This window comes from Mycolicibacterium flavescens (genome assembly GCF_001722335.1).
GTDB classification, from domain to species: Bacteria; Actinomycetota; Actinomycetes; order Mycobacteriales; family Mycobacteriaceae; genus Mycobacterium; species Mycobacterium flavescens.
Map to the genome: position 1 here is coordinate 57,363 of NZ_MIHA01000016.1, position 57,671 is coordinate 115,033.

A 57,671-nucleotide genomic window follows, 5' to 3' on the forward strand; every position below is an offset into this window, starting at 1 on the left:
CTGCACGTCTTCCCAGTTGACGACGTTCCAGAACGCCTTGACGTAGTCGGCCTTCACGTTCTTGTACTGCAGGTAGTACGCGTGTTCCCACATATCCACCTGCAGCAGCGGAATGATCCCCAGTGGGACGTTGCCCTGCTGGTCGAAGAGCTGGAAGGTCAGCAGGCGCTGGCCCAGCGTGTCGTATCCGAGCACGGCCCAGCCCGAGCCCTGCAGCCCATTGGCGGCGGCAGTGAATTGCGCTCGGAACCGGTCGAACGAGCCGAACTGGTCGTCGATCGCGGCGGCGAGGTCGCCGATGGGTTTGTCTCCGCCGTCGGGCGACAGGTTCTTCCACCAGATCGAGTGGTTGATGTGACCACCCAGGTGAAAGGCCAGGTTCTTCTCGTTGAGGAAGATCGCCGAATGGTCTCCGTTCGCCCGGGCCTCCTCCAGCTTGGCGATCGCGTCGTTGACGCCCTTGACGTAGGTCGCGTGGTGCTTGCTGTGGTGGATCTCATTGATCTGGCCGGAGATGTGCGGCTCCAGCGCGCCATAGTCGTAGTCGAGATCGGGCAGCGTGTACTCGGCCATGAACGTCCTTTCGATCGGGTTCTGGTGGGGCCCGGGGGAGCGCCTGAACCGTGCCCAGACTCGACGTTACATCTGTCTACCTGTTCAGATGCTGTGTTAATCTCGGCCCTGCGGGCGGCCGTGGAACCGCATCGATGCAGCACATCCTGTGGGGGCATCCGTCGTCTCGGCGGGGTCGGAAAACCCCACGGCCGGCCCGCACCAGACAAATCGTTAGCTGGACTCTATTCCTGTTGCTGAGAGCGCGCTGAGAAACGCTTTGCGCTGACTGACGGCCGAGATGCCCGCCCGGGCGACTGCGCGGAAATTGCCGGACATGTGCGATATGCGCTCATTTTTCGACAATTTAGACAATTCGCGCAGCCATATTTGCCATTCCTGCGCTCGGTTATGTTTCATTGTGGCGAACAGGCACGTCGCTGGCATTTCCTCGCAGTGTCCGGCACAGATCCGTGAGATAGCTAACCTCGGAATTCCACATTCCTCGCGCTGGGTGGCCGTTTCGACGCCGAATTTCCAGCGGGCGGCGCGGCAACGTCCATTCATGACCAGTGCAGATACCGACTGGTATTCGGCCGGCGATCGCCACCTCGCCCAAGATCGATCTTTGCCACAGCGTCAATATCGCACGTAAATCCCCTGAAAAGGCAAGTTTCAGGACGCGGCCGGACGTTGCTCAATCTCGTCAGAATGACGTGTTTTCGAGAGCGGCAGCGAATCTCACAGGAGTTTCTCATACCTGAGAATGCACTGGTAGATTAGCCGCTATGGCAGCGTTGATCTACTGCTCGCAAACATCGCGGCGCGCTGGCTCGGCAGTGACTCCACTGCGCGCCGCTGATACACGTTCACCCTCCGGCGATCGGGCGGCCGCGGGGGAGGCTCCGGCAAACAGGGGGATGGTTGCCGGACGCAAGGACCGTGGCTACCGACGCGGGGTGGGGACCGGGGAAGGCAAAGCCGGACAACTCGGGTTGTCGGTTTCCCTATTTGTAACGCTCACCAGCACAAGGCCCGATATCGCGATCGTGCTGCCATGACTGTCCTCTCACAGAGTTGAGACGACGGCTCACTTACCCCCTATCCTAATTCGAACGCACAACCTGAGCGGAAGCTGAGAAGAGGTTTTTCTACGTGGGCGAAACGCGTGCAATTCCCGTCGCTGTGATCGGGATGTCATGCCGACTTCCTGGCGGCATCGAGTCGCCGGAACAGCTCTGGGACGCCCTGCTGAAGGGTGACGACTTCGTCACCGAAATTCCGCGCGGCCGCTGGGATGCAGAGGAGTACTACGACCCCGAGCCCGGTGTCCCCGGGCGTTCGGTGTCCAAGTGGGGAGCGTTCCTCGACGACGCCTCCGCCTTCGATCACGGCTTCTTCGGCATCACCGAGCGCGAGGCCACCGCGATCGATCCGCAGCACCGGGTGCTGCTGGAGACCGCGTGGGAGGCCGTCGAACACTCGGGCATGAACCCGTCGAACCTGGCGGGGTCCAAGACCGGCGTATTCATGGGCCTGACCCACAACGACTACACCTACCTCGCGGCCGACACCAGGGCGCTGGAGGGGCCGTACGGGTTCACCGGCACGAGCTTCAGCCTCGCGTCCGGGCGCATCTCGTACGCGCTGAACGTCCACGGCCCAGCGGTCACGGTGGACACCGCCTGCTCGTCGGGCCTGAGTGCCATCCACATGGCCTGCCGCAGCCTGCACGAGGGCGAGAGCGACCTCGCGCTGGCCGGTGGCGTGTCGGTGCTGCTGGAGCCCCGCAAGGCCGCCGGTGGTTCGGCCGCGGGCATGCTCTCACCGACGGGCCGCTGCCACGCCTTTGACGTCGACGCCGACGGGTTCGTCTCCGCCGAGGGCTGCGCGGTGCTGATGCTCAAGCGCCTCGACGACGCGGTGGCCGACGGTGACCGCATCCTCGCGGTCATCCGCGGCACCGCCTCCAACCAGGACGGCCGCACGGTCAACATCGCCACCCCGTCCTCGGAGGCACAGATCGCCGTCTACCGGCAGGCGCTGGAGACCGCAGGGGTCGATCCCGCGACCGTCGGGCTGGTCGAGGCCCACGGGACCGGCACCCCGGTCGGCGATCCGCTCGAGTACGCGAGCGTGGCCGCGGTGTACGGCACCGACGGTCCGTGTGCGCTCGGCTCGGTCAAGACCAACTTCGGCCACACCCAGTCGGCCGCCGGAGCGCTCGGCGTGATGAAGGCCGTGCTCTCGGTGCAGCACGGCGTCGTCCCGAAGAACCTGCACTTCAACCAGCTGCCCGAGGAGATGGCCAAGATCGAGACCGGGCTGTTCGTGCCCGACTCGAACACCACCTGGCCCAACGCCGGGGCGCATCCGCGCCGCGCCACCGTCTCCGCGTACGGCCTGTCCGGCACCAACGTGCACGCGGTCGTCGAGCAGGCGCCCGAGCCGCAGCGCGAGCCGGTGACCTCGGCGGCCGACGGACCGCTGATGTTCCCGCTGTCGTCGACCTCGCCCGAGGAGCTGCGCCGCACCGCGGGCCGGATGGCCGACTGGTTGGCGCAGAGCGGCGACGGCAACGGCCGCGGACCGGCGATCAACCTGCCGGACCTGGCCTACACGCTGACCCGCAGGCGCGGGCACCGCTCGGTGCGCACCGCGGTGATCGCCGGCGGCCGCGACGAGCTGATCAACGAGTTCCGTGCGGTCGCCGAGGGCGACACCCCGTACCAGCCGGCCGTCGCGCAGGACGACCGCGGGCCGGTGTGGGTGTTCTCCGGTCAGGGCTCGCAGTGGGCCGGGATGGGCGCGGAGTTGCTGACCCGCGAACCGGTGTTCGCCGCCACCGTGGCCGAACTCGAGCCGCTGATCGCCCGGGAGTCGAATTTCTCGGTGACCGAGGCGATGACGGCACCCGAGACGGTCACCGGCATCGACCGGGTGCAGCCGACGGTGTTCGCCGTGCAGGTCGCGCTCGCCGCCACGATGCGGTCCTACGGGGTGACGCCGGGCGCGGTGATCGGGCACTCGATGGGCGAGGTGGCGGCATCTGTGGTCGCCGGTGCGCTGTCCCTCGACGACGCGGTGAAGGTGATCTGCCGCCGGTCGCGGCTGATGGCGCGCATCGCCGGCTCCGGGGCGATGGCCTCGGTGGAACTGCCTGCCTCACAGGTCATTTCCGAGCTCGCCGCGCGCGGTATCACCGACGTCTCACTGGCCGTGGTGGCCTCGCCGCAGTCGACCGTCGTCGGCGGTGCCACGCAGTCGGTGCGCGATCTGGTCGCGGCGTGGGAGCAGCGTGACGTGATGGCCCGTGAGGTGGCCGTCGACGTGGCATCGCACTCGCCGCAGGTCGATCCGATCCTCGACGACCTCGCAGACGCCCTCGAGGACCTCGATCCTCGCGAACCCGAGATCCCGTACTACTCGGCGACGCTGTACGACCCGCGCGATGTCGCCGACTACGACGCGGACTACTGGGTGGACAACCTGCGCCACACGGTGCGCTTCGCCGCCGCCGTGCAGGCCGCTCTCGAGGACGGACACCGGGTGTTCGCCGAGCTGTCCCCGCATCCGCTGCTGACGCACGCCGTCGAGCAGACCGCGCGCAGCCTCGACGTGCCGTCGGCGGTGCTGGCCGGGATGCGCAGGGGCCAGGAGCTGCCGAGCGGTCTGCTGCCGCTGGCCGCCGATCTCTACAGTGTCGGTGCGGCCGTGGACTTTTCGGTCCGGCATCCGTCGGGTCAGCTGATCAACGCCCCGCTGCCGACGTGGACGCACACCTCGCTGCTGCTCGACCAGGACAGCGCCGATGTGCCGGCCCGCGGCGCGCACACGATCGCGGTGCACCCGCTGCTGGGCTCGCACGTCGTGCTGCCCGAAGAACCCGAACGCCATCAGTGGCAGGGCGAGGTGGGCACCGAGGCGCAGCCGTGGCTGGCCGACCACCAGGTCCACGAGGTCGCGGTGCTGCCGGGCGCGGCGTACTGCGAGATGGCGCTCGCCGCGGCCCGCGCGGTGCTCGGCGACTCCGCCGAGGTGCGCGACGTGTCCTTCGAACGGATGCTGCTGCTCGACGAGGAGACCCCGATATCGGCCTCGGCGACAACGCTTTCGCCGGGTGTGGTCGAGTTCGCGGTGGAGACCTACGAGGCCGGTGAACGGACCCGGCGCGCGACGGCGACGCTCAATGCCGCCGCCGACGACGAGGTGACGCCGACGACCTACGACGTCGACGCGCTGCGCGCCGCACACCCCGACAGCGTCGAGGGTGAGGATCTGCGCGCCGCGTTCGGCAGCGTCGGCATCAAACACGGTGCCGCGTTCGCCGGCCTGGCCACCGCCTACACCGCCGACGGTGACACGGTGCTGGCCGCGACGGCGCTGCCCGGCCCGCTGCGTTCGCAGCAGTCCGGATACGGCGTGCACCCAGCGCTGCTGGACGCGTGCTTCCAGTCGGTGGTGGCGCACCCCGACGTGCAGAGCGCCGCCGCGGGTGGCGGAATGTTGTTGCCGCTCGGGGTATCCCGGATGCGTGCGTTCGGCTCGGCCCGCAACGCGCACTACTGCTACAGCCGAATCGTCTCCGCCGACTCCGACGGCGTGGTGGCCGACCTCGAGGTGCTCGACGAGCACGGCACCGTGGTGCTCAGCATCACCGGGTTGAAGCTCGGCGCGGGCACCTCCGAGCAGGCCCAGGCCGACCGCAAGCTCAACGAGCGGCTGCTGACCATCGAGTGGCAGCAGCAGGAACTGCCCGAGGCCGATCTCGACGACGCCGGATCGTGGGTGCTGATCAACATCAGCGGCAACGGCAACGCGCTGGCCGCCGACCTCGCCGACGCGCTGAAGTCCGCGGGTGCGGACTGCACGACGCTGGCGTGGGCGCCGAACTCCGACCACGCTACCAACGCCGAAACCCTTGCCGCACATCTGAACGGGCAGCTCGTCACCGGTGTGGTGGTGCTGCCGGGACCGGCCCAGGCCGTCGACGCCGCGGCCGGACGACGCGGCGGCGAATGCGTGAAGCATGTGGTCCGGATCGCGCGTGAGCTTCCCGAGGTCGCCGGCGAGCCGCCGCGGCTGTACGTGGTGGAGCGCAACGCGCAACAGGTGCTCGCCGACGACGTGCCGAATGTCGAGCACGCCGGTCTGCGCGGCCTGATGCGCGCACTCGGAATGGAGCATCCGCGGCTGCGTCCGACGCAGATCGACGTCGACGACGTCACCGATGGTGCTCAGCTGGCCGGTCAGCTGCTGGCCGGTTCCGACGAGGACGAGACCGCGTGGCGCGACGGCCGGTGGTACACCGCGCGGCTGACCCCCTCGCCGTTGCGGCCCGAGGAGCGCAAGACCACCGAGGTCGACGCCGAACACGACGGTGTGCGGCTGCAGGTTCGCAACCCCGGCGACCTCGAATCGCTGGAACTCGTTGCCTTCGACCGGACCCCGCCGGGGCCGGGCGAGATCGAGGTGGCGGTCAGCGCGTCGAGCATCAACTTCGTCGACGTCCTGGTGGCGTTCGGCCGCGCACCGAGCTTCGACGGCCGGCTGCCGGCACTGGGTTCGGAGTTCGGCGGTGTGGTCACCGCCGTCGGACCCGGTGTGACGACGCACCAGGTCGGCGACCGGGTCGGCGGCGTGTCCGCCAACGGCTGCTGGGGCACGTTCGTGACCTGCGACGCCAACCTGGCCACCAAGCTGCCCGACAACTTCGCCGAACACGAGGCCGCCGCCGTCGGCCTGGCGTACGCCACCGTGTGGCTCGGGCTGGTCGAACTCGCCCGCATCGGCGAGGGCGAGAAGGTGCTGATCCATTCCGCCACCGGCGGAGTGGGGCAGGCCGCGATCGCCGTCGCCAAGTCCGTCGGTGCCGAGATCTACGCCACCGCCGGCAGCGAAGACCGTCGACAGTTGCTGCGGGACTGGGGGATCGAGCACGTCTACGATTCGCGCAGCACCGCGTTCGCCGACGAGATCCGGCGCGACACCGACGGTTACGGCGTCGACATCGTGCTGAACTCGGTCACCGGCGCCGCCCAGCGGGCCGGTCTCGAACTGCTGGCGTTCGGCGGGCGGTTCGTCGAGATCGGCAAGCGCGACATCTACGGCGACACCCGGATCGGGCTGTTCCCGTTCCGGCGCAACCTGTCGTTCTACGCCGTCGACCTGGCGCTGATGACGGTCACGCACCCGGACAAGGTGCGCCGACTGCTCGAGCAGGTCTACAAGCTGTGCGCCGAAGGCACGCTTCCGCTGCCGGACATGACGCACTACCCGCTCACCGAGGCGGCCACCGCCATCCGGCAGATGGGCGGCGCGCAGCACATCGGCAAGCTGGTGCTCGACGTTCCGCGCACCGGCCTGGGTACGGCTGTCATTCCGCCCGAGCAGGTTTCGCCGTTCCGCAGCGACGGGGCCTACCTCGTCACCGGTGGTCTCGGCGGTCTGGGCCTGTTCCTGGCGGAGAAGATGGCCGAGGCGGGCGCCGGTCGCATCGTGCTGACCTCGCGCAGCGAGCCGAGCGTCAAGGCCAGGGAGATCGTCGACCTGATCGCGGCGTCGGGTGCCGACATCGTGGTCGAGTGCGGTGACATCACCGCGCCGGGGACGGTCGACCGGCTGGTCGCCGCGGCGACGTCGACAGGGTTGCCGCTGCGCGGTGTGCTGCACGCCGCGGCGGTGGTGGAGGACGCCACGCTGCCGAACATCACCGACGACCTGATCGAACGGGACTGGGCGCCAAAGGTGTACGGCACGTGGAACCTGCACGAAGGGACGCTGTCGCAGCCACTGGACTGGTTCTGCGCGTTCTCCTCGGCGGCGGCGCTGGTCGGATCGCCTGGGCAGGGCGCCTATGCGGCGGCCAACAGCTGGCTCGACGCGTTCATGACGTGGCGGCGGGCCCAGGGGCTGCCGTCGAGCGTGATCGCTTGGGGCGCCTGGGCCGAGATCGGCCGCGGCACGGCGCTGGCCGAGGGCGACGGTGCGATCCTTCCCGACGAGGGCGCGTACGCGTTCGAGGCGCTGCTGAGCCACGACCGCGGATACACCGGGTACGCACCGATTCTCGGCACGCCGTGGCTCACCGCGTTCGCGCAGCGCAGCCCGTTCGCGTCGGCGTTCAAGTCGGCCGGGCAGGGACCGGCCGAGGGCCGGCGCCTGCGCGCCGAACTGGCCGCGATGCCGCGGGAGGACTGGCCGACGCACCTGCGCCGGCTGATCTCCGAGCAGGTCGGGTTGATCCTGCGCCGCGCGATCGACCCCGACCGCCCGCTCTCGGAGTACGGCCTGGACTCGCTGGGCAACCTCGAGCTGCGTACGCGGATCGAGGCCGAGACGGGAATTCGCATCACGTCCATGGGAGTCAGCACGGTGCGAGGCCTTGCTGATCACCTGTGCGAGACGCTCGCCGCCGACGAAGCAGTCCCGGCTACCACCTGACCATCGCTTCCGACACACATCAATAGGGGGTCAAGTGTTCGCACTTGAAGCCGTCCACGACTGGACAGACGCACCGGGTGAGTTCGTGTCGTGGGAGCCTTCAGCGGCCAGCGCGACCAAAGCCGCCGACGCGCCGGTATCCGAGGTGCCGGTCAGTTATCAGCAGGCGCAGCACCTGCGCGCCTACCGCGAACACGTCGCGCGCGGCACGCAGATGGCGCGGCTCACCATCCCGGCGTGGAACATCCAGGGTCGCTGCGACATCCGCCTGATGACCCACGTCATCAACGCGTACCTGCGCCGCCACGACACCTACCGCAGCCGGTTCGAGTTCGTCGGCGACGGCGACGAGGTGGTGCGCCGGACTCTGCGCAGCCCCAAGGACATCAAGTTCGTCGCGACCAACCACGGCCAGACCACGGCCGAGCGGTGGCGCGAGCACGTGCTGGCCACACCGTCGCCGTTGCAGTGGGACTGCTTCCGGTTCGGCGTGATCCAGCGTGCCGATCACTTCACGTTCTTCATGAGCGTGGACCATCTGCACGTCGACGCCATGTTCATGGGGCTGGCGTTCGTCGAGATCCACATGATGTACGCGGCGCTGGCCGGCGGCGGGGCGCCGATCCCGCTGCCGGAGGCGGGCAGCTACGAGGACTACTGCGTGCGTCAGCGCGCGTTCACCTCGGCGCTGACCCCGGATTCGCCTCAGGTACGCGGGTGGTTCGAGTTCACCGACCGCAACGACGGGACGCTGCCGCAGTTCCCGCTGTCGCTGGGCGACCCGTCGGTGCCGTGTGAAGGCGACCTGCTCACCATCGACCTGATGGACGAAAAGCAGTCGGACCGCTTCGAATCAGCCTGCACCGACGCGGGCGCCCGGTTCATCGGCGGAATCTTCGCGGCCGTCGCGCTCGCCGAGAACGAGTTGACCGGCAATCCGACCTACAACGTGATCACCCCGACCAGCACGCGCCACACGCAGGCCGAGATGATGACCACGGGCTGGTTCACCGGGACCGTGCCGGTCAGCGTGGACATCGATCCGACCTCGTTCGCCGCCACTGTCCGGGCGGCGCAGGACGCGTTCGACTCGGGGCTTCCGCTGGCGCATGTGCCGTTCGACCGCGTGCTGGAACTGGGCGCCGATCACGGTGTGCGCAAGCCGGATCCGGGTGTGCCGATGATCTCCTACATGGACGCCACGCTGGCGCCGCTGTCGCCGTCGGTGATCGGCGAGTGGGACACGCTGAACGGCAAGATCTACAGCGAGATGGGCGCCGCCCATCAGGTCGGCATGTGGTTCAACAGGTTCTCCAACGGCACGTCGGTGACGCTGGCGTTCCCGAACAACCCGATCGCCCGCGAATCGGTGACCAGGTACGTCGACGCGATGAAGGCCGTGTTCGTGCGGGTCGCCGCCGGCCGCGGCGAGCTGGCGGCGACTGCCGACCTTCTCGAGTTCGGGATGGCGTGACCTCTGCCGATGACTGAGGTAGCCCTGGACAACCGGTTGTCGTTCACCGACCAACTGTTGTTCCTCGGCCAGCGTGCCACCGGTCAGGAACTGGCGATGCAGGCCGTCTGGGTGTACGAACGGCCGATCGATCTGGACGGTGTGCGCCGCTTCCACGAGAACTTCGGTTACGGGCTGTTCGGCAGGCGTATCGAGCGCTCACCGCTGCCGTTCGGAAGGCACCGGTGGGTCGCGTCGACCGGGCCGGCGGCCGAACTGGCCATCGAGGAGCCCCGGCCGCGAACCGCGCTCAGCGACTGGGTCGACGAGCGGGTGCAGCTACCGCTCGATCCCGAGTGGGGGCCGGGCTGGCATGTCGGTGTGCTGCCGATGACGGGCGGTTCGACGGCAGTGAGCCTGGTGCTGTCGCATTGTCTGGCAGACGGTTTCGGAGGCCTGCTGACCGTCGTCGACGCGATCAAGGGCAACCGCCGTGATTTCGGGTATCCGCCGCCGCGGTCGAAGACCCGGTTACGGGCCACCGCAACGGATCTGCTGGAAACCGCCAAAAGTGCGCCCGAGGTGGCGCGCACGCTCGCGGTCGGGGCGCGGCAGGGGTGGAAGCGACGCGCGGAGTTCTTCCGCCCGAAGGGATCTCGCCCGGATGCGCCCGCGGTGGCGGGCGGCGAGGAGCACGTCGTCGCACCCGCGATCACCATCTACGTCGACCTCGAGACCTGGGACGCCCGCGCTGCGGCGCTCAACGGCAACACCCACTCGCTGGCCGCCGGGTTCGCCGCCAAGCTGGCCGAGCGCGTCGGCAGGCGCCGCGACTCCGACGGCGTCGTCACCCTGCAGATCCCGATCGCCGACCGGGTCGCCGACGACACCCGCGGCAACGCCGCCTCGATCGCGACCGCGTGCATCGACCCGGCCGGGGTGACCACCGACCTCGCCGGCGCCCGCGCGGAGATCAAGCAGGCGCTGACGACGCTGCGCGAAAACCCGGACGAGACACTGGAACTGCTGCCGTTGACGCCGTTCATCCCCAAGCGTGCGGTGCGCGGCGGTTCCGAGGTGGTGTTCAACTTCTCCGACCGGCCGGTGTCGTTCTCCAACCTCGGCGACATCGACCCGGTGGTATCGCGGCTCGACGGCACCGACGCCGACCTGATGATGCTGCGCGGCGTCGACCGCAAGGTCAGTCGGCAGTTCCTGGAACGTCGGGGCGGGCTGCTCACGGTGCTGACCGGGCGGGTCGCCGGCAAGATGTCGATCACCGTCGTGGCGTATCGGCCGGAGGCCGAGAACACCAAGGCGGAGTTGCGCGCACTGGGCGCCGAAGTGCTCGCCGAGTTCGGTCTGGACGGCCTGATCGAATGACGGTGGACACCGACAACCGGCTCGCTTTCATGGACCAGGCCGGCTTCGCGCTCGAACGCGCCACCGGCATCGTCAAGCTGATGCAGATGGTGTGGGTCTACGACCGCGCCGTCGACCTCGACGGGGTGCGCGAGTTCCACCGCAACTTCGGGTTCGGGTTGCCCGGACGGCGAATCGAGAAGTCGCCCTTGCCGTTCGGCAGGCCGCGGTGGGTGGCGTCGTTGGGGCCGCCCGCACCCTTGGACGTCGCCGAAAAGCCTCGGCCGCGTTCGGAGCTCACCGATTGGCTCGACGAACGCGCGGCGCTGCCGGTCGACGTCGAGCGGGGACCGGGCTGGCACATCGGGGTGCTGCCGCTCACCGACGGCGGCAGCGCGGTCACGCTGGTCGGATCGCACTGTCTGGGCGACGGGGTGGCCGCCCTGCTGAGCGTCGTGGAAGCCACCGTCGCCGCCAGGCGGGACATCGGCTATCCACCGCCCTATTCGCGCACCAGGTTCCGTGGGGCGTTGACCGATCTGCGCGAGACCGCACGGGGTCTGCCGCAAACCGCCCGCACCGTGGCCGCCGCCGCCAAACTCGGCCTGCGACTGCGTGATCAGGCCGCCGACGAGCAGCCCAGATCGGCCGCGCCGAAGCCGGCCGTCACATCGGGAACGTCCGGCGACGAGGTGATCATCGTCCCGGCGGCCAACCTGTTCGTCGACCTGGCCGAGTGGGACGCGGCCGCGGCGTCGCGCAACGGCAACAGCTATTCGCTGCTGGCCGGTTTTGCGGCCCGGCTCGGCGTGCTGATGGGACGACAGCGGGCCGACGGCACGGTCGGCCTGCTCATCGCGCTCAACGACCGCACCACCCTCGACGACACCCGAGCTCAGGCCATGGTTTTCGCGCAGGTCGGCATCGATCCCGCCCCCGTGCACGACGATCTGACCGAAGCCCGCATCTCGCTGCGTCAGGCGATCAAGACGGCGCGCGAGCAACCGGATGACACGCTGCAGTTGCTGCCGCTGGTGCCGTTCGTGCCTCGACGGGTGCTCGCGAAGGTCGCCGACGTCTTCTTCGGCTCCGGGGATGACCTACCCGTATCGTGTTCGAACCTCGGGGATCTCGAGCCGCTGGCAGGCCGGGTGGACGGCACCGACGCCGACTATGTGATGCTGCGCGGTGTCGATCAGGGCGTGCGCCGATCCGTGATCGAGCGCGCCGGCGGCCAGCTCGTGGTCGTCGCCGGCCGCATCAACGGCAGGATCTCGATCTGCGTCGTCGGATACCAGTGCGGCACCGAGAATTCCAAAGATCGCCTGCGGGCGCTGGCCCGGCAGGCGATCGAGGAGTTCGGTCTTTCCGCCGAAGTGCTCTGAAGCGGACTCGCTCAGGGCTTCTTGAGGTTGTACAGGCGGTACACGATGTCGCCGCGCTGCACCTCTTCGTAGAGCGGGCTGCCCTCGGTCACACCGACGTCGCGGCCGAGGCGGCGCAGCGGCGGCGGAGCGTGCCGGTTGATCAGGTCCTGGTAGCGCTTGGAGTTCTTCTCCAGCCCGCGCAGCACCTGCTCGTTGATGTCCTCGCAGGACACCACTTCCAGACCCGACTGCGCCAGGTCCGCTTCCCATTTCGCGACGTCGTCGCGGCCACGCAGATCCGCGTACAGAAAGTGGCCGCCGGGTTTGAGGACGCGAACCACCTCGGCGAGGAACTTGAGGTAGTTCGGATACAGGTGCGCCGCTTCGACATTGATCACTGCGTCGAAGGATCCGTCCGGGAACGGCAGGTTCTCGGCGTCGCCTTCGAGGAACGCCAACCCCGGCAGCGGATGCTTACGCCGGCAGAACGCGATACCCGACGGGTTGAGGTCCAACCCGGTGTAGGACGCCGGGTTCATCGTCCGCATGACGTAGGAGGCCGCACCACCGTGGCCGCAGCTGACCTCGAGCACACGCTTGCCGGCGAGGTCTTCCTGCGCCGCCACCCGGTGGTACAACTGGATCCCGATCCGCTCCGGCTCGTCGGACGGATCCAACGGCAGATTCATCGGCGGATCTTCCTCATAACCCCAGTTGAGGAAGAAGACGTCGTCGTCGCCGAGCCTGCGGGTCATGATGCTGTACCCGTACTTGGCGACGATCTTGCCGAAATGCCGGTGCGAGAAGGCAACGGCCTTGGTCAGCGTGTCGCGATAGATGCCCTCAATCATCCGGCACAGTATCTCAGGTCGATTGCTGAATGACTAATCCGGAAAGCTCCAGGCCGCGACGTTGATACGGTTTGCCCGATGTCGACTTTCAACACGCTCGCGTTCATGGACCAGGCGTCCTATCTGTGGGTCCGTGCGAGTGGGCATGTGCACGCCATCCAGTTGACCTGGGTGTACCGCCGTGAGGTCAACCTCGACGAGATCCGGCGGACGCACGATGCGCTAGCCCGCGGGATCGTCGGGCGCCGCGTCGAACCCAGCCGGTTCCCGGGCGGTCGGCACCGCTGGGTGGCCAGCCACGATCTGCCCGGCGTCGATATCGAAAAGCCCCGGACCCGAGACGGTATCGCCGACTGGTTCGAGGAACGCGCCCAGCGTCCGGTCGACCCGGAATTCGGGCCGGTCTGGCACCTCGGGGTGCTTCCCGTGACCGACTACGGCACCGCCGTCACCCTCATCGCCTCCCACACGGTGATCGACGGGGTCGGGCTGTGCGGCGCCGTCATCGACGCGGTGACCGGTGTCGAGCACGACTTCGGCTACCCGCCGCCGGGGGCGCGCACCCGGCGGCAGGCGCTGCGCGAGGACGCCCGAAACACGTTCCGGGGCCTGCCGCAGGTGGGTCGTGCGCTCGGCGCGGTGGCCAGCGTGGCGATGCAGAACAAGCCCAGCTTCTCGCGGGACAAAACGCAGCGCCCGCCGAAGCTGCCCAAGGCGGAGCGCAAGAAAGCGGTGGTGGTACCCACCGCGACCGTGTACATCGATCTCGCGCAGTGGGATTCGCGCGCTGAGGAACTCGGTGGTTCGAGCAACGCGCTGTTCGCGGGCTTCGCGGCCAGGCTCGGCGAGCGGTTCGGCCGCAGCCACCCGAAGACGGGGCTGGTGACGCTGAACTACCCGGTCAACGACCGCACCGAGAACGACCTGCGCGCGAACGCGCTCAAAGGCATGGACTTCGCGATCGATCCCGCCGGCGTGACCGAGGATCTGCGCGGCGTGCGGGCGGCAATCAAACAGGCGCTGGTGTCCGGGGAGGGCAAGTTCGCCGAGCAGGAACGGGTTTTCCCGCTGACACCGTATGTGCCGGTATCGGTGGTGTCCCGGTTGCCGCTCGGGGCGGTCAACGCCGCCGACTCCCCGGTCGGTTGTTCGGCGTTCGGGGACATCGACGCCACCGTGACCCGCATCGACGGGGCCGAGTCGGACTACTTCACGGTGCGGATGGTCGAGCAGAACCTCACCGCGGACAGCCCGGAGGTCTCGTCGGGTGAGCTCTACATGACCTCCGGACGGGTATGCGGGAAATTTTTCATCAGTTTCCGCGCGTACCAACCCGGGTTGTCGAACTCCAAAGATTGGCTGCTGCAGCAGGTTACGGAAACGCTCGAGGAATTCGGGCTGACCGCGTTCATCGAGTGACTGCGTGTGCGCGGCTGCGCACCGCCTCCTCCAACAGGTCGGCCGCCGTCGCGACGCTCTGCGCGGGGTCGGTCAGCTGCGCCGACACCGCGCGCGCGTGCTCGGCACACTGGGGGCTCAGCACGGTGCGCAGACCGGCCGCCAGCGCGTCGCTGGTCAGCCGCGAGAACCGCAGGCAGTCCCCGATTCCGAGGCGCTGCACCTGTTTTCCCCAGAACGGCTGATCGGCACCCACCCAGATGACCAGGGTCGGCACCCCGGCCCGAACGCTGGCGGCGGTTGTGCCGGCACCGCCGTGGTGCACGACCGCCCGGCAGCGGGGGAACACCGCCGCATGATTGACCGTACGCACCACCTTCACATGGTCGGCGCCGGTGAAGTCGACCCCGGAGAGGTCCCAGACGCCCGAGCTGATGAGCGCGCGTTCACCCAGGCGCGCGCAGACATCGATGATCATCTGAACGGCGGCGCCGGGGGATTCGACGGGCATGCTGCCGAACCCGAAGTAGATCGGCGGCGAGCCGGCGGCCAGCCACGAGGTCACCTCGTCGTCGTCGGCCGTCGCCAACCCCAGCGTCATCGACCCGATCAGCGGCCGGCGTCCGGCCCACTCTTCGGACAGACCCGGGAAGAACAGCGGGTCATAGGCCTGGATCTCCAGGGCGCCGCCCTCGACGATGCGCCGCACCGCACGCACCCGGGCCTTGGGCAGGCCCAGCTCGCGGCGCTGAGCGTCTTCGGCCTCCTTGAGCGCACGCCAGTGCACCCATTCCGCCACGGCCCAGCCGGAGCGCACGAGCTTCGGCGGAAGCGGCACCGGCAGCACCTGGCTGTTGGCGCGGGCCGGGAAGTAGTGCAGGGCGGCCAGCGGGATGTCGTAGTGCTCGGCGACGTTGGCCGCGACCTCCTGGTACGTCGTACCGGTCAGGATCAGGTCCGCACCCTCGGCCAGGCCGGTCAGCGTCGCGCTCATCTCGGCCCAGCCCTGGGTGATGTAGTCGCGCAACTCCCGCAGGATGGTCGCCGGGTTACGGATCTTCCAGTACTGGCGGAAGACGTTGGCGTCGAGCTGCTCCTGGGAATCGACCCCGTACGGCAAAGCGGACAGGCCCGCGGACTCGACGAACTCGATCAGGTTCGGGGGTGCGGCGAAGCTCACCCGGTGACCGCGGCGGACCAGTTCCAGGCCCACGGCGGCACACGGTTCGACGTCGCCACGGGTTCCGTGGACGGCGATAGCAAATTTCATCGAAGGCCTTGTCGTGATTTACGTGGGCAAATGTGCGCAACTGTTTCGCCAGCAAATATCGGCGTGGACGTCAGCGGGTGGTCGGGCCGCCGGGGGTGCGGTGCCGAAGGCGGCAATCGGCGCAGGCCATGATCAAAACCGGGGACGGGCACGGTCTGATTGAAGCACAGTCGGTGGTCAGGGCAAGCCGGTCGAAAGCACAGGTGAGCCGTCGTGCGCAACCGATGGTGCGGTTGCTGGCAGCAAACACCTGTGTGGTCTCACCGACCCGATTTCGCGTGTAGCCTATTTGGGATGTTGCGGCGCGCCATACCCCGCGGTGCGTTTAGCGGGGCGGGACTCGAAAGCCTGGGACGGCTGATAGTTCGTCATCCCGTTTTGGTGATCGTGGGCTGGGTTCTCATCGCCGTGACGCTGTTCCTGTCGCTGCCGCCCCTGATGGAGGTGGCCGAGCGCAAACCCCCGGGTCTGCTACCCGATTCGTCCTCGGTGATGATTGCCGGCAACGAGATGGGCGAAGCCTTCGCCGAGGGTGCCGGATCAGGCAACTCCGGCAACGTCGGCGCGATCATCTTCGCCAACGAGAACGGCCTGACGCCCGAAGACGAGGCCACCTACCGCAAGGTGGTGGACCGGCTCCACGCCATGCCCGAGCAGGTGCTGTCCACCCAGGACTTCGTCTCCATCCCTGAGCTCCGGCAGGTGATGACGAGCGAGGACAAGAAGGCCTGGCAGCTGCCGATCAGCATGCAGGGCACGATGGGCACCGGTGAGGGCCAGCGCGCCTACAAGACCATCCTCAAGGAAGTCAACGCGGTCACCGAGGACTCGGACCTCGAGGTCAACGTCATCGGGCCCGCAGCCACCTTCGACGACCTCAACAAGATCGGGCACCGCGACCAGCTCGTCATCGAGATCGTCACCGTCGTCGCGGTGCTCTCGATCTTGATCATGGTGTACCGCAACGTCGTTGCGATCATCCTGCCGATGCTGATGATCGGCGTCGGGCTCGTCGTGGCCCAGTCGGTGGTGGCAGGCCTGGGTGACCTGGAGGTGATCGGCCTCGGCCCGCAGACGTTGATGTTGATGACCGCGATGATGATGGGCGCGGGCACCGACTACGCGATCTTCTTCTTCACCCGCTACCACGAACTGATCCGCGAGGGACTCGAGTCCGACGACGCGGTCATCACCGCGCTCGGCACCATCGGCAAGGTGATCGCCGGTTCCGCGGGCACCACCGCGCTGGCCTTCTACGGCCTGGCGTTCACCAAGCTCGGCGCGTTCTCGACCGTCGGCCCGGCGCTCGGCGTCACCGTGCTGATCGGGTTCCTCGTCGCGGTCACCCTGCTGCCGGCGATGATCGTGCTCACCGGGCGTCGCGGCTGGGTCAAGCCCCGTAAGGACCTGACGAGCCGGTGGTGGCGTCGCTCCGGCATCCACATCGTGCGCAGGCCGGTGTTCCACCTCGCCGTCAGCCTGGTGATTCTCATCGGTCTCGCCGCGTGCTTCACGATGATCAGGTTCAACTACGACGAACGTACGAGCCTGCCCGCCGACGCCTCGAGCAACATCGGATACGCGGCGCTGGACAAGCATTTCCCGATCAGCAGCACGATCCAGCAGTTCCTGCTGGTGCAGGCGCCGGACCAGGATCTCCGCAGCCCCAAGGCGCTCGCTGACATGGAGGAGATGGCCAAGCGGGTGGCCGCGCTGCCCGACATCGACATGATCCGGGGCATCACGAGGCCGACCGGTGAGGTGCTCGAACAGGCCAAGGCGACCTACCAGGCCGGTGAGGTCGGGTCCAAGCTCGGCGACGCGTCGCAGTTGATCGAGGACAACGACGCCAACCTCAACCTGCTCAGCGGCGGCGCGGACAAACTCGCCGACACGCTCGATCAGCTGCGCGACGGGGTCGTCGACGGGATCGTCACGTTGCGTCCGCTGGCCAAGGTGCTGACCGACATGCAGGAGAAGTACGGCGGCACCACCACACTCGAGGAGATCGACAAGACCGCCACACTGGTGGCGAACATGAAATCGCTCGGTGATGCGATGGGCGACAGCCTGATGCAGATGGCCGAGATGTACAGCTGGGCAGGCCCGATCGTGAAGTCGCTCAACTCGAGCCCGGTCTGCAACGTCGACCCGTCCTGCGTCGAGTCGCGGGCGTACCTGCAGCGGATCACCAAGATGAACGACGACGGCACCGCGCAGAAGGTCGCCAACCTCGGTCGCGTCCTGCAGGAGACCGAGGCCACCCAGACCCTCGACGAGACCGTGCGCGATCTGGGCACCAGCATGAAGGTCGCGGTCGAGGCGATCCGCGCCGCCGGCCTCGAGGACACGGGCAGCGTGCAGGCGCAACTCGCCGAGGCGCAGGAGGGCGCCAACCTGTTGGCCGATTCCAGTCGTCAGCTCGCCGAGGGCGTGCAACTGCTCGTCGACCAGACCCGCAACATGGGTGGCGGGCTCGACCAGGCGTCGGCCTTCCTGATGGCGATGCGCAGCGAAGCCAAGGACCCGCCGATGGCCGGGTTCTACGTGCCGCCGCAGATCCTCACCCAGGAGGAGTTCCAGAAAGCCGCCAAGCTGTTCATCTCGCCCGACGGGCACACGGCGCGCTACCTGGTGCAGACGGGTCTGAACCCGTTCGGCACCGAGGCCATGGACCAGGTCGACGACATCATCAAGGCGGCCGAAAGCGCCAAGCCGAACACGTCTTTGGCGGATGCGAAGATCTCGATGGTCGGGTTCTCGGCGGTCCAGAACGACATCCGCAACTACTACAACGGCGATGTCCGGTTCATCATCATCGTCACGCTGCTCGTGGTGCTGCTGATCCTCGTCGTGCTGCTGAAGTCGCTGGTCGCCCCGATCTACCTGGTGGGGTCGGTGATCCTGTCCTACGTGTCGGCGCTGGGCATCGGGGTGGTGTTCTTCCAGTTCATCCTCGGTCAGGGCATCCACTGGAGTGTGCCGGGGATGACGTTCCTGGTGCTGGTCGCGGTGGGCGCGGACTACAACCTGCTGCTGATCGCCCGAATACGCGACGAGGCCGCGCGGGGGATCCGCACCGCGGTCATCCGCACGGTCACCGCGACAGGCAGCGTGATCACCTCCGCCGGACTGATTTTCGCGGCGTCGATGTTCGGCCTGACGTTCTCGAGCCTGCAGGCGGTCGTGCAGATCGGCTTCGTCATCGGTATCGGTCTGCTGCTCGATACGTTCCTGGTGCGCACGATCACTGTGCCGGCATTGGCGGTGCTGATCGGCGACCGCAACTGGTGGCCCTCCAAACCCACGTTCGACGCCAAACCGTTGGTCACTCCTTTCCGCGGGGTCGACCGCAGCGGGGACAGCGACGAGATCACCGAGCCGATCCCGAATTCTTCGCTCGCCGAGGCGGATTCAGACGACTTCGACGACGACGAGCCCGACCGCACCGACGAACTGGTCTCGGTCGGCGGCGGCGACACCCGCACGGGCGACGGCTGGGTGCCCCCGCAGTAGGCGTCAGGAGCGGAACACTCGCGCTATACGCGCGGCATCATCTCTGAGTTGCTTCGCATCGCGTCGCCTATCAGACTTCCCCAGTCTTTCACGATGTTTCGCGAGGCAGCCCGGCGGCGGCTCGCGGCATCAGTGAACACACGCTGCGACAGAGGTGTGGCTTCGAGTGACAGGATCGCAGATGCGAAAGCCTCCGGGTGCGGCTCCGCGACCTTGCCGGGCACGAATTCCGGGATCACCTTCGCCATTACACTGCGGTCCGCGGCGACGACGGGTTTGCCGAAGCTGGCCGCTTCGTACAACACCAGGCCGTAGGTCTCACCCAGAGATGGGTGTACGACGATTTGTGCCTGCGAATAGAATTCGGCAGGGTTTTCGACGTAGCCGCGAAAATTCACTCGTTCAGTTATCCCCAGATCGTTCGCCAAGCGCTCTAGAGCCCTTCGCTCCGGGCCGTCTCCGACAACATCCAGCGAATATTGTTCTGGTAGGAGCGCGAGCGTGCGCAATGCGAGCCCCTGATTCTTGGTCCTGGTCAAAGAGCCGACGGTCACGAGTCGCCCGCTGCAGATTTCTTCGGCGAAGTGTGAATCGAACTCTCGAACGATATTCGGTATTACCTCAATTCTGTCCTGGAAGCCAGCTTCCCGCATATCGTGCCGCACCGATTCGCTGACGGTAACAGTGGCAAATGCGCGGTGATAATAGCGCCGAGCCGCGGCCTCCATCACCGCGAGACGCTTACATGACGCGACTTTGCCCTTGTCAAAAGAATGTTCTGCGATCAGGGTGTGGGCTAGTAATTTCTTCGGTAGTGCCATCAGCATCGGGATCGCAGTCCAAACGCCGCAAAGTATTATTACGTCGCCATTGGGGTCATTGCGGTGGCTGAAGGCTCGGGTGAGTGTGACAGCTCGTTTCCAGTCAGGTATCCGCCCACCCCATGACTCGACCGTCACATGATCAATAGGAACATCGGCGCCGTCGTCTGCCAGGAGGACGATCCGCACCTCATAATCTCTGGCCAGCGCCTTCGCCAGCGACAGAGTTGCCGACTCCATGCCCAGCAGCGGAGACAACGAGAGAATCACGAGCGTGACGCGAGTGCGCCGGCCGGAGATCGGTTCTTCGAATTTCATGTAGCTACCCCCGACCCCCAATGTAGAACACGCTTCCCGCCGATGCGAGCCAGCCTATATTGCGTAGCCGGTCGTGGCTGACGACTACGGAATACCACCGAAATGAACCGCGGAGTTTGCACGTCGCCTCTGCGCCGGGCGCTTCAAAAAACGTAGACAGGAGTTGGTTGCACCTCCGCGTGCGATATATCTGCACGCGGGTAAGGTGTGCGCAATACTCGAAGGGGGTTGCAAAATTCAGAAAATCCTGGCCGGCAGGCAGCGATTCAAGCAAGTGGTCCGTCGTGCTGAAACTGTGGTAGCAAGACTCGGTTTTACCACCTCAGCCGACTACTGGGAGAAGCGATACCGTCGCGGCGGCACCTCAGGCGCCGGGTCGTACAACCGGCTTGCCGAATTCAAAGCCGAGGTGCTCAACGATTTCGTACGGGTAAACCGAGTACGCACGGTGATCGAGTTCGGTTCGGGTGACGGTGCCCAAGTGCAATTGGCCGAGTTTCCGGACTATGTCGGGGTCGATGTCTCGCAAACTGCGATCTCGGCGTGCCGACGCCGGTTCGCCGGTGATTCTTCGAAACGGTTCGTACACACCGGCGATATTTCTACACAAGACCGAGGCGAGTTGGCGCTGTCATTGGACGTGATCTACCACCTGGTCGAGGACGAGGTATTCGATTCCTATATGTGCCAGCTATTCGATGCCGCAGACAGATACGTGATCGTCTACTCGAGCAACGACACGCGCGACTGGCCCGACCCTCACGTCAAACATCGCCGATTCACTGACTGGGTCGATCAGAACCGTCCGGATTTCACTGTGACCGAACGGATTCCGAACCGCTACCCGTATTCGAGCGACGACCCGGACAACACCAGCTTCGCTGACTTCTACGTCTTCACCCGGCGGAACTGAGCCGCTCGCCCTGTGCTGCGGAGCTATCTGCCGCTGACCAGGAATCCGTAGCCGTGCTTGCCGATCATGTAGCGGATCGACTCGTACTGCTGGCGACGGCGCTTCTTTCCTCGGACGTCGATGTAGTGGTGCACCACCTCGATGCTCGGATCGAAATACCGCTTGACGCCCGCTTTCTCCAACCGGATCGCCAGATCCTGGGCGCCGTGGTTCCGCATTTTGGGGTCGTACCCGCCGATCGCCTTGAACACACGCGAGAAGATCAGCATGTTGCCCTCGTGGAGCCAGTACGCCTCGGCCGGCCGAGGCGGCTCCAGGACGTTGGGCCACTTGTTCGCCGCAGGGGTCCCCAGCAGCTTCACGGCGCGCGCCAGTGCTGGCCGCTCCTTCACCCGGTCGACCAGCGGAGGCACAAGTGTGACAATGGTTTTCAGCGAGAACACGGGTCCGTAGTTGTACGGTTCCTGGCTGCCGTCGACGCGGCTGACCAAGCCGCCGATCGCACCTACGCCGCGGTCGGCGTAGCGGGCCGCGACCTCTCGCGCCACGGCGGCGGCTTCGGGCGTGGGGAGATCCATGTCTGCGTCGATGAAGTGAATCAACTCGTCATCGCCGACGTGGTCGATGATCTGGTTGCGGTTGGCGGTGCAACCTTGGTTCTGAGGCGCACGCACCAATCTGACTGCACCGTTGAACGAGTTGACTACATCGACGCTGTCATCGGTGGATCCGTCGTCGAGCACATAGATGCGGTCATAGCCACGTTCGATGACCTGAGGTAGCAGCAGACGCAGATGGTGGCCCATGTTGTAGTTAGGGATCGCCGCGACCACCGGCATGTGCTTGGTCACGGTTGTCTTGGAAATTATGGACGTCATGCCATCAGACTCCTGTCTCCGCCGCAATGCGGTAATTGCGGACAGCTAGTGGACCGAACACGACTGCGAAAACGGCCACCCATCCGAGTGTCCCGAGCAAGGGCCACACGACACTCCCGCCTTCCGAGAGTGCGCGCATCAATTCGATGGGTGGCGACATTGGTTGGAACTGGATGACGGGCCGAAGCCATGACGGGAACATCTCCATGGGAGCGACACCGGAGCTACTGAACACCAATCCGATTGATGCCGAACCGAGGTATGTGTACATGGCGCTGCCGTCGGGGCCGACGGCCAACGCGAGCGTCGTTACGACCATTGCGAAGGTCATCACCATGACGACGGGGACAAGCAGGTACGGAAGTACCAGGAGCCAACTTCCGTGGAATCTCAACCCCATGGCGACGCCGAGTACGGTAATGAGCGCGGTGCTCACCACCGTCCGCGCACCCTCGGCGAGTAGTCGTCCGATGAGAGCGCTGGCTCGGTGCACGGGGAACGTCCAGAGCCTGCTCAACAAGCCGCAACGCCTCTCGCCGGGAATGGAGAACCCGGCCCCGAGAGCCCCGAACATGCCGCCTGCGAGCGCGCACAGCGGAACCAAACCGTTGAGATTGTCGGTGCCGGCCAGTCGCATCAGCGATTCGCTGACCAGGATGTGATAGATGACCAGCAGGAGCGTCGGGTAGACGACACTCTGGATCGGTAGCAGCGGCTCATTGCGCCACCGGACAAAATGGCGACGTGCAAACAGCATGCTCTCAACCGCGAGGGTGTTCAGCGAAGATGTCTTGACGGTCATCCGGTCCGCCTTTGCATCCGCACCGCGATCGCACCGAACACGACCAGCATGCCCAGACACCATGCCAGGGTGGCAAACAAGTTCCCAGACGTCACTTCGCCGCCGGCGAACCCGCGCAGCGTCTCGGTGACCTGTGAGATGGGCTGGTACTGGACAAACGGTTCGATCCAGTCCGGAAACGATTCCACGGGGGCCACTCCCGTCGACAGGAGAACCAGCAGCAGTTGTGGCACCAGGAGTAGTTGGCTCGCTGCGTCGAGTCTCCAGCCGATCGAGCCGGTCGCATCGGCACCCAGTGATAGCGCAAGGGTCAGCAGCAGAGCGACGACAACGAACGCAACGCCGTACCCGAAGCCGCCCGACATCCGGAACCCGAAAAGATAGGCGACGGCGACAGCCGCGACCAGCGCGAGTAGCCCCCGCATCAGGCAGTAGAGCATGCGTGCGGTCAGCGGCACAGCGGCTGATATCGGCAGCGTGCGTAGCCGAACGCCGAAATCAGCTCGTTGATCCTTGGCCGCACGTTCAGCGGTTGTCATCGCGCCGAGCAACATCGCCTGCACCACAACGGCGGGCAAGACGTACTGGGCGTAGCTGACTCCGCCCGTATCAATGACGTTCTGGAGCACGAGTGTGAACCCGATGAAGGTGGCGACGGGCGCGAGCACCGCGAAGAGGATGTCCCGGTCGCGGATCGTGCTCACGATGACCCGCTCGGTTAGCGCGACAAGCGCCGTCATACGGTAACGGTCCCAGGGGTCAAGTGCAGGAACACTTCGTCAAGCGACGGCTTGCGCAGCGAAATGTCATGCAGCTCAATGCCGAGCGCTTCGACGCGGCGTAGCACCTCGACCAGGGTCGCGACCCCTTCGGGCGCAGGAACGGCGACGGCGTTCGCCGAGTAGCTGATCTCAGCGCCCTCGATGTCCTCGACCGCTGCGAACAGCCGGGGTATGTCGGCGGGATTGACCGGCGACACCTCGCAGTAGCTGTGACCGAGGAGCCGTTTCAAGTCGTCGGATGTCCCGCTGGCGATGATCTGGCCGCCGTCGAGGATGACGATCGAATCGCTGAGAACGTCGGCTTCCTCGAGGTACTGGGTGGTCAGCAGAACGGTGATGTCCTGAGCTTTGAGAGCGGAAACCAGAGCCCAGACGTCGCGCCTGCTGCGTGGGTCCAGGCCGGTGGTCGGTTCGTCAAGGAACAGCACTTTCGGCTGGTCGACGAGGGCGGCCGCGATATCGATGCGTCGCCGCATTCCGCCCGAGTAAGTCGAGACGCGGCGATCGGCAGCATGGTTCATGTCGAACTGGTCGATCAATTCGGCGGCCCGTCGCCGCGCTTCGGCGCGACGCATTCCACGTAGCCGCGCGAACAACACAAGATTTTCCCGACCGGTGAGTGCACCGTCGAGCGCGGCCTCCTGCCCTGTCAGACCGATACTTGCGCGCACCTTCGCCGGCTGTCGGGCAACGTCGTATCCGGCCACCAGAGCGCGTCCGGAGCTGGGCCGCAAGAGGGTGGACAGAATCTTGACCACTGTGGTCTTGCCTGCCCCGTTGTGTCCCAACAGTGCGCACACCGAGCCCGTTGGTACCTGAAAGCTGACGTCCCGCAGTGCGGTCACATCCTCGCCGAAAGTTTTGCCCACGCCGTGCAGTTCGATCGCCATCATTCCGCCTTCGTCGTCGGCGCCATCGCGCCGCGGCCGAGCGCATAGACGGACCAGCCGGCGCCGACCCAGTAGTCGCGGTCGATCGCGTTGCGGGTGTCCAGCAGTCTCGGCTGCCTGACCAGCGACCGGAACGCAACCGGGTCGATGGCGCAGTACTCGTCCCACTCGGTGGCGAGCACGATCAGATCGACGTTGCGGCAGGCGTCCTCGACGGTCTCGCAGTACGTGAGGGTCGGGAAGATCGCCTTGGCGTTGCTGATCGCGCGCGGATCGTGCACCCGCACATCGGCTCCCTTGAGGTGAAGCGCCGCAGCCACATTCAGCGCGGGGGAGTCGCGCACGTCGTCGCTGTTCGGTTTGAACGCAGCCCCCAGCACGGCGACGTTCTTGCCCAGGCAGTCTCCGCCGAGCATCGCACCGGCGACCGTGACCGCCTTCTCGCGCCGCCGCACGTTGATCTTGTCGACCTCGTGCAGGAACGTCAGCGAATCAGAGGCACCCAGTTCTCCGGCGCGGGCGCTGAACGCCCGGATGTCCTTGGGCAGACACCCGCCGCCGAAACCCAGCCCGGCGTTGAGGAACTTGCGGCCGATGCGCTCGTCGTACCCCAGCGCACGGCCGAGGGTCACCACGTCGGCGTTGACCAGCTCGCAGACCTCGGCCATCGCGTTGATGAACGAGATCTTGGTCGCCAGGAAGGAATTCGCCGCGACCTTGACCATCTCGGCGGTCGCCAGATCGGTGGTCAGGTGCGGGGTGCCGGCCTCGATGAGGCGGCTGTACACCTGCTGCAGCGTCTTTTCTGCGTGTTCGGACGTGACGCCGAAGATCAGGCGATCCGGGTGCAGGGTGTCCTCGATCGCCTTGCCCTCACGCAGGAACTCCGGATTCCAGGAAAGCTCGAGCAGATCGCTTGCCGCCGTGCCCGCGAGTTCGTCCGAGAGGCGCTGGGCCGTGCCCACCGGGACCGTCGACTTGCCGACCACCAGGCCGGGGCTGTCGGCGTGCTCGGCAATCATGGCCACCGCACTATTGACGTAGCGCACGTCGGCGGCGTTGGAGCCGGGCGACTGCGGGGTGCCGACGCAGACGAAATGAACCGCTGCGCCCGAGACGGCTTCCTTGGGATCGTGGGTGAAATGCAGGCGGCCGGTCGTCAGGACCTCGGCGAGCATCTCCTCGAAACCGGGCTCGTAGAACGGCGACGCACCCGATGCGAGCCGGTCGATCTTCGCCGCATCGGTGTCGTATGCGCTGACCTCGTGCCCGAGATGCGCCATGCACACGGCGTGAACCGCGCCGAGATAACCCGTGCCGACGACGCTAATTCGCATCCGATGAAACCTGCATTCTCAAATCAGTCCTCACGCCAGGCAGCCAACAGTGCTCCGTCGGCGAATCCGGGAACAACGCGGACATGCCGACAAATCTGGGACCGGAAGCCTCAGCGTTTCGCGACTACCCCGCGGCTTACCAGGGGAACTTCGGCATGCCGAGCTTCAGCTTCGGCGGGCCGGGCAGTTGAAGCTTCGGTGCCGGCGGCAGCTGCAGCTTGGGCATCGGTGGGGCTTGCAGCTGCGGTGCCGGGAAGTCCGGCCAACCGATGGCCGGCGGCGCGACCGTGATGTCCGGGACGACGTCGGGCAGACCCATGCCGAAGGACACCGGCACCGACACCTCGGCGAGCTTCGGCACGTCGACCGCACCCCAGTTCGGCGCCGGCAACTGCTTGGCGGCGTTGAGGATCTCGCACCAGTCGCCGCGGCAGGGCTCGGCTGGCTTCTCCTCGCGCGGCTGCTCTTCGGCGGCGCGGTTCTCGGTGCCGGGAGCGGGCGCGGGTGCGGGCACCGGACGCGGCGGCTCGGCGACGGCAACGCCGCTCGAGAGAAGGAGGGCGCCGAGGCCGGCCGCGGTCGCGAGGGTCGTTCGCGCAGCGATGTGCTTGAGGCTCACTGATTCACTCCTGCCGTAGATACGACGATCATAGGTTGCTCGGGCGCAAAATGTGACATCCATTCTGTGCGCGGATGGACTGCTGCGGACCCGATCGGGAATTCGCGGTAACCGCCAGATGACGAGCAATCGCTGCCGGGCTTCCCGGCAAGGCCGTTTGCCCGCCGGATTCCTGGACGACGCGCGGCCAGCAAATTTGTCGACATTAGCTTTTGATCACGCGTCCAGCCGGGTGAACTGCCTGTTGTTGTACATCTCCACGCACGTCGAGCGGCGGATCTTGCCGCTGGTGGTGATCGGGATCGACCCGGGCGCCACCAGCACCAGTTCCGAGGCGCTCAGGCCGTGATTGCGCGAGATGGCCGAGGCGACCTCACCTTTGATCGACTCGAACCGCGCGCGGACCTCTTCGTCGGTGTCGCCGCGCTTCTTGAGCTCGACAATCGCTACCAACTTCTCGACGCGGGCGTCGGACACGGCGATCGCCGCGACGCGGCCGCCGGTGATCTCGCTGATCGTGGCCTCGATGTCCTCGGGATAGTGGTTGCGTCCGTAGACGATCAGCACGTCCTTGATGCGGCCCATGATGAACAGTTCGCCGTCGGACATGAAGCCGAGGTCACCGGTGCGCAGCCACTTGCTTTCGGGCAGACCGGCCGACGCGCTCACCAGCGTGCCACCGAACGTGCGGGCGGTCTCCTGCGGCTTCTGCCAGTAACCGGCGGCGACGTTCTCGCCGTGCACCCAGATCTCGCCGATCGTGCCCGCGGGGCTCTCCGTGTTGGTCTCCGGGTCGACGATGCGCACCGTGACCGACTCCGGGGTGCCGTAGCTGATCAGCGGGGTGCCGCCGCCGGCGGCGCGGCGCTCGGCATGGCCGGCCGAGAGCTTCTCGGACTCGAAGTCGACGATCAGCGGGGCGCTGCCCGGCGCGCGGGTGGCCACGTACACCGTCGCCTCCGCCAGACCGTACGACGCGCGGATGGCTTTCTCGGGGAAGCCGAACTTGGTGAACTTCTCGGTGAACCGCTGCACGGTCGCGGCGTGCACGCGCTCGCTGCCGCTGATGACGCCGAGCACGTCGCTCAGATCCACTCCGGACATGTCGTCCTCGGTCGTGCGCTTGACCGCGAGCTCGAACGCGAAGTTCGGCGCCGCGGTCAGCGTGCGGCCGTGCTCGCCGAGCAACTGGATCCAGCGGGCCGGGCGCTCCAGGAACGACAGCGGGCTCATCAGCACGCTGGGCAGGCCGCCGAGGATCGGCACGCAGATGCCCAGCAGCAGTCCCATGTCGTGGTAGAAGGGCAGCCACGAGACGACCGCGGTGTTCGGCGGCGGGATCTTGCCGATGTCGGTGAAGTAGTCGGCGTACATCTGCTCGAAGTTCGCCGACAGGTTGCGGTTGGTGACCATCACACCCGCGGGCTCGCGCGTCGAGCCCGAGGTGTACTGCAGGTAGGCCACCTCCTGGCTGACGTCACCGCGGATCCGGCGGATCTTCTTGTTGTCGGACTCGAGGGTGTCCACCACCACGACGGTCGGGTTCGTCTCCGTCGCCTCGGCGTAGCGCCTGACATCCTCGGCGACTGCCGACGTCGTCAGGATCACGGTCGGAGCGGTGTCCCGCAGCACCGAGGTCACCCGCTCGTCGTGCGCGCCGGGTTGTGGCACCGAAAGCGGCACGGCGATCAGACCCGCCTGCAATGATCCGATGAAGGCAGCGATGTAGTCGAGGCTCTGAGGGGCGAGGATGACCGCGCGGTCACCTTGCTCGCCGCAAACACTCAGCTCGGCCGCGACGTTTGCCGACCGCTTGTAGAGCTGAGAGTAGGTGAGCGTTTCCGGAAGCGGCGTGCCGTCGGGTGCATAGTCGATGAAAGTGAATGCCGTGTCGTTCGGCTGAAGACTGGAGCGTTCGCGCAACACGGCGGGAATGGAAGATCCCATCATCGGCGTACGTCGACCTTTCGTGTCTGGAGTGAAACCGGCTGCGAACAGCGTCTTTGCTAATTGACCGCGCGGATAATTGCTTCCAGCTTAAGCGTCCGCGGGTCGTACTGCGAACATTCGGTTGTAGACGATCGTAGAGCGCGAACGCCCAGTTTGCGTACTCCACGGAATGGCAAACGATAAAATCATCCGAATGAGATTTGCTGGAAATCGTCCCTTCGCCACAAAGCAAAGCAAGCAAATGTGCGTGGAGCGACGTGATACTAGCTGACTCCCCGTTCTAGATCGATCTTGATTTCTCGGTCGAGTCGTTCCAGCGAAAAATTGTGACCATTCGCGGACTCGACGGACCGGCAATCGTGATCCACGGGCGGCGGCGGACGGGGCGCACGAGCCGCTCCAGCACCGTGTGAATATTTTGCCAGAGTGTCAATATAAACTTCGCCCGACGGCGAAGCGGATGACCGCGGTTCCCTGGCAAGCACCGACGTGTTGCCGGTCCAGACGAGCAGCCCGTAGCCTCGTGAGGTGGCCGGCCTGGCAGGCGTCCGCGCCGACGAACTCACCGCGCTGGAGGTTTTCGACGGTTACCGGGCCGAGGCCCTGGTGCCGTTGGCAGCGCAGCTCCGACCGCTGCACGCAGAGGCCGGGCAGGTCCTCATGCACCAGGACGAGCTCGCCGTGTCCTTCCTGCTGATCGGTTCCGGCGAGGTCGAAGTCACCCACGCCGACAAGGACGGCCACGACACGGTCGCGAAGTTGACCCCGGGGATGATCGTCGGCGAGATCGCGCTGCTGCGGGACACGCCCCGTAGCGCCACCGTCGTCGCGAGCCGACCGGTGAGCGGCTGGGTCGGGGACCGTGAGGCGTTCGCCACCCTGCTGCTGATCCCCGGGATGGCCGACCGGCTGCTCAACACCGCACGGCAGCGACTCGCGGCCTACATCACGCCGATCGCGGTGCGCCTGCGGGACGGGTCCGAACTGTTCCTGCGGCCGGTCCTGCCCGGCGACAACGAACGCACCTCGAGCGGTCCCGTCGAATTCTCCAGCGAGACCCTCTACCGCCGGTTCCAGTCGGTGCGCATCCCGAGCACGTCGCTGATGCGGTACCTGTTCGAGGTCGACTACATCCACCACTTCGTGTGGGTGATGACCGACGGGGAGGAGGGGCCGGTGGTCGCCGACGCCCGCTTCGTGCGCGAGGAGAAGGACCCGTCGATCGCGGAGGTCGCGTTCATCGTCGCCGACGCCTACCAGAACCGGGGGATCGGCACGTTCCTGATGCGAGCGCTCGCGGTAGCCGCCAAATATCATGGCGTGCAACGGTTCACCGCGCGTGTGCTCACCGACAACTACCCGATGCGGGCGATCATGGACCGGTTCGGGGCGCACTGGGAACGCGACGACCTCGGCGTCGTCATCACCGACATCGACGTTCCGGACCCGGGACTTCCCGCCGGGCTGGTCCGGCAGATCCGAAATATGACGCGCCAGGTCGTGCGGGCGGTCGGCTGATGCGGGTCCCGATCTCCAAGGACACCCGGCTGTGCATTTCGCTGTCCGGGCGGCCCAGCAGCATCGGCACCCGCTTCCACAACTATCTCTACGACCTGCTGGGTCTCGACTACATCTACAAGGCGTTCACCACAACAGATATCGCCGCGGCCATCGCAGGCGTGCGTGCCCTGGGTATCCGAGGATGCTCGGTGTCGATGCCGTTCAAGCAGGACGTGCTCGCGCTCGTCGACGAAGTTGAGCCCTCCGCGCGGGCCATCGGCGCGGTCAACACAATCGTCAACGACCTGACGGTGCCCGGCGGCCGGCTCGCCGCCTCGAACACCGATTACCTTGCGGTGCAACGCCTCATCGATGAGCACCGCCTGGAACCGACGCAGTCGGTGCTGGTGTACGGCAGCGGCGGGATGGCCAACGCCGTCGCCACCGCCTTCCGCGACCACGGCTTCGAGCGCGGCACCGTGGTGGCCCGCAACGCCGAGACCGGCCGGGCGCTCGCCGACCGCATCGGCTACGACTACGCCGCCGAAGCGCACCGTGCCGATGTGGTCGTCAACGTCACGCCGGTCGGGATGGCCGGGGCCGCCGAGGCGGACCAGGTGCCGTTCAGCGACGCGGTGATCGCCGGTGCGCACACCGTGTTCGACGTGGTGGCGATACCGTCGGAGACGCCGCTGATCAGAGCCGCCCGGGCCGCCGAGGTCCGCGTGATCACCGGCGCCGAGGTGATCGCGCTGCAGGCCGCCGAGCAGTTCGAGCGCTACACCGGCGTGCGCCCGACCGTCGACCAGGTGATGGCCGCCTCCGCGGTGTCTAGGGCGTGATCTTGGTCTGCTCGTCGATGACGGCGGTCGCCTGGGCCAACGCGTCCATCTGATCCGCGGTCCCGTCGGCGTTCAGTTGCAGGACGAACAGGGCGTCCTGGCCCGGGATTACCACGGTCTTCTGGGCGATGGCCCGCTTCGCCCCGTCCTTGTCGTAGCTGCCGCCGAGCTGCACGGCCTCGAACCCGCCGAGTGTGGTCGGGCTGCCCGAGGTCGCGCCCTCGTATCCGGGCAGGTTCTGGATCTCGCCCGGCGCGAACTCGAGGATCTTGGCCGGGTCGACGGGACCGGTCAGCTTGGACACCAGCGCGATGATGGTCGGTGGGCTCTGCGCGAATTTCGGGTCCTCGGAAATGATTGCGCCGTAAGCCCATTGGGGCGTGGCCGGGCCGGCGTCGCGCCAGCCCGGCGGGAACGGCAGCTCGATCGCCGGCGAACCGGGGTCACCGCGCCTGACCGGCGTCTCCCGTATACCGTTGTCGCGGATGTAGTCCACGATCGTGTACTGCGGACCGGCCGCCTGCGCGGACGTCGGCGGCGCGGCTGCGCTGGTCTCCGAAGAGGTCTCCTCCGGGGCCGTTGCCTCGCTCTTGTCCTCTGAAGAGCAACCGGCGAGTCCCACGCCGAGTGCGACGGCCGCGACGGCGATCACGCCGGCTCTCATCGACCTGCTCATCGGTTCTCCCATCGGTTGTTCTGCGCCGTCGGTCGCGGCAGCCCCCGATGCGGGAAACTAGCTCATTTGCTGCCCGGTTGGCGGTGATTTCGCCGCCAAGAGCCGCCACCTGTTACAAACTTCTTGTACAAGGCGCGGGCGGCCCGGTTTCGGAGCTTGCTCGCCGGCAGCAGAGGGATGAGGGGGCCGCGATGCGCGTGGTTGGTCGGTCGATTGCGGCCGTGGCGGTGGCACTCCTGAGCACGATCGCGCTGGCGGTGGCGTGGACCGCCGCCACGGCGGTGCAGTTGGCGGCCAGCGCGCTGATCATGGGGGGCACCGAGCATCCGCTGCGGCCGCCGACCGACGGGCCCGGCTTCGTCAACTCGTACCTGTACAACGCGGTCAACGAGTTCATCAACCTCGCCGCCGACACACCGACCGGCACCGGCGGCGCCCGCATCGACGACGTGGACGGTGAGGTCTACGCCGTGACCTATCCCGCCGAGTTCTTCCCGGTGTTCGGTCGTAAGACCTTCGAGACGTCGGTCGGCGAGGGCCGCGCGAACCTGAACCTGTGTGCCCGCGGCGCGGCGGCGTGCGGCTTCAACCAGGACCCCGCCGTCGACCCCGGCCCGCCGACGGGACCCCCGGCGGTCGGCGAGGACCTGGTGATCTTCGGCTACTCGCAGAGCGCCGTCGTCGCATCGCTGGTCAAGCGCGACCTGATCGCCAACCCGCGGGAAGGCGGCGCGACGTCGTTCTTCCTGCTCGCCAACCCGATGCGGCCCAACGGCGGCATCCTCGCGCTCGGTCCTCGCGGGCTGACGATCCCGATCCTCGGCATCCCGTTCTACGGGCCCACCCCGACGAACAGTTGCGAGCTCGGCGAGTGCATGCCGACCGTCGACACCGCGGTGCAGTACGACATTCTCGGCGGGGATGCCCCGTCGAGCCTCACCAACGTGCTGGCGCTGATGAACGCCATGGCGGGTTACCTTCTGCTGCACGGCAACCTGGCGAACGCCAGCTTCGAGGACGCGCTGTACCAGGACTCGTACGGCGACACCGACTACTACCTGTATCCGACCGAGCGGCTGCCGATCCTGATGCCGCTGAGCGCCATCGTGCCGTCGCCGATCCTCACCGCACTGGACGCGCCGCTGCGGGCGGCGATCGAAGGGGCCTACCACCGCGGGGTCAACCCGGGGATTCCGATGGGCATGGGACTGACGTCGCTGCTGCCGTTCCACGACCCCGTGCGCACCGTCATCAACATCGTCCGGGCGATCCCGGTCGGCCTCGACGACGCGATCGCCGAAATGACCGGCAACCCGGACTTCCGCCCGTTCGGCACCACACCGACCACCAGCCCGTTCGGGGTCGGCGGCCGCGATCTGCCGCCGGCACCGGTCGACGAACCGGACGTGCCGGAAGAGGAAGAGTCAGATGAGGAGGACACGTCGCCGCTGAACGCGAGGGCCGCGAACGAGTCCGACGGTTCCGAGGACGACGATTCCGCTCCCGACGAGGAGGCGCAGGAGGAAGCCGACGACGACGCGTCGGTCGTCACTGGAACACCCGCCACCCAGCCGGGCAAGCCCAAGGTGCGCGGACCCATCGAGTTCGACTCCCGCAAGCAGGCCTCGACGCCGACGACCTCGGCGCCCGCGACCGGTCAGCCCACGACCGGCGAACCCGAGCCGGACGAACCGGAAGCCGACACCCCCGACGACTCCGACGACTCCGACGCCTCCGACGCCTCCGACGCCGACGCGTCCGACACCCCCGCGGCGGCCTAGGTCTGCCGGTCGCAGTTCAGCGAGACGGTGATCGACCGGCTGACCACCACCGTGACGTACTCGCGGTCCTCGCCCTTGCCGACGCGGAACGTGCGCGTGACCTCCTGCGGATTGCGGACGCTGGTCACCACGCACTGGTTGAGCGGCGCGGTGCCGACGCGGTCGATGACGACGTCGTATCCCGAGGCCTCGAGCTCGCCGATGGTCTGCAGCGCCCCGCCGGGCTGTACCGGCTGCGCCGACGCGACCGCCGCAGAAGCCAGGATGACCCCCGCCGTCGCTGCTGTTGCTGCCACACTCCAAAGAGCACGCATGACAGCCTCCGTCCCTTGAGAGTGGATGTTGCTACCTGTTGATCGCCGCCGGCGCTTGAAACGTTGCAGCGTGTGGGCGTTGGCGTCCGTGGTCGTGGCATGCGGCGCACCACCGGAAACGGCGAGTGAACCGTCGCCGCAGGCGCAGACGCACATCAACCCGGCCCGCATCGACCGGGCGCGTGCCGCGCTGCCGGACGGATACGAGGTCGCCGACCTCGACGGCCGCGTCGCCCCCGTGACGGCCTGGGGTTACGGACCGCGGTGGAGCACCGACCCGGTGCAGTGCGCGGTGCTCGCCGACCCGGTCGGGGACCAGCCCACCACCGGATGGTCGGCGTCGGGGCCCGGCGGCATCGTCTACGCGGCCGTCGCCGCTGCGGCCGGCGCGATTGATCGGGTCGCCGCGGCGGGTGCGCCCGACCGCGCGATCGTCGACGCGTGCGCGCGCTGGACGGTCTCGGGTGGCCGCACCACCGGCAGCATCGAGCTGACACCGGCACCCGCGCTACCCGACGCGACGACCCTCGCGATGGCCACCACGAGCACCACCGTCGTCGAGGGCGGCACTGAAACCCGTTCGCGCGCCGACACCGTCACCGCATATCTCGCGGGTCACGTCGCGTTCGTCGCCGTCGTCACCGATCCCGGATCGGCGCATCCGCAACTCGACGCCGACTTCGCGGCCACGCTCCTGGCGGAAACGGTGTCGGCGTTACGCGGTTAGACGACCATCGCCGGGTAAGTTGTGCGGCGATGTCGAACAGGGTGGTGGCGGTGCTCGCGTGCGCCGGCGTGCTCGCCGCGTGCGGGCAGTCCGGCCAGGACCTCTCCGACGCCGACATCGCCAAGGTCAAGGAGCTGCGGTCGAGCTTCGGTCCCGGGTTCACCGTCACCGATGTGGGGCCGACGGGCATCGACCCGCGGTTGCTCGGTCAGCAGTCGGTGCCCCCTGGCATGCAGTTCGAACCGGCTGACTGCGCGTCGTTCGCCAATCAGCAGATGGTGCCCGCGGGCGCGCATGGCAACATGGTCGCCACCACCGCCGAAGGCGAAGGGGTGCGGTTCATCACGATCGCGGTCGAGACGTCGCAGGCCGCGGAAGTCAAAGTGCCCGCGGACAATTGCCGCAAGGTCGGATTCGCCGGCGGCGGCGTGCGGGGGCTGGTCGAAGAGGTCGAGGCGCCGCAGATCGAGGGTGTGCAGACGCTGGGCACCCACCGGGTGCTGCAGACCGTGGTCGACGGCAAGCCGCGCACCGGCGAGCTGTACAACTACGTCGCGGGCTTCGGGACGTTCCTGGTGATCGTCACCGCCAACCCGTTGGTGCTGCCCGACAAGCCGGTCGCCAAGGTCGACACGCAGCGCGCGCGCGACCTGTTGGCGTCAGCGGTGAAGGCCGTCCAGAACTAACGCACGTCGTGCGGGCGGAACTGGATGCTGATCCGGGGGCCGACGGGACGCGTCGTCTTCGGGATCGCATGCTCCCAGGTGCGTTGACACGATCCGCCCATCACCAGCAGGTCGCCGTGCGAGTGCTGGAACCGCAGCGACTTGCCGCCGCCACGCGGGCGCAGCGCGAAAGTCCTTGTGGCGCCGAGCCCGACGATCGCCACCATGGTGTCCTCGGTGCTGCTGCGGCCGATCGTGTCGCCGTGCCAGGCGACGCTGTCGTTGCCGTCGCGGTACAGGCACAGGCCGGCGGTGGTGAACGGCTCGCCGAGTTCACCGGCGTAGGCGTCGTTCAGTCGGCGCCGGATCTGTTTGAGGCGCGGATGCGGTGGCGGTTCGTCGACCAGACGGTGGAAGCTGACCAGTCGCGGCACGTCGACCACGCGGTCGTACATCGGCCTGCGCTCGGCGCGCCACGGGATGGTGTCGATCAGCTCGCGGAACAGGCAGTCGGCATCGTCGAGCCAGCCGGACCGAAAGTCGACCCAGGCCCCGTCGCCGAGGTGGCGGCGCTCGGCGTGCTCGAACAGCGAGCTCTGCAGAGCCAGCTCCATGCCGGCCAGTTTATCGCACACCCGTTCGATCTGGTCAGAGCCGGACGGCACCGGGCCCCTTCTCGGCGAGCATGTCGCCGGGGTTGGTCAGCGCGCAGGTCTTCAGGCTCAGGCAGCCGCAGCCGATGCAGCCGGTCAGGTTGTCGCGGAGCCGCTGCAGGTGCAGGATCCGGTCGTCGAGGTCCTGGCGCCAGCCGGCGGAGAGCCGCGCCCAGTCCTTGCTCGTGGGCACCCGGTCGGTCGGCAGCGAGGCCAGCGCCTCGCGGATGCGTGACAGCGGGATGCCGAGCCGCTGCGACATCCGGATGAACGCGACGCGGCGCAGGGTTTCGCGGGCGTAGCGGCGTTGATTGCCGGTGGTGCGCCTGCTGTGGATGAGGCCTTCGCGTTCGTAGAAGTGCAGCGCCGAGACCGCAACACCGCTGCGGGCGGACAGCTCGCCGGGAGTCAGCTCGGGAATCAACTCCATAACATCAACCATAGTTGAGGTGGGGTGGGGTATTACGGTGCTAGATGTGACGTTGGGCTGCGACTCCGAGGTGGGCAAGCTGAGCGCGGCCATCCTGCACCGGCCCGGCGCCGAGCTTCAGCGGTTGACACCCCGCAACAACGACAGGCTGCTGTTCGACGGGCTGCCGTGGGTGGCCAAGGCGCAGCGTGAGCACGACGCGTTCGCCGCGCTGTTGAGGTCGCGCGGGGTCGAGGTGCTGCTGCTGGCGGATCTGCTGGCCGAGGCGTTGTCGCACAGCGGCGCGGCTCGGATGCACGGGATCGCGGCGGCGGTCGACCCGCGACGGCTGGGACTGCCTCTGGCGCAGGAGCTTACGGCCTACTTGCGGTCGCTGGAGCCGACCGCGCTGGCGCGGGTACTGATGGCGGGTCTGACGTTCAACGAATTGCCGCTCTCGGGTGGGGAATCGGGACTGGTCCGCCGGATGCATCACGGCGGGGACTTCGTGATCGACCCGCTGCCGAACCTGTTGTTCACCCGCGACTCGTCGTTCTGGATCGGGCCGCGGGTGGCGATCACGTCGCTGGCGCTGCCGGCGCGGGTGCGTGAGACGTCGCTGACCGACGTGATCTACGCGCACCATCCGCGGTTCCTCGGGGTGCGACGGGCCTACGAGTCGCGGTCGGCCCCGGTGGAGGGCGGCGACGTGCTGCTGCTGTCGCCCGGTGTGGTCGCGGTCGGGGTGGGGGAGCGGACGACGCCTGCGGGCGCGGAGGCGTTGGCGCGCAGCCTGTTCGACGACGACCTGGCGCACACCGTGCTGGCCGTGCCGATCGCGCAGGAGCGGGCGCAGATGCATCTGGACACCGTGTGCACGATGGTCGACGTCGACGCGGTGGTGATGTACCCGGCGGTGGTGGATTCGCTGTCGGCGTTCACGATCCACCGCAACGGGTCCGGCGGCGTGAAGATCGACGAGGCGGTGCCGTTCGTCGACGCCGCCGCGCAGGCGATGGGCATCGAGCGGCTCCGGGTGATCGCCACGGGCCTGGACCCGGTGACCGCCGAGCGTGAGCAGTGGGACGACGGCAACAACACGCTGGCACTCGAACCGGGCGTCGTCGTCGCCTATGAACGCAACGTGGAAACCAATGCGCGGCTGCGGGATTCGGGTATCGAGGTGTTGCCGATCGAGGCGTCGGAACTGGGCACCGGCCGCGGCGGCCCGCGGTGCATGTCGTGCCCGGCCGGCCGCGACCCGCTGTAGTTGTCGGGCTCGAGGCTCGTTTTTGCGTCCAGGGCTGTTGTCCGGCCGCTGACGCAGCCCTCAGCGCAATTTCCGCGGCGGCGTCCATCCTGCCGATGTCGTGAACATATTGCCCGCGGTCCTCGCTGTGGTGCAGACCCTCGTAGTCGAAGCCGACCTTCGGCTCGTCGTAGCCCATGTCGATGTACGCCTCCCGGAAACCGTCGGTCACGAGGATCTGGGTTCTCGGCGCGGGGAGGCCGTCGTCGATGAGGATCAGCCGGACGCGTGTCTCCTGCGGCGACTGCGCACCACCGTCCATCAGCGGCAGTGCAATACGCGCGCGTGGCAGACCTCGTGCCCGGGGGTAGCGCTCCGCGAGCGGCATGACCTCGGCAGCGGTCAGTCCGGTGGCTCGTGCCAGCGCGTCGAGGTATCGCACCGCGCTGTCGCGGGGGAAGTGGCGGGCCAGATCGAAGGCGGTTCGCAGCGGTGTCGTCACGGGCAGGCCGTCGATGAACTGGATGTCATCGGCGTCGATCCGCTCGTTTCGGACCACAATTCCCTCAGGTGGACGTCCGTTCTGCCACAGCATCTCAATCGGCGTAGTCGCGTCGACGTAGCGCGCACCGTGTAGCGCTGCTGCCGCGCGCCCGGCAATGATGCCGACTGGTAGACATCCGGAAACAGCGCGCGATAGTTCCATCGCAGACTCGCCCGGGTCAGCCCGCCGCCGGCCAGTGCGGCGCTGCCGATGAACACGTCTCTCATGCCGCGATGCTGACCCGTCGTGCCGACAAAACGCCTGCCCTGCGCGGTTAGTGCGCACAGGGCTGTGGATAAGGTCGATCGACGACCCTGTACGCAAAAACGAGCACGGCGGCGTGGAGAAACGTCACCGCCAGGACGGCAGCCAGATCTGCATGTTCCAGGTTCCCGGCGAGATCGGCAGCCCGGTCAGGATCGGGTACAGCCACGCGAAGTTCGTCAACACCAGCGCGACATAGAAACTCACCGCCAGCAGCCCCAGCGTTCGGCGCTCGGAGTTCTGGTTCGGCTTGTACAGGATGTCGCCGAGGATCAGCGCGATCATCAACACCAGGAATGGCGCCATCGTCGCGGCATAGAAGAAGTACATCTGCCGGTCGATGTCGGCGAACCACGGCAGAAAGCCCGCGCTGTAGCCGACCAACGCCACCGCGTAGCGCCAGTCGCGTTTGACGAACGCCCGCCACACCGCCCACGCCAGCACCGGGACCGCCAGAAACCACATGGCCGGCGTGCCGACCAGCATCACGGCCTTGACGCAGGACTGCGCGCCGCACCCGGGCACGTCCTGGTTGTCGATCGCATACAGCACCGGCCGCAACGACATCGGCCACGTCCACGGCTTGGACTCCCACGGGTGGTGGTTGCCGTCGGCGTTGGTCAGCCCGGAGTGGAACCGGTAGGCGGCATACGTGTAGTGCCACAGCGAGCGCAGCGCGTCGGGGATCGGCAGCACGCTGTCGGGGCCGATCGACTGGCCCACCTCGTGGCGGTTCACACCCGTCTCGGAGGCGAACCACGGTGTGTAGGACGCCAGGTACACCCCGAACGGGATCAGCACCAGCGCGTACAGCGACGGCCCCAGATCGCGGCGCAGCGCCCCCAGCCACGGGCGCGTCACCCGGTACTGCCTGCGCGCGACGATGTCGAACACCAACGTCATGACGCCGAAGAACGCGACGAAGTACAGCCCGGACCACTTTGTCGCACAGGCCAATCCGAGCAACACCCCGGCGCCGAACCGCCACCACCGCACGCCGAGGCGCGGTCCCCACGGCGTTTCGGCGATGCGGCCCTCGACCAGCGCGACGTGCATGCGCTCGCGCACCTGGTCGCGGTCGACGATGAGGCAGCCGAACGCGGCCACCACGAACGTCACCAGGAACCCGTCCAGCAGCGCGGTGCGGGCGGCGACGAAGCTCACCCCGTCGGCGATCACCAGCAGCCCGGCGATCGCTCCGACCAACGTCGACCGGCTGATGCGCCGCGCGATCCGCGCGACGAGCACCACCATGATCACCCCGCACACGGCGCCGGAGAACCGCCAGCCCAGCCCGGTGTAGCCGAACAGCGCCTCCCCGATCGCGATCAACTGCTTACCGACCGGCGGGTGCACCACCAGCCCGTAGCCCGGGTTGTCCTCGACGCCGTGGTTGTGCAGCACCTGCCAGGCCTGCGGGGCGTAGTGCTTCTCGTCGAAGATCGGGGTGCCGGCGTCCGTCGGCGAGCCGAGGTTGAGGAACCGTGTCACGGCGGCCAGCGCGGCGATCACCGCGGTCATCACCCAGCCCTGCAACCGGTCGACGGGCCCGAAGTCGGCGACCGGCACCTGCGGCGCCGGGCTGATGACCGGGACCGCGCGCGGCGCTTCGGTGGCGGGGGCGGTCACGGTTGCGATCGTAGGCTGTGGGACATGACCGCCGGCCGACTGCTCATCGCCGCCACGCCGCTGGGTCAACCCTCCGACGCGTCCGCGCGGCTTCTCAATGCGCTGCGCACCGCGGACGTCGTCGCCGCCGAGGACACCCGTCGCATCCGCACGCTGGCACAGTCACTGCAGGTCACCATGGCCGGCAAGGTGCTCAGCCTCTACGACCAGAACGAGGCCGCGCGGGTGGCCGGGCTGCTCGACGACATCCGCGCCGGGGCGACGGTGCTGCTGGTCAGCGACGCCGGCATGCCGCTGATCAGCGACCCCGGCTACCGGCTGGTGACCGCCTGCATCGAGGCCGGGGCGCCGGTGAGCTGCCTGCCGGGGCCGTCGGCGGTCACCACGGCGCTGGCGGTGTCCGGGCTGCCCGCCGAGCGGTTCTGCTTCGAGGGGTTCGTCCCCCGTAAGCAGGCCGCCCGCAAGACGTGGCTGGCGACGCTGGCCACCGAGCGGCGCACGTGTGTGTTCTTCGAGTCGCCGCGCCGGCTGGCCGACACCCTCGCCGACGCGGTCGACGTGCTCGGGCCGCAGCGGCGCGCGGTGGTGTGCCGCGAGCTGACCAAGACGCACGAGGAGGTGCTGCGCGGCTCGCTCGGCGAATTGGCCGAGTGGGCGGCCGACGGCGTGCTCGGCGAGATCACCGTGGTGCTGGCCGGTGCGGTGCCGAAGGCGGACCTGGACACGCTGGTCGCCGACGTCACCGCGCTGGTCGACGACGGCATGCGCGTCAAGGACGCCTGCGCGCAGGTGGTCGCCGCGACGCCGGGCGCCCCGTCACGGCGCGAGCTCTACGACGCGGTCCTGCGCTCGCGCGGCTAGCCCGACGATCGGCGCGGCCTTGTGCAGGCACTCGTCCCACTCGCGGTCGGGATCCGAGTCCGCGGTGATGCCCCCGCCGACGCCGAGCACCGCGCCGCCTGCGGCGTCGAACTCGACCGTGCGGATCGCCACATTCAGCTCGCAACCCGCCGCGGGTGACGCCAGACCGACTGTGCCGCAATACACTCCGCGCCGATACGGCTCCCAGCCGGTCAGCAGCTGACGCGCGCGGGTCTTCGGTGTCCCGGTCACCGACGCCGGCGGGAACGTCGCATCCGCCACGGTCGCCATCGGGACGTCGACACCCACCCGCGCCGCGACCGTCGACACCAGATGCCACACACCGGGCGCTGGCCGGATCGCCAGCAGTTCCGTCACCGACACCGTGCCGACGTCGGCGACGCGGCCGAGGTCGTTGCGCACCAGGTCGACGATCATGATGTTCTCGGCGACGTCCTTGACCGACGTACGCAACGCGGCGGGGTCGGCGTCGCGGGGCAGCGTGCCCTTGATCGGGCTCGACGTCACCGCGTCACCGCGCCTGCGCAGGAACAGTTCCGGCGACAACGACGCCACCGCACCCCACCCTCCGGCGACGAACGCCGCGCGCGACGGGCTCAACCGCTGCACCGCGTCGACGAAGAAGTCGAGGGCGGCTCCGGCCGTAAGCCTGCCGCGGAATCGCGTGCACACACACGCCTGGTACACCTCACCGTCGGCGATCGCCTCCAGGCAGGACAGCACGCCGCGGCGGTGCACGCCGCGATCCGGTGCCTCCCAGGCGATTTCGACCGGACAAGCGGTGGTCGGTGTCGCCAACGAGTCGAGGACCCAGTCCGGAATCGCTGCGCCGGTGAGACTTTCGTACCACCACCGCCCGTCGAGGTCCTGGCGCAGCACGCAGTCCGACCACCCGCCCGCGGCTTCGGGGATCCGCGGGCCGCGCCCGTCGCCGCCGGGGTCCGGGTACGACAGATAGCCGAACCAGCCGCCGCCGACGGCCTCGCCCGCACCCGTCGGGACGTCGAACGCCCGCGACGACGCCACCGCGGCCACCTCGACCGTCGGCGCGATCACCGCTCGCGAGCCGAACCAGTCGCCGATCAGCGCGGCCGGCGGCGCCAGCCCGCGCCCCGCCGCGCCGTGACCGATCGCGCGCAGCACCGCCGGGGCCTCGCCCAGGTCGCCGAGCCGGTCGATCCGCACCGCATCAGCTTGCTCGTTGGCGCGAGCAGACGCAAAGTGACCGGAAAACCCGCGAAAACAGGGCACTTCGCGTCTGCTCGCGCAAGGAAAACTTAGCGGCGGATCTCCCGCGGGATGTCGACGCCGACCAACTTGTCCGGGTTGCGCATCGCATAGAAGTGGGAGATCCGGCCGTCGGTGATCTCGAGGCTGACGATGCCCTCGAAGCTGTCGCCGAGATAGAGCTTCAGAGCCGGGGCGTTGTTGTACATCGCCGGCTCCACCCGCCCGGACTCGCCTGCCACCCGCACCAGGCCGATGAGCACCCGAGCGACCCTCTCGGCGCCGACGACCGGTTTGCGTGCCGCGCTGACCTTCCCGTCGCTGTCGGCGGTCCACTGCACGTCCTCGGTCAGCATCTCCAGCAGACCGTCGAAGTCGCCGGTGGCGGCCGCGGTGAAGAACCGCTGGGTGATCTCCATCGACGTCTTCGGGTCCACCGGCTCGAACCGCTTGCGCCGCGACTGGACGTGCTCGCGGGCACGGTGCGCCATCTGCCGCACCGCCGGCACCGATCGGCCCACCGCGGAAGCGATTTCGTCGTAGTCGAACCCGAACACCTCGCGCAGCACGAACACCGCGCGTTCGTCGGGACTCAACGTCTCCAACACGACCAGCATCGCCATCGACACCGACTCGGCGAGCATCACGTCGGCCGACGCGTCGTCGGAGACCAGCAGCGGTTCGGGCAGCCACGGCCCGACGTAGTCTTCGCGCCTGCGCGACTGCGCGCGCAGCGTGTTGAGCGACTGCCGGGTGACGAGCTGGGCGAGGTAGGCCTTGGTGTCGCGCACCGACGCCAGGTCCACCTCCGCCCAGCGCAGATAGCTCTCCTGCAGGACGTCGTCGGATTCGGTTGCGCTGCCCAGGATCTCGTAAGCGATCGTGAACAGCAGCGGACGCAGCAGCGTGAACCGTTCGGCGTGCTCGCTCATCGGACCGGCATCGCGACCGCCACCTGGCCGCGGCGCGGGTTCTTCTTCCAGGTGTAGGAGCCCGGCTTGTCGGCCTCTCCGCGCATCCACTTCAGCGTGTACCGGCACACCTGCTCCTTGACCAGCGCGCCGGTGCGCCCGCCGATGTACCACCGCCGCGGGGTGTCGTCGACGTTGGCGAACTGGAACGTGCCCGCCTTGCGGCCGAGGCTGATGCACTGCCCGGCCATCGCGTGGTTCACCGCGGCGGGGTCCTCGCCGGCGAGGCGCGCCAGCACCGTGTTCGCGGCCTGCGCGCCCAGCGGCAGCGCGGCCTGGCAGCTCATCCGCCACGGCGCGTCCGACGGCGACACCGCGTCGCCCGCGCCGAGAATCCGCGGATCGCTGATGCTGGTCAGCGTCTCGTCAGTGAGCAGGCGGCCGAGGCGGTCGGTGCTCAGCCCGCTGGCCGCCGCCAGCCCCGGCACGCCGAAGCCCGCGGTCCAGACCGTCACGGCGGCGGCCACCTCGCGCCCGTCGCCCAGCACCACACCATCGGCGCGCACCTCGGCGACCGCGCTGCCCTCGATGACGGTGACAGCCAGCTTGCGCAGCCGCTTGGCGATGGACCGGCGCCCGCTGTCGGCCAGCGACGGCCCGAGCACGTCGGTGACCAACGTGACCGGACGGCCGGCCTCGGCGAACTCGGTGGCCGCCTCGATGCCGGTGAGCCCGCCGCCGACCACCACGAGCGGCGCCGAGACCGGCACGTCGGCCAGCCGGGTGGCCAACCGCTGTGCCTGCTCCAATTCGCCGATCGGGTAGCTGAATTCGGCTGCGCCCGGCACTGCGGCGGGCACCGTTCCGGTGCTGCCGACGGCGTAGATCAGATAGTCGTACCGCAACCTGTCGCCGGAGCTCAGCGTGACGGTGCGGGTGGCCGCGTCGATGCGCTCGGCGCCGTCGACCACCAACCGCACGCTGCCGGCCAGCACGGCGGCGTAGTCGGCGACGGCGTCGTCGTTACCCGCGACCAGCTGATGCAGCCGGATCCGCTCCACGAACGCCGGGCGGGGATTCACCAGCGTCACGTTCGCGTGCGGGGCGAGCCGGTTGGCGGCCATCACGCCGGCGTAGCCGCCGCCGATAACGACGACGTCGGTGTTGTGTTGGGTCATGTCGGTCTCCTGTGCGTCAGTCGGCTCCGCGTCGAGCCGGTCTGCCCTCCAGACACCGGGCGCTCCCGGATTGTGACAGCCCGGCGCCGCGGTGTGTCGCACATCACTACCGGCTGATCCGCCGCGGGGTGGTGATGCCGGTCAGCTTGTCCGGGTTGCGCATCGCGTACAGGTTGGTGATCTTGTCGTCGATCACCTCGAACACGAAGAGCCCCTCGAGGTGCTCACCGGTGTAGACGACGACGGCCGGCGCGCTGTTGTAGACGGCGGTCTCGAACCGGATGTCCGGTGTCTCGGCGGCCACCGCGAACAGGCGGGCCATCAGCGCCGCCACCCGGCGGGCCCCGACGACCGGCCTGCGGATCGCGGTGGCCTTCCCGCCGTGGTCGGCGGTCCAGGTGACCCGCGGGGCCAGCAGCGCCATCAGCCCCGCCATGTCGCCGGTGGCCGCGGCCTGCAGGAACTGCTCGGTGATCTGCGTGGTCCGCTCGGCGTCGACGGGGCCGAACCGGTTGCGGCGGGCGTGCACGTGGTCGCGGGCCCGGTGCGCCATCTGGCGCACCGTGGCCACCGACCGGTCGACCGCCGCGGCGATCTCGTCGTAGTCGAAGTCGAACACCTCGCGCAGCACGAACACCGCCCGCTCGTCGGGGGTCAGCGTCTCGAGCACCACCAGCATGGCCATCGACACCGACTCGGCGAGCATCACGTCGGCCGACGCGTCGTCGGAGACCAGCAGCGGTTCGGGCAACCAGGGGCCGACGTACTCCTCGCGGCGACGCGCCCTGGCGCGCAGCGCGTTGAGCGCCTCGCGGGTCACCAACCGCGCGAGATACGACTTCGTGTCGCGCACGGTGCTCAGATCGACGTCGGCCCACCGCAGATAGCTGTCCTGCAGCACATCGTCGGATTCGGTTGTGCTGCCCAGTATTTCGTAGGCGATCGTGAACAGTAGCGGCCGAAGCAGCGTGAACCGCTCGGCGTGCGGTGTCGTGGGTTCAGTCACGGCTGCCTCACCAACGCCTTCTCTTCGGGTCGCGGTCCGCCCTTGAGCCAGAACGTCCACTCCGGCTTGCGGGCCGTGCGTCGCATCGCCCACAGTGTGCCCTTGCAGACCGCCTCTTTGAACCTCGCCACTGCGCGGCCGCCGAGGTACAGGTTGACCGCGGTGTCGTCCTTGCGGGTGAACTGCAGCGTGGCGGTGCGCCGGCCGAGGCTGATGCAGGATCCGCCGTAGGCGTACTCGAACCGCGCGGCCGGCGTGCCCGCGATGTGGGCGAGCACCGTTTCGGCGGCCTGCGGCGCCAGCTGGTTCGCGGTCGCGCAGCACATGCGCAGCGGCTCGTCGGAGGGGGCGGCGCAGTCGCCGGCGGCGACGATTCGCGGGTCGGAGACGCTGGTCAGCGTCTCGTCGGTGATCAGCCGGCCGAGCCCGTCGGTGCGCAGAACGCTCGCGGCGGCCAACCCCGGGACACCGAAGCCGGCCGTCCACACCGTCAACGCGCTCGGCCGCACCGCACCGTCGGCGAACACGACGCCGTCGGCGCGCACCTCGGTCACGACTTCGGATTCGCGGACCGTGACACCCAGCCGGGCCAGCGCCTTGGCCACCGAGCGCCGGCCGGGCGCCGACAGCGACGGCCCGAGTCGGCCGCCGCAGACCAGCGTGACGCGGCGACCCTGTTCGGCCAGTTCGGCGGCGAGCTCGATGCCGGTGAGCCCGGCGCCGACGACGGTCACCGGCGCCGCGGGGTCCAGCTTCACGAGCGCACCGCGCAACCGTTCGGCGTGCTCGAATTCGGCTACCTGGTAGGCGAATTCGGCGGCGCCGGGTACGTCGGGGGTGCCTGCCGTGCTGCCGACCGCGTAGATGAGGTGGTCGTAGGCCACCTGCGCGCCGGAGGCCAGCGCGACGGTCCCGGCGGCGCTGTCGATGCGCGTCGCGGTGTCCACGACCAGCCGGATGCCCTCGCCGAGCAGCGTGCCGTAGTCGGCGGTGGCGTCGTAGTCCGCGGCGGCCAACTGGTGCAGCCGGATCCGCTCGACGAACCGGGGTCGCGGGTTGATCAGCGTGATGTCGAGGTCGTCGCGGACCCGCAGGTGGTTGGCCGCCAGCGTGCCGGCGTAACCGCCGCCGATCACGACGACTTTGGTGGTGGTGTGCGTGTGGGTTGTGTCGTTTCCAGTCATGCCCTCAAGACACCGCGCGCCGCGGTGGCGTGACAGAACGTGACCCAGGTCACTACGGCCTCGTCACACCAGGCCGAGGGAGAGCATCGCGTCGGCCACCCGGATGAACCCGGCGATGTTCGCGCCCGCCACGTAGTTGCCGGGCTGCCCGTACTCGTCGGCGGTCACCAGGCACCGGTTGTGGATGCGGCGCATGATCTGCTCGAGGCGCATTTCGGTGTCGGCGAATGTCCACGAGTCCCGTGACGCGTTCTGCTGCATCTCCAGCGCGCTGGTGGCGACGCCGCCCGCGTTGGCGGCCTTGCCGGGCGCGAACGTCACGCCCGCCTCGGTGAAGTACTTGACCGCGTCCGGCGAGCACGGCATGTTCGCGCCCTCGGCGACGACGCGGCAACCGTTGGTGATCAGCGCCCGTGCCTCGTCGCCGTTGATCTCGTTCTGGGTCGCGCACGGCAGTGCGATCTCGCACGGCACGCTCCAGACGTTGCGGTCCTCGACGAAATGGGCTGCGCCGCCGCGGATGTCGACGTAGTCGGCGATCCGGGCCCGCCGCACTTCTTTGACCTCTTTGATGATGTCGAGGTCGACGCCCTTCTCGTCGACCACGAAGCCGCTGGAGTCCGAACAGGCCACCACGGTGCCGCCGAGTTCCTGGATCTTCTCGATCGCGTAGATCGCGACGTTGCCCGAACCCGACACCACGACGCGCTTACCTTCGAAGGTGTCGTTCTTGGCCTTGAGGATCTCGTTGACGAAGAACACCGTGCCGTACCCGGTGGCCTCGGTGCGGACCTGCGAGCCGCCCCACGTCATACCCTTGCCGGTGAGCACACCGGACTCGTAGCGGTTGGTGATGCGCTTGTACTGCCCGAAGAGGTAACCGATTTCGCGCTGGCCCACGCCGATGTCGCCGGCCGGGACGTCGGTGTACTCGCCGAGGTGGCGGTACAACTCGGTCATCAGGGACTGGCAGAACCGCATCACCTCGTTGTCGGAGCGGCCCTTGGGGTCGAAGTCCGCCCCGCCCTTGCCGCCGCCGATCGGCATCCCGGTCAGCGAGTTCTTGAAGATCTGCTCGAACCCGAGGAACTTGACGATGCCGAGGTAGACCGACGGGTGAAACCGCAACCCGCCCTTGAACGGTCCGAGTGCCGAGTTGAACTCGACGCGGAACCCGCGGTTGATCTGCACGGTGCCGCGGTCGTCGACCCACGGCACCCGGAAGATGATCTGGCGCTCCGGCTCGCACAACCGCCGGATCACCTCGGAGTCGACGTATTCGGGGTGCTTCTGCACCACCGGCCCGAGGCTGGTCAGCACCTCGTAGACGGACTGGTGGAACTCGGCCTCGCCGGCGTTGCGCCGGGCGACCTCTTCGTAGATGTCGTGCAGCTTGTCGGGTAAACCGTTCACGTTCGAATCACTCAGCCTGGTAACGGGGGAACACACCGGACGGTGCCGGCAGGACGGTGCCTGGTTTCAGGCGGGCGCCGGCGGCGGCGATGGTCCGCGCGTCGGCATCCTGGCCCAGCAGATCGAGAAGCTTGGCCGTCGAGTCGGGCATGACCGGCTGGGCCAGCAGCGCGGCGATCCGCACCACCTCCAGCGTCGTATAGAGCACGGTGCCGAAGCGCTGCCGGTCGTCGGCGGAGTCCGACTTGCGCAGCACCCACGGCTCCTGCGCCGAGAAGTATTTGTTCGCCTGGCCGAGCACCGACCAGATGGCCTCCAGAGCGAGATGCATTGCCACGGCGTCGAAGTGCCCGCGCACCCGGTCGGGCAGCGCGTCGGCGGCGGCCAGCAGTTCGCGGTCGTCGGCGGTCAACTCGCCCGGTTCGGGGACGATCCCGTCGAGGTTCTTGGCGACCATCGACAGCGAGCGTTGCGCCAGGTTGCCCAGTTCGTTGGCCAGGTCGGCATTGATCCGGCCGATGATCGCGTCTTCGCTGTAGCTGCCGTCCTGGCCGAACGGCACCTCGCGCAGGAAGAAGTACCGCACCGGGTCGAGCCCGAACGTGTCGACCAGGTTGACCGGGTCGACCACGTTGCCGATCGACTTGCTCATCTTCTCGCCGCGGTTGAGTAGCCAGCCGTGCGCAAACACCCTGCGCGGCAACTCGATTCCGGCCGACATCAGGAACGCCGGCCAGTAGACGGTGTGGAAGCGGATGATGTCCTTGCCGATCATGTGCAGGTCGGCAGGCCAGTACCGCTGGAAGTCGGCCGACTCGGTGTCCGGATAGCCCACGCCCGTCAGGTAATTGGTCAGCGCGTCGACCCAGACGTACATGACGTGGTCGGGGTGGTCGGGCACCGGCACGCCCCAGTCGAATGTCGTGCGCGATATCGACAGGTCGCGCAGGCCGCCGGAGACGAAGCTGACGATCTCGTTGCGCCGCGTTTCGGGTTCGATGAACTCCGGGTGCTCGCGGTAGTGGGCCAGCAGCCGGTCGGTGTAGGCCGACAGCCGGAAGAAGTACGTCTCCTCCTCGGTCCAGGTCACCGGCGCGCCGGTCTCGGCGGCGACCCGCACGCCGTCGGGGCCGACGGTGGTCTCGGCTTCGGTGAAGAACCGCTCATCGCGGACCGAGTACCAGCCCTTGTACGAGTCGAGATAGATGTCGCCGGCGTCGTTCATCCGCTGCCAGATCGCCTTGGACGCCTCGTAGTGGTCGGCGTCGGAGGTGCGGATGAACCGGTCGAAGGAGATGTTGAGCTTTTCCTGCAGCCGCTGGAACACGTCGGAGTTGCGCCGCGCCAGCTCGGCGGTCGGCACACCTTGGGCCTTGGCCGCCTCGGCCATCTTCAACCCGTGGACATCGGTGCCGGTCAGATACCGCACGTCGTAGCCGTCGAGCCGCTTGAACCGGGCAACCGCGTCGGTGGCGATGTACTCGTAGGCGTGCCCGACGTGCGGATCGCCGTTGGGATAGGCGATCGCGGTGGTGATGTAGAAAGGCTCGCTCATTTGAAGTCAGCTTATGGTGTGGCTGTGAGCCAGAAGCGTTCAGGCAGGAGCGGGCCGCCGCCCGCCCCGGAACCGCTGAGCCCGCTGATCGATGCGCACACCCACCTCGATGCCTGCGGGGCCGGCGACGCCGCCAGCATCCGCGCCATCGTCGACCGCGCCGCCGCCGTCGGCGTGCAGGCCGTCGTGACCATTGCCGATGACCTCGATTCGGCGCGCTGGGTGACCGAGGCGGCCGACGCCGACGAGCGGGTCTACGCGGCCGTCGCGCTGCACCCGACCCGCGCCGACGCGCTCACCGGTGAGGCGAGAACCGTCGTCGAGCGGCTGGCCGGCCATCCGCGCGTCGTCGCGGTCGGCGAGACCGGCCTGGACCTGTACTGGCCAGGCAAACTCGACGGCTGCGCGGATCTGGCCACCCAGCGCGAGGCGTTCGCCTGGCACATCGACCTGGCCAAGCGGACCGGTAAGCCGCTGATGATCCACAACCGCGAAGCCGACGCCGAGATCCTCGACGTGCTGGCCGCCGAGGGGGCGCCCGACACCGTGATCTTCCACTGCTTCTCGTCGGGTCCGGAGATGGCGCGTACCTGCGTCGACGCCGGCTGGCTGCTGAGCCTGTCGGGCACGGTCAGCTTCAAGAACGCCAGGGATCTGCGGCAGGCGGCGGCGCTGATCCCGGCCGGTCAGCTGCTGGTCGAGACCGACGCGCCGTTCCTCACCCCGCATCCGTTCCGCGGTGCACCCAACGAGCCCTACTGCCTGCCCTACACCGTGCGTGCGCTCGCCGAGATCCTCGGACGGCCCGCGGAGGACCTCGCGGAGGAGACGACATCGACGGCGGCGCGCGCCTACGGCCTAGCGAGTTGCTGCCCCTGACGCTCTCCGTTACCGTCCTGTAATCGAAACGGAAGCGCCACCAGGCAACGGCGCGCCGTCTGATAGTCGGAGTTAAACGACGTTTTGAATACATTCAGCAAGATCCATGAAGCGCGCTCGCCGTTGTTGCGTCTCCTGGTCGGAGCGACGCTGCTCGCCCTGGTCTTCGCGGGGGGTGTGGCGGTCTCGGCGCACAAGACCGTCACGCTGACCGTCGACGGCGCGTCCACGACCGTGGCCACGATGAAGTCCCGCGTCATCGACGTGGTCGAGGAGAACGGCTTCGAGGTCGGCGAACGCGACGATCTCTTCCCGGCCGCCGACGAGGCGGTCGGTCAGTCGGACACGATCGTGCTGCGCCGCAGCCGGCCGCTGCAGGTGTCGCTCGACGGCGAGAACAGCAGGCAGGTGTGGACCACCGCGTCCACCGTCGACGAGGCGCTGGCCGAACTCGAGATGACCGACAAGGCGCCCGCGGCGGCCTCCCGGGGCAGCCGTGTTCCGTTGGCGGGGATGTCGCTGCCGGTCGTCAGCGCAAAGACCGTGCACATCAACGACGGCGGTGCTGTGCGCACCGTCACACTGGCCGCGCCGAACGTGGCGGGTCTCCTCGAAGCGGCCGGCGCACCGCTGCAGCAACGCGACGAGGTGGCGCCCGCTGCGTCGGCCCCGGTGGTGGACGACATGCAGATCACGGTCACTCGCAACCGGATCGAGAAGGTCACCGAGCGGGTTCCGTTGCCGCCGGTGATGACCCGCATCGAGGACCCGACGATGAACCAGAGCCGCCAGGTCGTCGAGAACCCCGGAACACCGGGTCTGCAGGACGTGGTGTTTGCGATAGCAAAGCTCAACGGGACCGAGACCGGCAGGCTGCCAGTAGCCAATGTCGTTCTCACACCGGCCCGCGACGGAGTGCTGCGGGTAGGCACGAAACCGGGCACCGAGGTGCCGCCGGTGAGCAACCCGGCGACGTGGGACGCGCTCGCGCGGTGCGAAGCGGGAGGTAATTGGGCTATCAACACCGGCAACGGTTTTTACGGTGGCGTCCAATTTGACCAAAACACATGGGAGCGCAACGGGGGTCTGAGGTATGCTGCGAGGGCCGATCTGGCAACAAGAGAAGAGCAGATCGCAATTGCTGAAGTCACTCGGGCGCGGCAAGGGTGGGGCGCGTGGCCGACTTGTAGCGGGAGGATTGGGGCGCGCTGACCATTCGACTACTCGGGCGGACCGAGATAAGACACCTGGCGAAAGAGATTGACTTCAGGCCGCGCAAATCGTTCGGCCAGAACTTCGTCCACGACGCCAACACCGTACGCCGCATCGTGTCGGCGTCCGGGGTCAACCGGCATGACCATGTGCTCGAGGTCGGACCCGGACTCGGCTCCCTGACGCTGGCCCTGCTGGACCGGGGCGCGCGGGTGACCGCGGTCGAGATCGACCCCGTGCTGGCCCGACAACTTCCTACCACGATTGCTGAGCACTCGCACAGCGAGATCAATCGGCTGACCGTCCTCAACCGCGACATCCTGCAGCTCCGCAAGGCGGAACTGACCGAGGAGCCGACGGCTCTGGTGGCCAACCTGCCGTACAACATCGCCGTGCCCGCGCTGCTGCACCTGCTCGCCGAGTTCCCCTCGATCCGCACCGTGATGGTGATGGTGCAGGCCGAGGTCGCCGAGCGGCTGGCCGCCGAACCCGGCGGCAAGGACTACGGCGTGCCCAGCGCGAAGGTCCGCTTCTTCGGCAACGTCCGCCGCTTCGGCATGGTCTCGCCGACGGTGTTCTGGCCGATCCCGCGGGTCTACTCGGGTCTGGTCCGCATCGACCGGTACGAGGCGTCACCGTGGCCCACCGATGAGTGGTTCAGGCAGAAGGTGTTCAGCCTGATCGACGTCGCGTTCGCGCAGCGCCGCAAGACCTCGCGTAACGCGTTCGCCGAATGGGCCGGTTCGGGCAACGAGTCGGCGCGCCGGCTGCTGGCCGCCAGCATCGACCCGTCGCGCCGCGGTGAGACGTTGTCGATCGCGGACTTCGTCCGGCTGCTGCAGCGCTCCGGTGAAGCCGAGAAGCCGGCGGTCGAGAGTGCCGACGAGCAAGGATCCGTCGGCGTCCTGTAGATCACTGCAGCGCGCGGACGATCAACGCGACGAACTCGCGGCAGGACTGGTAGCGGTCGGAAGGCGCCTTCGCCAGCGCCTTGGCGATGATCGAGTCGAAAGCCCTTGGCAGCCAGTCATGTTCGCGTGACGGACGCGGCGGCTTCTCGTACAGGTGCGCGCCGATCAGCCCCATCTTGGAGTCATACGGGAACGGCGGTGCGCCGGTGACGAGCTCCACGGCCGTACACGCCAGCGCGTAGACGTCGGTGGCCTCGGCCGGGGCGTGGCCGGTGAGCAGTTCGGGCGCCGAGTACGGCAGCGACGCCTCGACCTGAGCGGGTCGCCGGCAGATGTCGTCGCGCAGCGCGACCGCGACGCCGAAGTCGATCAGCACCGCCCGGTTGCCGTGCGAATCGATCAGGATGTTGGCGGGTTTGACGTCGCAGTGCACGATCGCGTGGTTGTGCGTGTGGTCGAGCGCATCGGCGATCTGGCTCAGCGCGCCCAGGCGCGCCCCGATGGTCGGCAGCCGCGCGATCGCGCCACCCGAGATCAGCTCCATCGTCAGCCAGCCCGGGCCACGCTCGTAGGTCTTGACGATGTGAGGGTGGTCGAGCGCATGGGCGAAGTCGAACTCCCTGCGCAGGCGTGCCACCTCGGCGAGATTCCGGCGGTCGTCGAGGATCTTCAGCGCCCGCACCCGCGCCGGATTGTCGGCGTCGTGGACGCGGTAGACGGCGGCCGATCCGCCGTGGCCGACGGCCGCGTCGACGACGTACCCGTCGAACCTTTCGCCCGCCGAGAGCACGGAACCGACCTTAGTCCGGGGGAGCTTCGCGCCCCGGCGAGCACCGGCGTCTTCGTCGTTTCGCGATACTGTCGTGACGTGCCCGGCTGGAACGGAAACACCGCCTCGGAGTGGGTGCCCACCGGATCGGTGACCGTGCGGGTGCCCGGCAAGGTCAACCTCTATCTCGCGGTCGGCGACCTCCGCGACGACGGCTACCACGATCTGACGACGGTCTTTCACGCCGTCTCGCTGCTCGACGAGGTCACGGTCCGCCACGCCGACGTGCTCTCGCTGGAGATGACCGGCGAGGGCGCGGAGTCGCTGCCCGTCGATGAGCGGAATCTGGCCTGGCGCGCCGCCGAACTGATGGCTGAGCACGTCGGCCGCGCACCGGATGTGGCGATCAGCATCGAGAAGTCGATCCCGGTCGCCGGCGGCATGGCCGGCGGCAGCGCCGACGCCGCCGCCGTGCTCGTCGCGATGAACACGCTGTGGGAACTCGGGGTGCCGCGCCGCGACCTGCATGCGCTGGCCGCTCAACTGGGCAGCGACGTACCGTTCGCGCTGCACGGCGGCACCGCGCTGGGCACCGGCCGCGGCGAGGAACTCGCGACGGTGCTGGCCCGTACGACGTTTCACTGGGTGCTGGCGTTCGCCGCGGGCGGGCTGTCCACACCGGCGGTGTTCGGCGAGTTGGACCGGCTGCGCGACGCCCCCGACCGCGACGCGCCGCCGCGCCTCGACGACGCCGAACCGCTGCTGTCCGCGTTGGCGTCCGGCGACCCGAACGAGCTCGCGCCGCTGCTCGGCAACGACCTGCAACCCGCGGCGCTCAGCCTCGATCCCGGCCTGCGCCGGACCCTGCGCGCCGGCGTCGACGCGGGCGCCCTGGCCGGCATCGTCTCGGGCTCCGGGCCGACGTGTGCGTTCCTGTGCGCGTCGGCGGGCATGGCCGTCGACGTCGGCGCCCAGCTGGCCGGCGCCGGGGTGTGCCGCACGGTGCGGGTGGCCAGCGGCCCGGTGCACGGCGCCCGGGTGGTCCCCACCCCGTCGACGGCCTAATCCTCTTCCTGCTGCGCCGAGCGTCGGGTTTTTGGTGGGTTTCGGCCGATTTTGCGTGAGAAGTCCGACGCTCGGCGCCACGGACCGGAGAGCCGACGGCCTAGCTTCTGCGGGACGACGATGTGTGAGCCAGGCCTCAATAATCGCGACAGTTTGGCAGCTACTTAAGAGTTGCATAAGATGGCCCCCGGTGAGAATCAGCGGTCGAGCATGGAACGCGGCTTCTTCGCCCGCCGGTAGCAGCGGCGGGCGTGTCGTCAGATCCCGCCACGATTCCGGAGCATCACCGATTCGAGACACAACCGCTCCCCAAATGTGTGCGCGCCTACGCATAAGCGCCGCTGATCAGGCGGAGCATTATCCCGGGGTCTTTGCTCTGGAGCCGAGGAGGTCGTCGTCGTGAGCCGATTCACCGAGAAGATGTACTACAACGCCCGCACCGCCAAGACGGGCATGGTCACCGGTGAACCACACGAGCCCGTCCGGCACACCTGGGGTGAGGTGCACGAGCGCGCCCGCTGCATCGCGGGTGGTCTGAAGAAGGCCGGCATCGGCCCCGGCGACGCGGTCGGCGTGCTGGCCGGCTTCCCGGTCGAGATCGCCCCCACCGCCCAGGGCCTGTGGATGCGCGGCGCCAGCCTCACCATGCTGCACCAGCCCACCCCGCGCACCGACCTCGTCGTCTGGGCCGAGGACACCATGAACGTCATCGGCATGATCGAGGCCAAGGCCGTGATCGTCTCCGAGCCGTTCCTGGTCGCGATCCCGGTGCTCGAGGAGAAGGGCATCAAGGTCCTCAAGGTCGCCGATCTGCTGGCCTCGGAGCCCACCGACCCCGTCGACGTCGGCGAGGACGACCTCGCGCTGATGCAGCTGACGAGCGGCTCGACTGGATCTCCCAAGGCCGTGCAGATCACGCACCGCAACATCTACTCCAACGCCGAGGCGATGTTCATCGGCGCCGAGTACGACGTCGAGAAGGACGTCATGGTCAGCTGGCTGCCCTGCTTCCACGACATGGGCATGGTCGGCTTCCTCACCATCCCGATGTACTTCGGCGCGGAGCTGGTCAAGGTCACGCCGATGGACTTCCTGCGCGACACGCTGCTGTGGGCCAAGCTGATCGACAAGTACAAGGGCACCATGACCGCGGCGCCGAACTTCGCCTACGCGCTGTTCGCCAAGCGGCTGCGGCGCCAGGCCAAGCCCGGCGAGTTCGACCTGTCGACGCTGCGCTTCGCGCTGTCCGGCGCCGAGCCCGTCGAGCCCGCCGACGTCGAGGACCTGCTCGACGCCGGTAAGCCGTTCGGCCTGAAGCCCGATGCGATCCTGCCGGCCTACGGTATGGCCGAGACGACGCTGGCTGTGTCGTTCTCGCCGTGCGGCGCCGGCTTGGTGGTCGACGAGGTCGACGCCGACCTGCTGGCCGCGCTGCGTCGCGCCGTGCCGGCCACCAAGGGCAACACCCGCCGGCTGGCCTCGCTGGGACCGCTGCTGCGCGACCTCGAGGCCCGCGTCATCGACGAGCACGGCAACGTCATGGCGCCGCGCGGCGTCGGCGTCATCGAACTGCGCGGCGAGAGCCTGACGCCTGGCTACATCACCATGGGCGGCTTCATCCCCGCGCAGGACGAGCACGGCTGGTATGACACCGGCGACCTCGGCTATATCACCGAGGAAGGCAACATCGTGGTGTGCGGCCGCGTCAAGGACGTGATCATCATGGCGGGCCGCAACATCTATCCGACCGACATCGAGCGCGCCGCGTGCCGCGTCGAGGGTGTCCGGCCGGGCTGTGCGGTCGCCGTGCGCCTCGACGCCGGGCACTCGCGGGAGACGTTCGCCGTCGCGGTCGAGTCGAACTCCTGGCAGGACCCGGTCGAGGTGCGCCGCATCGAGCACCAGGTCGCCCACGAGGTGGTGGCCGAGGTCGACATGCGGCCCCGCAACGTCGTGGTCCTCGGCCCGGGCACCATCCCGAAGACCCCGTCGGGCAAGCTGCGCCGCAGCAACTCGGTCTCCCTGGTCACCTAAACCCTGGCGAGCAGACGCAAACTGCCCTGGAAACCTCGCGTTCCGGGGCAGTTTGCGTCTGCTCGGCAGGTAACGGGCTGTCGGGAAATCCCGATACCGTTCTCGACATGCAATTCGCCATCGAAGCCCTCGACCTGGTGAAGCGGTTCGGCGACGACGCCAGACCCGCCGTCGACGGCGTCAGCTTCACCGTCGCGCCCGGCACCGTGCTCGGCCTGCTCGGGCCCAACGGCGCGGGCAAAACGACCACCGTGCGGATGATGACGACGCTGACCGCGCCCACCAGCGGCACCGCCCGCGTCGCCGGCTACGACGTCGTGCGCGAACCCGACGCGGTGCGCCGCAACATGGGCCTGACGGGTCAGGTCGCCACGGTCGACGAACTGCTCACCGGTCGCGAGAACATCCGGATGATCGGCGGGCTGTACGGCATCCGCCGCAAAGACCTCAAACAGCTGGGTGATCAACTGCTGGAACAGTTTTCGCTCACCGATGCGGCCGACCGGGTGGTCAAGTCGTACTCGGGCGGGATGCGCCGCCGCCTCGACCTGGCCGTCAGCCTGCTGGCGTCGCCGCCGGTGCTGTTCCTCGACGAGCCCACCACCGGACTGGACCCGCGCAGCCGCAACGAACTGTGGGACGCGCTGCGCGCCCTGGTCCGACAGGGCACCACGCTGCTGCTGACCACGCAGTACCTCGAGGAGGCCGACCAGCTGGCCGACAACATCGTGGTGATCGACAAGGGCCGCATCATCGCCGAAGGCTCACCGCTGCAACTCAAACAGCAGGCGGGCAACGCCAGCCTCGTCGTCACCGTGACCAAAGCCGAGGACCTACCTGCCGCGCAGGCGCTGCTGGCCAAGACCGGCGCCGAAGTGTTCGTCGACACCGGTGCGCGTGAATTGACCGCGACGGCAGAAGGACTCGACGACATGGTCCGGGTGGCCGGCTGGCTGCGCGACAGCAACATCGCCGTCGACGACATCGGGCTGTCCCGCCCGAGCCTCGACGACGTCTTCCTGTCGTTGACCGGGCACCGCAGCGAGGAAGAGGTCGACGCATGACAGCCCTGCAGACACCGGCACCCGACCGGGTCCAGCCCGTACCGACGCACCCCACGAACATCGCCCAGCAGTCGTGGATCATGGTCAAACGCAACATGATCCACACCAAGCGGATGCCCGAGATGCTGAGCGACGTGACCGTGCAGCCGATCATGTTCGTGCTGCTGTTCGCGTTCGTGTTCGGCGCGTCGATCGTCAACCCCGGCGGAACCAACTACCGCGAGTTCCTGCTGCCCGGCATCCAGGCGCAGACCATCGTGTTCTCGGCGTTCGTCGTCGCGTCGGGGATCACCGCCGACGTCGAGAAGGGCATCATCGACCGGTTCCGGTCGCTGCCGATCTCGCGGTCGTCGGTGCTGATCGGGCGCAGCATCGCCAGCCTCATCCACTCGTCGCTCGGCGTGCTGGTGATGGCGTTGACCGGGCTCGCCATCGGGTGGCGCATCCGCAACAGCGTGGCCGAGGCGGTGCTGGCGTTCGCGTTGGTGCTGCTGTTCGGGTTCGGGATGATCTGGTTCGGCATCCTGATCGGCTCGCTGCTGCGCACCGTCGAGGCCGTCAACGGGGTGATGTTCACCACGCTGTTCCCGATCACGTTCCTGGCCA

45 protein-coding genes and 1 pseudogene (2 of these 46 cut by a window edge) are annotated in these 57,671 nt (G+C 67.9%); 21 read left to right on the forward strand and 25 right to left on the reverse strand.

Annotated elements, in window-relative coordinates; translation table 11 throughout:
* Positions 1–573, reverse strand: the 5' portion of a protein-coding gene (locus BHQ18_RS20300) for a superoxide dismutase (protein WP_069415440.1). Its footprint begins 48 nt before the window's first position; 573 of the gene's 621 nt are visible here — the first part of the coding sequence; its start codon is at positions 571–573; the stop codon falls past the left edge of the window.
* Between the two features lie 1,134 nt (positions 574–1,707).
* On the opposite strand from BHQ18_RS20300, the gene pks2 reads away from it, so the two are divergent.
* From pks2 to BHQ18_RS20320, 4 genes are read left to right on the forward strand one after another with little or no spacing between them, the layout of a single operon-like run.
* On the forward strand, positions 1,708–7,995 hold the full coding sequence (gene pks2, locus BHQ18_RS20305; RefSeq protein ID WP_205866153.1) for a sulfolipid-1 biosynthesis phthioceranic/hydroxyphthioceranic acid synthase: 6,288 nt from the start codon (positions 1,708–1,710) through the stop codon (positions 7,993–7,995).
* Between the two features lie 34 nt (positions 7,996–8,029).
* On the forward strand, positions 8,030–9,469 hold the full coding sequence (locus BHQ18_RS20310; RefSeq protein ID WP_069415441.1) for a condensation domain-containing protein: 1,440 nt from the start codon (positions 8,030–8,032) through the stop codon (positions 9,467–9,469).
* A 9-nt stretch (positions 9,470–9,478) separates the two neighbouring features.
* Entirely contained in the window at positions 9,479–10,831 is a 1,353-nt protein-coding gene (locus BHQ18_RS20315; RefSeq protein ID WP_069415442.1) for a WS/DGAT/MGAT family O-acyltransferase, read from the forward strand.
* Entirely contained in the window at positions 10,828–12,195 is a 1,368-nt protein-coding gene (locus tag BHQ18_RS20320; RefSeq protein ID WP_069415443.1) for a WS/DGAT/MGAT family O-acyltransferase, read from the forward strand. The genes BHQ18_RS20315 and BHQ18_RS20320 overlap by 4 nt, the downstream gene beginning before the upstream one ends.
* Positions 12,196–12,206: 11 nt before the next feature.
* On the opposite strand, the gene BHQ18_RS20325 is transcribed toward BHQ18_RS20320, so the two are convergent.
* Complete coding sequence (locus BHQ18_RS20325; protein ID WP_109789357.1) at positions 12,207–13,028, reverse strand: phthiotriol/phenolphthiotriol dimycocerosates methyltransferase; 822 nt, start codon at positions 13,026–13,028, stop codon at positions 12,207–12,209.
* 78 nt (positions 13,029–13,106) lie between these two features.
* On the opposite strand from BHQ18_RS20325, the gene BHQ18_RS20330 reads away from it, so the two are divergent.
* Positions 13,107–14,447 carry a condensation domain-containing protein gene (locus BHQ18_RS20330; RefSeq protein WP_069415444.1) on the forward strand — a complete coding sequence of 447 codons (1,341 nt, stop codon included), beginning with the start codon at positions 13,107–13,109 and terminating at the stop codon, positions 14,445–14,447.
* Here BHQ18_RS20330 and BHQ18_RS20335 read toward each other — a convergent pair.
* On the reverse strand, positions 14,437–15,696 hold the full coding sequence (locus BHQ18_RS20335) for a glycosyltransferase (protein WP_069415445.1): 1,260 nt from the start codon (positions 15,694–15,696) through the stop codon (positions 14,437–14,439). The two genes, BHQ18_RS20330 and BHQ18_RS20335, sit on opposite strands and share 11 nt — an antisense overlap.
* Positions 15,697–15,990: 294 nt before the next feature.
* On the opposite strand from BHQ18_RS20335, the gene BHQ18_RS20340 reads away from it, so the two are divergent.
* Positions 15,991–19,212, forward strand: a complete 3,222-nt coding sequence (locus BHQ18_RS20340; RefSeq protein ID WP_084294191.1) for an MMPL/RND family transporter — start codon at positions 15,991–15,993, stop codon at positions 19,210–19,212.
* 23 nt (positions 19,213–19,235) lie between these two features.
* On the opposite strand, the gene BHQ18_RS20345 is transcribed toward BHQ18_RS20340, so the two are convergent.
* Positions 19,236–20,351, reverse strand: a complete 1,116-nt coding sequence (locus BHQ18_RS20345) for a glycosyltransferase (protein ID WP_131815716.1) — start codon at positions 20,349–20,351, stop codon at positions 19,236–19,238.
* A 205-nt stretch (positions 20,352–20,556) separates the two neighbouring features.
* Between BHQ18_RS20345 and BHQ18_RS20350 the strand changes: the two genes are divergently transcribed.
* Positions 20,557–21,264 carry a class I SAM-dependent methyltransferase gene (locus BHQ18_RS20350; protein ID WP_165614577.1) on the forward strand — a complete coding sequence of 236 codons (708 nt, stop codon included), beginning with the start codon at positions 20,557–20,559 and terminating at the stop codon, positions 21,262–21,264.
* A gap of 23 nt (positions 21,265–21,287) precedes the next feature.
* Here the strand turns inward: BHQ18_RS20350 and BHQ18_RS20355 are convergent, their stop codons facing one another.
* The 7 genes from BHQ18_RS20355 to BHQ18_RS20385 form a co-directional block, all read right to left on the reverse strand.
* Complete coding sequence (locus BHQ18_RS20355; RefSeq protein WP_069415510.1) at positions 21,288–22,103, reverse strand: glycosyltransferase family 2 protein; 816 nt, start codon at positions 22,101–22,103, stop codon at positions 21,288–21,290.
* A 43-nt stretch (positions 22,104–22,146) separates the two neighbouring features.
* Positions 22,147–22,944, reverse strand: a complete 798-nt coding sequence (locus BHQ18_RS30155; RefSeq protein WP_069415449.1) for an ABC transporter permease — start codon at positions 22,942–22,944, stop codon at positions 22,147–22,149.
* Entirely contained in the window at positions 22,941–23,684 is a 744-nt protein-coding gene (locus tag BHQ18_RS30160) for an ABC transporter permease (protein ID WP_069415450.1), read from the reverse strand. The genes BHQ18_RS30155 and BHQ18_RS30160 overlap by 4 nt, the downstream gene beginning before the upstream one ends.
* Entirely contained in the window at positions 23,681–24,616 is a 936-nt protein-coding gene (locus BHQ18_RS20370) for an efflux ABC transporter ATPase subunit, DrrA-related (protein ID WP_069415451.1), read from the reverse strand. Before BHQ18_RS20370 ends, BHQ18_RS30160 begins: the two co-directional genes overlap by 4 nt.
* On the reverse strand, positions 24,616–25,953 hold the full coding sequence (locus tag BHQ18_RS20375) for a UDP-glucose dehydrogenase family protein (protein WP_069415452.1): 1,338 nt from the start codon (positions 25,951–25,953) through the stop codon (positions 24,616–24,618). Before BHQ18_RS20375 ends, BHQ18_RS20370 begins: the two co-directional genes overlap by 1 nt.
* Before the next feature lie 136 nt (positions 25,954–26,089).
* Positions 26,090–26,572, reverse strand: a complete 483-nt coding sequence (locus tag BHQ18_RS20380) for a hypothetical protein (protein ID WP_069415453.1) — start codon at positions 26,570–26,572, stop codon at positions 26,090–26,092.
* A gap of 216 nt (positions 26,573–26,788) precedes the next feature.
* Positions 26,789–28,522 carry an AMP-binding protein gene (locus BHQ18_RS20385; protein ID WP_069415454.1) on the reverse strand — a complete coding sequence of 578 codons (1,734 nt, stop codon included), beginning with the start codon at positions 28,520–28,522 and terminating at the stop codon, positions 26,789–26,791.
* Between the two features lie 528 nt (positions 28,523–29,050).
* On the opposite strand from BHQ18_RS20385, the gene BHQ18_RS20390 reads away from it, so the two are divergent.
* On the forward strand, positions 29,051–30,040 hold the full coding sequence (locus tag BHQ18_RS20390) for an acetyltransferase Pat (RefSeq protein ID WP_069415455.1): 990 nt from the start codon (positions 29,051–29,053) through the stop codon (positions 30,038–30,040).
* Complete coding sequence (locus BHQ18_RS20395; RefSeq protein ID WP_205866154.1) at positions 30,040–30,864, forward strand: shikimate 5-dehydrogenase; 825 nt, start codon at positions 30,040–30,042, stop codon at positions 30,862–30,864. The genes BHQ18_RS20390 and BHQ18_RS20395 overlap by 1 nt, the downstream gene beginning before the upstream one ends.
* On the opposite strand, the gene lpqN is transcribed toward BHQ18_RS20395, so the two are convergent.
* The gene (gene lpqN / locus BHQ18_RS20400) at positions 30,854–31,540 is read right to left on the reverse strand and encodes an envelope biogenesis lipoprotein LpqN (RefSeq protein WP_069415512.1); all 687 of its coding nucleotides are present in this window, start codon (positions 31,538–31,540) and stop codon (positions 30,854–30,856) included. The genes BHQ18_RS20395 and lpqN overlap by 11 nt on opposite strands.
* Positions 31,541–31,761: 221 nt before the next feature.
* On the opposite strand from lpqN, the gene BHQ18_RS20405 reads away from it, so the two are divergent.
* Positions 31,762–33,321 (forward strand): PE-PPE domain-containing protein, encoded by a 1,560-nt coding sequence (locus BHQ18_RS20405; protein WP_234794248.1) that lies wholly within the window; start codon positions 31,762–31,764, stop codon positions 33,319–33,321.
* Here the strand turns inward: BHQ18_RS20405 and BHQ18_RS20410 are convergent.
* The gene (locus BHQ18_RS20410) at positions 33,318–33,635 is read right to left on the reverse strand and encodes a hypothetical protein (protein ID WP_069415457.1); all 318 of its coding nucleotides are present in this window, start codon (positions 33,633–33,635) and stop codon (positions 33,318–33,320) included. The genes BHQ18_RS20405 and BHQ18_RS20410 overlap by 4 nt on opposite strands.
* A gap of 88 nt (positions 33,636–33,723) precedes the next feature.
* On the opposite strand from BHQ18_RS20410, the gene BHQ18_RS20415 reads away from it, so the two are divergent.
* Entirely contained in the window at positions 33,724–34,362 is a 639-nt protein-coding gene (locus BHQ18_RS20415; protein WP_324614074.1) for a DUF5642 family protein, read from the forward strand.
* A 29-nt stretch (positions 34,363–34,391) separates the two neighbouring features.
* Entirely contained in the window at positions 34,392–35,048 is a 657-nt protein-coding gene (locus BHQ18_RS20420) for a DUF5642 family protein (protein ID WP_069415459.1), read from the forward strand.
* On the opposite strand, the gene BHQ18_RS20425 is transcribed toward BHQ18_RS20420, so the two are convergent.
* Together BHQ18_RS20425 and soxR are read right to left on the reverse strand one after the other, a co-directional pair.
* Positions 35,045–35,641 carry an alpha-ketoglutarate-dependent dioxygenase AlkB gene (locus BHQ18_RS20425; RefSeq protein ID WP_069415513.1) on the reverse strand — a complete coding sequence of 199 codons (597 nt, stop codon included), beginning with the start codon at positions 35,639–35,641 and terminating at the stop codon, positions 35,045–35,047. The two genes, BHQ18_RS20420 and BHQ18_RS20425, sit on opposite strands and share 4 nt — an antisense overlap.
* A gap of 34 nt (positions 35,642–35,675) precedes the next feature.
* Positions 35,676–36,110 (reverse strand): redox-sensitive transcriptional activator SoxR, encoded by a 435-nt coding sequence (soxR, locus tag BHQ18_RS20430; protein ID WP_069415460.1) that lies wholly within the window; start codon positions 36,108–36,110, stop codon positions 35,676–35,678.
* A gap of 37 nt (positions 36,111–36,147) precedes the next feature.
* On the opposite strand from soxR, the gene arcA reads away from it, so the two are divergent.
* Positions 36,148–37,359, forward strand: a complete 1,212-nt coding sequence (gene arcA, locus BHQ18_RS20435; RefSeq protein ID WP_069415461.1) for an arginine deiminase — start codon at positions 36,148–36,150, stop codon at positions 37,357–37,359.
* Here the strand turns inward: arcA and BHQ18_RS30595 are convergent.
* Positions 37,349–38,109, reverse strand: a pseudogene (locus BHQ18_RS30595) (hypothetical protein); the annotation flags it as partial. The gene arcA and the pseudogene BHQ18_RS30595 sit on opposite strands and share 11 nt — an antisense overlap.
* A gap of 124 nt (positions 38,110–38,233) precedes the next feature.
* Complete coding sequence (locus tag BHQ18_RS20445; protein WP_069415463.1) at positions 38,234–39,775, reverse strand: dolichyl-phosphate-mannose--protein mannosyltransferase; 1,542 nt, start codon at positions 39,773–39,775, stop codon at positions 38,234–38,236.
* A 24-nt stretch (positions 39,776–39,799) separates the two neighbouring features.
* On the opposite strand from BHQ18_RS20445, the gene rsmI reads away from it, so the two are divergent.
* Positions 39,800–40,636: a 16S rRNA (cytidine(1402)-2'-O)-methyltransferase gene (gene rsmI / locus BHQ18_RS20450; protein ID WP_069415464.1), complete on the forward strand. Its 837-nt coding sequence runs from the start codon at positions 39,800–39,802 to the stop codon at positions 40,634–40,636.
* Here rsmI and BHQ18_RS20455 read toward each other — a convergent pair.
* The 7 genes from BHQ18_RS20455 to metG form a co-directional block, all read right to left on the reverse strand.
* On the reverse strand, positions 40,592–41,842 hold the full coding sequence (locus tag BHQ18_RS20455) for an aminodeoxychorismate synthase component I (protein WP_069415465.1): 1,251 nt from the start codon (positions 41,840–41,842) through the stop codon (positions 40,592–40,594). The genes rsmI and BHQ18_RS20455 overlap by 45 nt on opposite strands.
* A 92-nt stretch (positions 41,843–41,934) precedes the next feature.
* Complete coding sequence (locus BHQ18_RS20460) at positions 41,935–42,816, reverse strand: RNA polymerase sigma-70 factor (protein ID WP_069415466.1); 882 nt, start codon at positions 42,814–42,816, stop codon at positions 41,935–41,937.
* Positions 42,813–43,973, reverse strand: a complete 1,161-nt coding sequence (locus tag BHQ18_RS20465) for an NAD(P)/FAD-dependent oxidoreductase (protein WP_069415467.1) — start codon at positions 43,971–43,973, stop codon at positions 42,813–42,815. Before BHQ18_RS20465 ends, BHQ18_RS20460 begins: the two co-directional genes overlap by 4 nt.
* Positions 43,974–44,079: 106 nt before the next feature.
* Entirely contained in the window at positions 44,080–44,979 is a 900-nt protein-coding gene (sigJ, locus tag BHQ18_RS20470) for an RNA polymerase sigma factor SigJ (protein WP_069415468.1), read from the reverse strand.
* On the reverse strand, positions 44,976–46,163 hold the full coding sequence (locus BHQ18_RS20475; RefSeq protein ID WP_069415469.1) for an NAD(P)/FAD-dependent oxidoreductase: 1,188 nt from the start codon (positions 46,161–46,163) through the stop codon (positions 44,976–44,978). The genes sigJ and BHQ18_RS20475 overlap by 4 nt, the downstream gene beginning before the upstream one ends.
* Positions 46,164–46,226: 63 nt before the next feature.
* A complete protein-coding gene (gene gdhA / locus BHQ18_RS20480; protein ID WP_069415470.1) occupies positions 46,227–47,576 on the reverse strand; it encodes an NADP-specific glutamate dehydrogenase in 1,350 nt (449 codons plus the stop codon).
* Positions 47,577–47,583: 7 nt separating this feature from the next.
* Positions 47,584–49,131 (reverse strand): methionine--tRNA ligase, encoded by a 1,548-nt coding sequence (metG, locus tag BHQ18_RS20485; protein WP_069415471.1) that lies wholly within the window; start codon positions 49,129–49,131, stop codon positions 47,584–47,586.
* A 24-nt stretch (positions 49,132–49,155) separates the two neighbouring features.
* Between metG and BHQ18_RS20490 the strand changes: the two genes are divergently transcribed.
* The 3 genes from BHQ18_RS20490 to rsmA all read left to right on the forward strand — a co-directional run bounded on the left by BHQ18_RS20490 (position 49,156) and on the right by rsmA (position 52,133).
* Entirely contained in the window at positions 49,156–50,010 is an 855-nt protein-coding gene (locus BHQ18_RS20490) for a TatD family hydrolase (RefSeq protein ID WP_069415472.1), read from the forward strand.
* An 84-nt stretch (positions 50,011–50,094) separates the two neighbouring features.
* Entirely contained in the window at positions 50,095–51,222 is a 1,128-nt protein-coding gene (locus BHQ18_RS20495; RefSeq protein WP_069415473.1) for a resuscitation-promoting factor, read from the forward strand.
* Entirely contained in the window at positions 51,219–52,133 is a 915-nt protein-coding gene (gene rsmA / locus BHQ18_RS20500) for a 16S rRNA (adenine(1518)-N(6)/adenine(1519)-N(6))-dimethyltransferase RsmA (protein WP_069415474.1), read from the forward strand. The genes BHQ18_RS20495 and rsmA overlap by 4 nt, the downstream gene beginning before the upstream one ends.
* Before the next feature lies 1 nt (position 52,134).
* On the opposite strand, the gene BHQ18_RS20505 is transcribed toward rsmA, so the two are convergent.
* Entirely contained in the window at positions 52,135–52,923 is a 789-nt protein-coding gene (locus BHQ18_RS20505; protein ID WP_069415475.1) for a serine/threonine-protein kinase, read from the reverse strand.
* 78 nt (positions 52,924–53,001) lie between these two features.
* Between BHQ18_RS20505 and BHQ18_RS20510 the strand changes: the two genes are divergently transcribed.
* From BHQ18_RS20510 to BHQ18_RS20525, 4 genes are all read left to right on the forward strand, one after another.
* Positions 53,002–53,967 (forward strand): 4-(cytidine 5'-diphospho)-2-C-methyl-D-erythritol kinase, encoded by a 966-nt coding sequence (locus BHQ18_RS20510; protein ID WP_069415476.1) that lies wholly within the window; start codon positions 53,002–53,004, stop codon positions 53,965–53,967.
* Positions 53,968–54,366: 399 nt separating this feature from the next.
* Entirely contained in the window at positions 54,367–56,001 is a 1,635-nt protein-coding gene (locus BHQ18_RS20515) for a fatty acyl-AMP ligase (protein ID WP_069415477.1), read from the forward strand.
* Between the two features lie 107 nt (positions 56,002–56,108).
* Positions 56,109–57,065, forward strand: a complete 957-nt coding sequence (locus BHQ18_RS20520) for an efflux ABC transporter ATPase subunit, DrrA-related (RefSeq protein ID WP_069415478.1) — start codon at positions 56,109–56,111, stop codon at positions 57,063–57,065.
* Positions 57,062–57,671 carry the 5' portion of an ABC transporter permease gene (locus BHQ18_RS20525; protein ID WP_069415479.1) on the forward strand. The gene runs 239 nt beyond the window's last position, so the window shows 610 of its 849 coding nt (coding positions 1–610); its start codon is at positions 57,062–57,064; the stop codon falls past the right edge of the window. Before BHQ18_RS20520 ends, BHQ18_RS20525 begins: the two co-directional genes overlap by 4 nt.

What these genes read in the sequence shown, in the direction of transcription:
- BHQ18_RS20315 (WP_069415442.1), top strand. Translation starts at nt 9,479, where the DNA reads ATGACTGAGGTAGCCCTGGACAACCGGTTGTCGTTCACCGACCAACTG.
- BHQ18_RS20320 (WP_069415443.1), top strand. Translation starts at nt 10,828, where the DNA reads ATGACGGTGGACACCGACAACCGGCTCGCTTTCATGGACCAGGCCGGC.
- BHQ18_RS20325 (WP_109789357.1), bottom strand. Translation starts at nt 13,028, where the DNA reads ATGATTGAGGGCATCTATCGCGACACGCTGACCAAGGCCGTTGCCTTC.
- BHQ18_RS20330 (WP_069415444.1), top strand. Translation starts at nt 13,107, where the DNA reads ATGTCGACTTTCAACACGCTCGCGTTCATGGACCAGGCGTCCTATCTG.
- BHQ18_RS20335 (WP_069415445.1), bottom strand. Translation starts at nt 15,696, where the DNA reads ATGAAATTTGCTATCGCCGTCCACGGAACCCGTGGCGACGTCGAACCG.
- BHQ18_RS20340 (WP_084294191.1), top strand. Translation starts at nt 15,991, where the DNA reads ATGTTGCGGCGCGCCATACCCCGCGGTGCGTTTAGCGGGGCGGGACTC.
- BHQ18_RS20345 (WP_131815716.1), bottom strand. Translation starts at nt 20,351, where the DNA reads ATGAAATTCGAAGAACCGATCTCCGGCCGGCGCACTCGCGTCACGCTC.
- BHQ18_RS20355 (WP_069415510.1), bottom strand. Translation starts at nt 22,103, where the DNA reads ATGCCGGTGGTCGCGGCGATCCCTAACTACAACATGGGCCACCATCTG.
- BHQ18_RS30155 (WP_069415449.1), bottom strand. Translation starts at nt 22,944, where the DNA reads ATGACCGTCAAGACATCTTCGCTGAACACCCTCGCGGTTGAGAGCATG.
- BHQ18_RS30160 (WP_069415450.1), bottom strand. Translation starts at nt 23,684, where the DNA reads ATGACGGCGCTTGTCGCGCTAACCGAGCGGGTCATCGTGAGCACGATC.
- BHQ18_RS20370 (WP_069415451.1), bottom strand. Translation starts at nt 24,616, where the DNA reads ATGGCGATCGAACTGCACGGCGTGGGCAAAACTTTCGGCGAGGATGTG.
- BHQ18_RS20375 (WP_069415452.1), bottom strand. Translation starts at nt 25,953, where the DNA reads ATGCGAATTAGCGTCGTCGGCACGGGTTATCTCGGCGCGGTTCACGCC.
- BHQ18_RS20385 (WP_069415454.1), bottom strand. Translation starts at nt 28,522, where the DNA reads ATGATGGGATCTTCCATTCCCGCCGTGTTGCGCGAACGCTCCAGTCTT.
- BHQ18_RS20395 (WP_205866154.1), top strand. Translation starts at nt 30,040, where the DNA reads ATGCGGGTCCCGATCTCCAAGGACACCCGGCTGTGCATTTCGCTGTCC.
- lpqN (WP_069415512.1), bottom strand. Translation starts at nt 31,540, where the DNA reads ATGAGCAGGTCGATGAGAGCCGGCGTGATCGCCGTCGCGGCCGTCGCA.
- BHQ18_RS20410 (WP_069415457.1), bottom strand. Translation starts at nt 33,635, where the DNA reads ATGCGTGCTCTTTGGAGTGTGGCAGCAACAGCAGCGACGGCGGGGGTC.
- BHQ18_RS20420 (WP_069415459.1), top strand. Translation starts at nt 34,392, where the DNA reads ATGTCGAACAGGGTGGTGGCGGTGCTCGCGTGCGCCGGCGTGCTCGCC.
- BHQ18_RS20425 (WP_069415513.1), bottom strand. Translation starts at nt 35,641, where the DNA reads ATGGAGCTGGCTCTGCAGAGCTCGCTGTTCGAGCACGCCGAGCGCCGC.
- soxR (WP_069415460.1), bottom strand. Translation starts at nt 36,110, where the DNA reads ATGGAGTTGATTCCCGAGCTGACTCCCGGCGAGCTGTCCGCCCGCAGC.
- rsmI (WP_069415464.1), top strand. Translation starts at nt 39,800, where the DNA reads ATGACCGCCGGCCGACTGCTCATCGCCGCCACGCCGCTGGGTCAACCC.
- BHQ18_RS20460 (WP_069415466.1), bottom strand. Translation starts at nt 42,816, where the DNA reads ATGAGCGAGCACGCCGAACGGTTCACGCTGCTGCGTCCGCTGCTGTTC.
- BHQ18_RS20465 (WP_069415467.1), bottom strand. Translation starts at nt 43,973, where the DNA reads ATGACCCAACACAACACCGACGTCGTCGTTATCGGCGGCGGCTACGCC.
- BHQ18_RS20475 (WP_069415469.1), bottom strand. Translation starts at nt 46,163, where the DNA reads ATGACTGGAAACGACACAACCCACACGCACACCACCACCAAAGTCGTC.
- metG (WP_069415471.1), bottom strand. Translation starts at nt 49,131, where the DNA reads ATGAGCGAGCCTTTCTACATCACCACCGCGATCGCCTATCCCAACGGC.
- BHQ18_RS20520 (WP_069415478.1), top strand. Translation starts at nt 56,109, where the DNA reads ATGCAATTCGCCATCGAAGCCCTCGACCTGGTGAAGCGGTTCGGCGAC.